The sequence below is a fragment of the Streptomyces sp. NPDC057428 genome (assembly GCF_042803195.1).
Classification (GTDB): domain Bacteria; phylum Actinomycetota; class Actinomycetes; order Streptomycetales; family Streptomycetaceae; genus Streptomyces.
The window spans coordinates 1-41,116 of sequence record NZ_JBHVCT010000062.1 but is presented as its reverse complement, the minus strand read 5'-3'; the positions used below and the strand labels follow the sequence as shown (position 1 = coordinate 41,116).

At 68.6% G+C, this 41,116-nt stretch carries 36 protein-coding genes, 1 tRNA gene and 1 pseudogene; 23 read left to right on the top strand and 15 right to left on the bottom strand.

Annotated features, from left to right (window positions below; genetic code table 11):
• Positions 1-57: 57 nt before the first annotated feature.
• Positions 58-714: a DUF461 domain-containing protein gene (locus ACFU5K_RS22470; RefSeq protein WP_384064509.1), complete on the bottom strand. Its 657-nt coding sequence runs from the start codon at positions 712-714 to the stop codon at positions 58-60.
• Between the two features lie 718 nt (positions 715-1,432).
• On the opposite strand from ACFU5K_RS22470, the gene ACFU5K_RS22465 reads away from it, so the two are divergent.
• From ACFU5K_RS22465 to ACFU5K_RS22440, 6 genes are all read left to right on the top strand, one after another.
• Positions 1,433-1,915 carry a CarD family transcriptional regulator gene (locus ACFU5K_RS22465; RefSeq protein WP_006380568.1) on the top strand — a complete coding sequence of 161 codons (483 nt, stop codon included), beginning with the start codon at positions 1,433-1,435 and terminating at the stop codon, positions 1,913-1,915.
• Between the two features lie 393 nt (positions 1,916-2,308).
• A complete protein-coding gene (ispD, locus tag ACFU5K_RS22460) occupies positions 2,309-3,073 on the top strand; it encodes a 2-C-methyl-D-erythritol 4-phosphate cytidylyltransferase (protein WP_384064506.1) in 765 nt (254 codons plus the stop codon).
• On the top strand, positions 3,063-3,578 hold the full coding sequence (ispF, locus tag ACFU5K_RS22455; RefSeq protein ID WP_384064503.1) for a 2-C-methyl-D-erythritol 2,4-cyclodiphosphate synthase: 516 nt from the start codon (positions 3,063-3,065) through the stop codon (positions 3,576-3,578). Before ispD ends, ispF begins: the two co-directional genes overlap by 11 nt.
• A gap of 259 nt (positions 3,579-3,837) precedes the next feature.
• Entirely contained in the window at positions 3,838-5,238 is a 1,401-nt protein-coding gene (gene cysS, locus ACFU5K_RS22450; protein ID WP_384064501.1) for a cysteine--tRNA ligase, read from the top strand.
• Positions 5,239-5,344: 106 nt separating this feature from the next.
• Positions 5,345-6,301: a 23S rRNA (guanosine(2251)-2'-O)-methyltransferase RlmB gene (gene rlmB, locus ACFU5K_RS22445; protein WP_327116173.1), complete on the top strand. Its 957-nt coding sequence runs from the start codon at positions 5,345-5,347 to the stop codon at positions 6,299-6,301.
• A gap of 544 nt (positions 6,302-6,845) precedes the next feature.
• Positions 6,846-8,486 carry a DoxX family membrane protein gene (locus tag ACFU5K_RS22440; RefSeq protein ID WP_384064499.1) on the top strand — a complete coding sequence of 547 codons (1,641 nt, stop codon included), beginning with the start codon at positions 6,846-6,848 and terminating at the stop codon, positions 8,484-8,486.
• Positions 8,487-8,568: 82 nt separating this feature from the next.
• Here the strand turns inward: ACFU5K_RS22440 and ACFU5K_RS22435 are convergent, their stop codons facing one another.
• From ACFU5K_RS22435 to ACFU5K_RS22425, 3 genes are all read right to left on the bottom strand, one after another.
• A complete protein-coding gene (locus tag ACFU5K_RS22435; RefSeq protein ID WP_384064496.1) occupies positions 8,569-9,288 on the bottom strand; it encodes an NDP-sugar synthase in 720 nt (239 codons plus the stop codon).
• 36 nt (positions 9,289-9,324) lie between these two features.
• The gene (locus tag ACFU5K_RS22430) at positions 9,325-9,738 is read right to left on the bottom strand and encodes a hypothetical protein (protein ID WP_384064494.1); all 414 of its coding nucleotides are present in this window, start codon (positions 9,736-9,738) and stop codon (positions 9,325-9,327) included.
• Between the two features lie 230 nt (positions 9,739-9,968).
• Complete coding sequence (locus ACFU5K_RS22425) at positions 9,969-11,105, bottom strand: ABC transporter ATP-binding protein (RefSeq protein WP_384064492.1); 1,137 nt, start codon at positions 11,103-11,105, stop codon at positions 9,969-9,971.
• A 176-nt stretch (positions 11,106-11,281) separates the two neighbouring features.
• Here ACFU5K_RS22425 and ACFU5K_RS22420 point away from each other — a divergent pair.
• Positions 11,282-11,355: transfer RNA gene (locus tag ACFU5K_RS22420), tRNA-Thr, on the top strand.
• A 416-nt stretch (positions 11,356-11,771) separates the two neighbouring features.
• Here ACFU5K_RS22420 and ACFU5K_RS22415 read toward each other — a convergent pair.
• From ACFU5K_RS22415 to ACFU5K_RS22395, 5 genes are all read right to left on the bottom strand, one after another.
• On the bottom strand, positions 11,772-11,999 hold the full coding sequence (locus ACFU5K_RS22415) for a hypothetical protein (protein WP_384064515.1): 228 nt from the start codon (positions 11,997-11,999) through the stop codon (positions 11,772-11,774).
• A gap of 50 nt (positions 12,000-12,049) precedes the next feature.
• Positions 12,050-12,472, bottom strand: a complete 423-nt coding sequence (locus ACFU5K_RS22410) for a hypothetical protein (RefSeq protein WP_355225312.1) — start codon at positions 12,470-12,472, stop codon at positions 12,050-12,052.
• A gap of 305 nt (positions 12,473-12,777) precedes the next feature.
• Complete coding sequence (locus ACFU5K_RS22405; RefSeq protein WP_384064489.1) at positions 12,778-13,149, bottom strand: hypothetical protein; 372 nt, start codon at positions 13,147-13,149, stop codon at positions 12,778-12,780.
• 134 nt (positions 13,150-13,283) lie between these two features.
• On the bottom strand, positions 13,284-13,868 hold the full coding sequence (locus ACFU5K_RS22400; RefSeq protein ID WP_384064486.1) for a hypothetical protein: 585 nt from the start codon (positions 13,866-13,868) through the stop codon (positions 13,284-13,286).
• A gap of 418 nt (positions 13,869-14,286) precedes the next feature.
• Positions 14,287-15,570, bottom strand: a complete 1,284-nt coding sequence (locus ACFU5K_RS22395; RefSeq protein WP_384064485.1) for a DNA sulfur modification protein DndB — start codon at positions 15,568-15,570, stop codon at positions 14,287-14,289.
• Between the two features lie 317 nt (positions 15,571-15,887).
• On the opposite strand from ACFU5K_RS22395, the gene ACFU5K_RS22390 reads away from it, so the two are divergent.
• From ACFU5K_RS22390 to ACFU5K_RS22370, 5 genes are all read left to right on the top strand, one after another.
• Complete coding sequence (locus ACFU5K_RS22390) at positions 15,888-18,110, top strand: N-6 DNA methylase (protein ID WP_384064482.1); 2,223 nt, start codon at positions 15,888-15,890, stop codon at positions 18,108-18,110.
• A gap of 90 nt (positions 18,111-18,200) precedes the next feature.
• Positions 18,201-20,210 carry an N-6 DNA methylase gene (locus ACFU5K_RS22385; RefSeq protein WP_384064479.1) on the top strand — a complete coding sequence of 670 codons (2,010 nt, stop codon included), beginning with the start codon at positions 18,201-18,203 and terminating at the stop codon, positions 20,208-20,210.
• The gene (locus ACFU5K_RS22380) at positions 20,207-21,475 is read left to right on the top strand and encodes a restriction endonuclease subunit S (RefSeq protein WP_384064477.1); all 1,269 of its coding nucleotides are present in this window, start codon (positions 20,207-20,209) and stop codon (positions 21,473-21,475) included. The genes ACFU5K_RS22385 and ACFU5K_RS22380 overlap by 4 nt, the downstream gene beginning before the upstream one ends.
• A 2-nt stretch (positions 21,476-21,477) precedes the next feature.
• Positions 21,478-24,678, top strand: a complete 3,201-nt coding sequence (locus tag ACFU5K_RS22375) for a type I restriction endonuclease subunit R (protein WP_384064474.1) — start codon at positions 21,478-21,480, stop codon at positions 24,676-24,678.
• A 175-nt stretch (positions 24,679-24,853) separates the two neighbouring features.
• Positions 24,854-25,522, top strand: a complete 669-nt coding sequence (locus tag ACFU5K_RS22370; RefSeq protein WP_384064471.1) for a hypothetical protein — start codon at positions 24,854-24,856, stop codon at positions 25,520-25,522.
• 121 nt (positions 25,523-25,643) lie between these two features.
• On the opposite strand, the pseudogene ACFU5K_RS22365 reads toward ACFU5K_RS22370, so the two are convergent.
• A pseudogene (locus tag ACFU5K_RS22365) lies at positions 25,644-25,766 on the bottom strand (DUF397 domain-containing protein); the annotation flags it as partial.
• Positions 25,767-25,784: 18 nt separating this feature from the next.
• Entirely contained in the window at positions 25,785-25,958 is a 174-nt protein-coding gene (locus ACFU5K_RS22360; protein WP_384064468.1) for a hypothetical protein, read from the bottom strand.
• Between the two features lie 217 nt (positions 25,959-26,175).
• On the opposite strand from ACFU5K_RS22360, the gene ACFU5K_RS22355 reads away from it, so the two are divergent.
• Genes ACFU5K_RS22355 through ACFU5K_RS22335 form a run of 5 tightly spaced genes read left to right on the top strand, consistent with a single transcriptional unit; the run spans position 26,176 to position 30,922 of the window.
• Entirely contained in the window at positions 26,176-27,624 is a 1,449-nt protein-coding gene (locus ACFU5K_RS22355) for a hypothetical protein (RefSeq protein ID WP_384064466.1), read from the top strand.
• Positions 27,621-28,124 (top strand): hypothetical protein, encoded by a 504-nt coding sequence (locus tag ACFU5K_RS22350; protein ID WP_384064463.1) that lies wholly within the window; start codon positions 27,621-27,623, stop codon positions 28,122-28,124. Before ACFU5K_RS22355 ends, ACFU5K_RS22350 begins: the two co-directional genes overlap by 4 nt.
• A 37-nt stretch (positions 28,125-28,161) precedes the next feature.
• Positions 28,162-28,830 (top strand): VWA domain-containing protein, encoded by a 669-nt coding sequence (locus ACFU5K_RS22345; protein ID WP_384064460.1) that lies wholly within the window; start codon positions 28,162-28,164, stop codon positions 28,828-28,830.
• Positions 28,827-29,972: a protein phosphatase 2C domain-containing protein gene (locus ACFU5K_RS22340; RefSeq protein ID WP_384064457.1), complete on the top strand. Its 1,146-nt coding sequence runs from the start codon at positions 28,827-28,829 to the stop codon at positions 29,970-29,972. Before ACFU5K_RS22345 ends, ACFU5K_RS22340 begins: the two co-directional genes overlap by 4 nt.
• A complete protein-coding gene (locus ACFU5K_RS22335; protein ID WP_384064455.1) occupies positions 29,969-30,922 on the top strand; it encodes a hypothetical protein in 954 nt (317 codons plus the stop codon). Before ACFU5K_RS22340 ends, ACFU5K_RS22335 begins: the two co-directional genes overlap by 4 nt.
• A gap of 219 nt (positions 30,923-31,141) precedes the next feature.
• On the opposite strand, the gene ACFU5K_RS22330 is transcribed toward ACFU5K_RS22335, so the two are convergent.
• Both ACFU5K_RS22330 and ACFU5K_RS22325 read right to left on the bottom strand, forming a co-directional pair.
• A complete protein-coding gene (locus ACFU5K_RS22330; RefSeq protein ID WP_384064452.1) occupies positions 31,142-31,354 on the bottom strand; it encodes a DUF397 domain-containing protein in 213 nt (70 codons plus the stop codon).
• Complete coding sequence (locus ACFU5K_RS22325) at positions 31,351-32,217, bottom strand: helix-turn-helix domain-containing protein (protein ID WP_384064512.1); 867 nt, start codon at positions 32,215-32,217, stop codon at positions 31,351-31,353. The genes ACFU5K_RS22330 and ACFU5K_RS22325 overlap by 4 nt, the downstream gene beginning before the upstream one ends.
• A gap of 162 nt (positions 32,218-32,379) precedes the next feature.
• Between ACFU5K_RS22325 and ACFU5K_RS22320 the strand changes: the two genes are divergently transcribed.
• The 3 genes from ACFU5K_RS22320 (at position 32,380) to ACFU5K_RS22310 (ending at position 36,770) form a co-directional block, all read left to right on the top strand.
• A complete protein-coding gene (locus ACFU5K_RS22320; RefSeq protein WP_384064449.1) occupies positions 32,380-32,838 on the top strand; it encodes an ATP-binding protein in 459 nt (152 codons plus the stop codon).
• 140 nt (positions 32,839-32,978) lie between these two features.
• The gene (locus ACFU5K_RS22315) at positions 32,979-34,568 is read left to right on the top strand and encodes a serine/threonine-protein kinase (RefSeq protein WP_384064446.1); all 1,590 of its coding nucleotides are present in this window, start codon (positions 32,979-32,981) and stop codon (positions 34,566-34,568) included.
• Positions 34,569-34,637: 69 nt separating this feature from the next.
• Positions 34,638-36,770, top strand: coding sequence for a UvrD-helicase domain-containing protein (locus ACFU5K_RS22310; protein ID WP_384064444.1), 2,133 nt, complete (start codon positions 34,638-34,640; stop codon positions 36,768-36,770).
• A 373-nt stretch (positions 36,771-37,143) separates the two neighbouring features.
• On the opposite strand, the gene ACFU5K_RS22305 is transcribed toward ACFU5K_RS22310, so the two are convergent.
• Positions 37,144-37,458: a hypothetical protein gene (locus tag ACFU5K_RS22305; protein WP_384064441.1), complete on the bottom strand. Its 315-nt coding sequence runs from the start codon at positions 37,456-37,458 to the stop codon at positions 37,144-37,146.
• A gap of 323 nt (positions 37,459-37,781) precedes the next feature.
• Between ACFU5K_RS22305 and ACFU5K_RS22300 the strand changes: the two genes are divergently transcribed.
• The 3 genes from ACFU5K_RS22300 to ACFU5K_RS22290 all read left to right on the top strand — a co-directional run bounded on the left by ACFU5K_RS22300 (position 37,782) and on the right by ACFU5K_RS22290 (position 40,300).
• Entirely contained in the window at positions 37,782-38,201 is a 420-nt protein-coding gene (locus ACFU5K_RS22300; RefSeq protein WP_384064438.1) for a hypothetical protein, read from the top strand.
• 135 nt (positions 38,202-38,336) lie between these two features.
• Complete coding sequence (locus ACFU5K_RS22295) at positions 38,337-38,882, top strand: GIY-YIG nuclease family protein (RefSeq protein WP_384064435.1); 546 nt, start codon at positions 38,337-38,339, stop codon at positions 38,880-38,882.
• Positions 38,883-40,096: 1,214 nt separating this feature from the next.
• On the top strand, positions 40,097-40,300 hold the full coding sequence (locus ACFU5K_RS22290; RefSeq protein WP_384064432.1) for a hypothetical protein: 204 nt from the start codon (positions 40,097-40,099) through the stop codon (positions 40,298-40,300).
• Between the two features lie 20 nt (positions 40,301-40,320).
• Here the strand turns inward: ACFU5K_RS22290 and ACFU5K_RS22285 are convergent.
• On the bottom strand, positions 40,321-41,116 hold a 796-nt coding region (locus ACFU5K_RS22285; RefSeq protein ID WP_384064429.1), incomplete at its 5' end, for a transposase.

Below are 41,116 nucleotides of genomic sequence, written 5' to 3'. Positions count from 1 at the left end.
GTCGGAGACGCCCCACCACGTGTGTGCGCCCGCCCGGGACGGGCGGGCGCACGGGAATCACTGGGAGGCCGAGGCCTCGTCCGACGGGGTCGCCGATCCCGCGGCCGACTCGGACGGCTCGCCGGACGCGGACGGGCTGCCGGACTCGGCACCCGGCGTCTCGGTCGCATCGCCCGAGGGCGTGGGCTTCGGCGTCGGCAGCGTGCTCGGGCCGAACTTCTTGAAGAAGCTGGTCGCCGGCACGACGGCGGCACCGAGCTGGATGTCGCCGGTCTCGCTGAACGTGAAGGCCACGTTCTGCACGCTTCCGTCGGCACCGACCTGGCGGCCGTTTTCGATGACGGCGGATGCGTTGTTCTTCCCGCCGAGCACGAGTCGCCCACCGGCCGGGACCACGACCGGGCCCTTGCCCTTGGCGGGCTGGAGCTTCACCGTGGCGTTGCCGCCCGGCAGCGTGATCTTCTCCAGGACCTCACGCTTCGTGCCGTCGTTGAACAGGGTGCCGGTGATGACCGCCGGGCCCTCGGCCTCGTGATCCGGCTGCGTGATCACGTTCAGGTTCTGGATCTTGATGCCGTCGACAGCGGTGGCTGCGTTGTCCGGCCTGACGCCGAGCGTCTGCGCGTTGTTGCCGGCACCGCAGGCGGACAGGGTGGCGATCGAGAACACGAGGGCAGTGGCGCCGAGGGCGCCGTGTCGAAGGCTGCGGCTCACGGCGGCGGCAACTCCTTGAACGTGTCGGACTGCGGACTTCGGACTCTGCGGACAGGAAGGCCCGAGCGGCCGTAAAGCCGCCCTAAGTGTGTGTCAGCGGGCTTCAGGTTACCGAGCCGTGGTCCCGGGCCCGCACCCGACCCGCCCCCCGGGGCGGTCGGACCTGAGGACCGTGCGTCCGGTGCCGAAGTGCCCGGCAGGCCGACGCGCCCGGCCGCGGCCCCACCGTGACGCGTTCCGTGCGGGCCCGGCGCCACTCCCGCCGCGCCGGACAGCCCGGGGACCACGCCGATTCGCAGCGCGTTCACATAAGGCGGCCGGACGGCGTGTTGATCGCGCGGTGATCCAATTTTTGGGGCCACGTATTCACCGCGCATAATCCACCTGGTCGACGACCGTTGATCAATTTCATTGACCATGAAGCTAAGATCCGTACGGGTGATCGATGTCCGAACGGAGTAGGGAAAGTTCACCATCCGGAACGCGACAAAACGGGACGTTCGGCCCCTTCTGGAGGAGTTCCGGGTCGTGTGACGTGTGCCTTTCGGCTCGCCCGTACGCCTGCTCCGACCTGCGAATATCGCCTTCCGGAAGGCTTCCGCAGCACGTTCGTGTTGCAGTTGTCAAGCCCCGAGATATGCCCTGACCTGCGAAAACGCCATTCAGGAGAAGCCGTTCTCGTGTTACTCTTGATAGCCACGGAAGGGGTACCTGTCACATGACGTTCAAGGTTGGCGACACCGTGGTCTATCCCCATCACGGGGCCGCGCTGATCGAGGCAATCGAAACTCGCCAGATCAAAGGCGTGGACAAGACCTACTTGGTGCTCAAGGTCGCCCAGGGCGACTTGACGGTTCGTGTGCCGGCGGACAATGCGGAGTTCGTCGGTGTGCGTGACGTGGTCGGGCAGGAAGGGCTGGACCGGGTCTTCGAGGTGCTGCGCGCACCGTACGCCGAAGAGCCGACGAACTGGTCCCGACGCTACAAGGCAAATCTCGAGAAGCTCGCCTCCGGCGATGTCATCAAGGTCGCCGAAGTGGTTCGCGACCTGTGGCGTCGCGAGCGCGAGCGCGGTCTCTCCGCAGGTGAGAAGCGCATGCTCGCGAAGGCCCGCCAGATCCTGGTGAGCGAGCTCGCCCTCGCGGAGAACACGAACGAGGACAAGGCCGAGGCCCTTCTCGACGAGGTTCTCGCGTCCTGATCCGGACGACACCGATGACCGGATGACACCGGCGAGAAATGTCCGGTCGTATGCATATGTGCCGCGGTGCCCGCTGACAAGCCGTTTTCACGGTGAGTCGTCGGGCGCTGCGGCATGTTCGTCTCTCGGGGAGTGCGAAGCCGACAACGGCACCGTCCGGTGGCGAGATCCAGGGGTCCTACCCCGACCGCGTCCCGGTGTCGATGCCCTCGGTAACCTCGCACCCTCTTCAAGCCCCGGCGGCGGCTTGGCCGACCAGGGGTCACGGAAGGGGTCCCGGTCAGGTCAAGGCGTCGCGCCCGGCTCTCCCCCAACCTACGGCCGGGGGTACCCCCAGGCCACTACCCATGTCGGCCGTGGAAACAAACCTGCCGAAGCTTCGGAGTGCAACCGATGTCACCGATGTCACCGACGCCCGCTGAACCGAGTACCGGCCGCACCGCAGCGGTGATCCCCGCGGCCGGCCGGGGGGTGCGGCTCGGCCCGGGTGCTCCCAAGGCGCTGCGCGCCCTCGGCGGTACCCCGATGCTGATCCACGCCGTACGGGCCATGGCCGCGTCCCGCGCCGTCACCCTCGTCGTCGTGGTCGCACCCCCCGACGGCGCGGCCGAGGTCAAGAACCTCATCGACAGCCACGCGCTGCCCGAGCGCACCGACTACGCCGTCGTCCCCGGCGGTGCGACACGCCAGGAGTCCGTGAAGCTCGGCATCGACGCGCTGCCCGAGGACGTCTCCGTCGTCCTCGTCCATGACGCCGCGCGGCCACTCGTGCCCGTCGACACGGTGGACGCCGTCATCGAGGCCGTACGTGACGGGGCCCCCGCGGTGGTCCCCGCGCTGCCGCTCACCGACACGGTCAAGGAGGTCGAGCCGGGCAAGCCCGGTGCCCCCGAGCCGGTCCTCTCGACTCCCGTACGGGCGAGGCTGCGGGCCGTGCAGACGCCTCAGGGTTTCGACCGGGGCACGCTGGTCCGGGCGCACGAGAGCGTGACCGTCGACGGTGACGGAGCGACGGACGACGCGGGCATGGTCGAGCGGCTCGGCGAGTCGGTCGTCGTCGTGCCCGGCCACGAAGAGGCTTTCAAGGTGACCCGGCCGCTGGACCTGCTCCTGGCCGAGGCCGTTCTCGCGCGCCGGAGGGCGAACGATGGGTTCTGAAGCAGCACGTGAGCAGCCCGCACCCGTGATTCCGCTCGTCGGGATCGGGACCGACATCCATGCCTTCGAGGAGGGGCGCGAACTCTGGTGCGCCGGTCTGCTCTGGGAGGGGGAAGGCCCCGGTCTGGCGGGACACTCCGACGCGGACGTCGTGGCGCACGCCGCGTGCAACGCCCTGTTCTCGGCCGCCGGGCTCGGTGATCTGGGGCAGCACTTCGGCACCGGCCGTCCGGAGTGGTCCGGAGCCTCCGGGGTCACCCTGCTCACCGAGGCCGCCCGCATCGTGCGGGCCGAGGGTTTCGGGATCGGCAACGTCGCCGTGCAGGTCGTCGGCGCGCGGCCGAAGATCGGCAAGCGTCGGGAGGAGGCGCAGAAGGTGCTCTCCGATGCGGTCGGCGCCCCCGTCTCCCTGTCCGCGGCCACCTCCGACGGCCTCGGGTTCACCGGCCGGGGCGAAGGCATCGCGGGCATCGCGACTGCCCTGGTCTACCGCGCCGCGGGCTGACACCGGTCCCGGCCGCCCGGCGCGAGCGGCCGGACGCCGGCTGCCCGATGCGGAAGGCGGGCGGGGCACCCTGGCTCCTGGACGCGCCCGGCCCTGTCCTCCGGCCCGCTCTCGCCGCTGTCCCCTCGCGGGTGCCGCGGCAGCGCTGACCCTGTTCTCCGGATGAGTGAGTCGGCCCGGGGGCGCCGTCATCGATCAGTTGTGACACGTTTTCCACAGGGGGCGCTGGGCACGGGTGCGGGCCCACTACCCTTGAGGGGTGACTATTCGCCTGCACGACACCAACGCCCGGCAGATCCGTGACTTCGTCCCGCTCACAGCGGGCTGCGTCTCGATCTACCTCTGTGGCGCGACTGTCCAGGCCGCCCCGCACATCGGCCACATCCGGTCGGGGCTGAACTTCGACATCATGCGCCGCTGGTTCGAGTACCGCGGTTACGACGTCACGTTCATCCGGAACGTCACCGACATCGACGACAAGATCATCAAGAAGTCGGCCGAGCAGGGTCGCCCCTGGTGGGCCATCGGCTACGAGAACGAGCGGGCGTTCAACGCGGGTTACGACGCCTTGGGCTGCCTCCCGCCGACGTACGAACCGCGCGCCACCGGCCACATCACCGAGATGGTCGAGATGATGCGCGGCCTCATCGAGCGCGGCCACGCCTACGAGGCCGACGGCAACGTCTACTTCGACGTGCGCTCGTTCGAGGGATATCTCGAGCTGTCCAACCAGGATCTCGACGACCTGCGCCAGCCCTCGGGGGACAACGAGACCGGCAAGCGCGACAAGCGCGACTTCGCCATGTGGAAGGCCGCCAAGCCGGGCGAGCCGAGCTGGGAGACCCCGTGGGGCCGCGGCCGGCCCGGCTGGCACCTGGAGTGCTCGGCGATGGCCCACAAGTACCTCGGCAGGGCCTTCGACATCCACGGCGGCGGAATCGACCTGATCTTCCCGCACCACGAGAACGAGATCGCCCAGGCCAAGGCCTTCGGCGACGAGTTCGCGAACTACTGGGTGCACAACGGCTGGGTCACCATGGCCGGCGAGAAGATGTCGAAGTCCCTCGGCAACTCCGTCATGGTCAGCGAGATGGTGAAGGCCTGGCGCCCCATCGTCCTGCGGTACTACCTCGGCACCCCGCACTACCGCTCCATGATCGAGTACAGCGAGGACTCCCTGCGCGAGGCCGAGTCGGCCTTCGCGCGGATCGAGGGCTTCGTCCAGCGCGTGGTGGAGAAGGCCGGGGGGCCGGTCGAGGCCTCCGCCGAGGTGCCGCCCGCGTTCGCCGAGGCGATGGACGACGACCTGGGCGTGCCGCAGGCGCTCGCGATCGTCCACACCACCGTCCGGCAGGGCAATTCCGCTCTCGCGGCCGACGACAAGGAAGCCGCCGTCGCGCGCCTCGCCGAGGTGCGCGCCATGCTCGGCGTCCTCGGTCTGGACCCGCTCGACCCGCACTGGGCGGGCGAGAGCGACCGCGGTGAGGATCTGCACGGCGTGGTCGACACCCTCGTACGGCTCGTCCTCGACCAGCGCCAGTCGGCACGCGAGCGCAAGGACTGGCCCGCCGCCGACGCCATCCGTGACCAGCTCAACCAGTCCGGCCTTGTCATCGAGGACGGTCCCAGTGGGCCCCGGTGGACGCTCGGACCGCGCTGAGCGGGTCCTCGCACCATGCGTGAGCAGCGCAAATGTGCCGCCCGGCCGTCCGGGCGGCACACTTTCACTTGACGACGTTTTTCTGAAGCAACGAAACAGGTAGGTCATGGCCGGGAACAGCCAGCGCAGGAACCGCCGCACGTCCAACAAGAAGGGCATGCAGGTCGGCAGCGGTGGCCAGCGACGCCGTGGTCTCGAAGGCAAGGGACCGACGCCGCCCGCCTCCGTCCGTAAGGGACACAAGAAGAACAGGGTGGCGAACGCCCAGGCCAAGCAGGCCGCGGCACGCCGTCCTGCCCCGCGCCGTGGCGGCGCCAAGGGCACCTCGGAGATGGTCGTCGGCCGTAACCCGGTCTTCGAGGCGCTGCGCGACGGCGTTCCCGCGACCACGCTCTACGTCCAGCAGTACATCGACAACGACGAGCGGGTCCGCGAGGCACTGCAGCTCGCCGGTGAGCGCGGCAACATCCACCTCATGGAGGCCCCGCGCCCCGAGCTCGACCGGATGACGAACGGCCTGAACCACCAGGGCCTCGTCCTCCAGGTCCCGCCGTACGAGTACGCGCACCCGGAGGACCTCACCGCCGCCGCGTACGACAACAACGAGGACCCGCTGATCGTCGCGCTCGACGGCGTCACCGACCCCCGGAACCTCGGCGCGATCGTGCGTTCGGTATCGGCCTTCGGCGGCCACGGCGTCGTCGTCCCCGAGCGCCGGGCGGCCGGCATGACGGCAGGGGCCTGGAAGTCCTCGGCCGGCACCGCGGCCCGTACCCCCGTCTCGCGCGTCACCAACCTGACCCGCGCCCTGGAGGGCTACCAGAAGGCGGGCCTCACCGTGGTCGGCCTCGCCGCCGACGGCGAGCACACCGTCGAGGACCTGCAGGAGCTGGCGGGTCCCGTCGTCATCGTCATCGGCAGCGAGGGCAAGGGCCTCGGCCGTCTCGTCGGCGAGACGTGCGACTACCGGGTCCGGATCTCGATGCCGGGCGGCGCCGAATCGCTGAACGCCGGTGTGGCCGCGGGCATCGTGCTCTACGAGGTGGCCCGCCGCCGGGCGTGAGGCACATGGCGGGGCGAGGCATCCGGGATTCTCCTTCGATGCCGCACCCCGGGGCGCGGCGGACGGGGCATGTCGACACGTCACCCGGCGGTCCGCCGGTGCGGCCCCGCGCCGGATGTCTCGGAGCCGCCACCGGAAGCGCCCCGGGACATCACGCCGTGCGTCTCGGAACGCCGTGAGCCCGACATCACTTCGCCCGAGACGGAGGCCTGCGTGTCCGTCTCCCGGCGAGGCGCGTTACGCGGAGTCCATGACGCCGATTCGCCGCCCGGTCATGCGGAGGTACGTCACCTGTCTGCGCGGCGCTGCACCCGATGTGGTGGTGGATCTCCGCACGCGCTCGGGGGCGTACGGCAGCCGGGAGGCCGCCCGGCCGGACGCGGAGGGCCTGAGCGGGCTCCGTCCGGCCGAAGGACTGGGCCGCGCGCCGTGCCGGTCCGCATGCCTGGATCGGGCAGACTCGCGCTGTGCGGACGGGTGTTGACGGGTCTCGGACACTTCCGATGCGTCAAGGCAGTGTCCTAATCACACATCACTCGGTTAGATGAGTGTGGACACCAGAACGCCTCGGTTCGACGACCAACCCGCCCTGAGCATGACGAAGGTGGACAGCGACCCCGCGCAGGTCATCGTCAGCCACGCCAGTTTCCGGGTGCAGCTCGCCCCGGGTCAGCGCACACGTCTGCGCCCCCTGGGCTCCGCGGGGCCGGCGAGGATCCCCGCGATGAGTGGCGCGGGGGCCCGCAGGCGGGCTCCCGTCGTCTGGAGCGGCAGGTCCGAGCCCGGCGACCCCGCCGCGACCGGACTCCTGCAGGCCGTACGGAACTCCACCGCCGGCCGCCTCGACACCCGCCCCAGCGGCGACTTCGGCGCGGGCTACGACGACGCGGGGGGCGGCACGCAGGTCATCCCGCGCCTGGACGAGACCCAGCCCAACCCCGTGGTCCCCGCGCCCCACAAGTACGGCGGCGGCCGGAGCGGCCCCCTGCTGCCCCCCATGCGGCAGGCCGTCGGCGCCTACGACTCCGCGGGCACGCCGCCGCACGACGGGTACGACATCGGCCACGGCGAGGAGTCCCAGGACGGCGAGGGCCGTGACGGCGCGACCGCCGGGGAGCGCCGCCACGCCGGCGACAACGTCCGGCACGCCTACTACCCCGACCGCCGGATGAACCTCGGCGTCGTGCTCCTCCCGCTGCGCGTCCTGCTCGGTTTCATCTCGATCTACGCCGGCATGGGCAAGCTCTGCGACCCCGCCTACTTCGAGGGCGGCGACCGGGGCTCCATGGTCAAGTGGCTGACCTCGCTGCACCCGTGGTCCGCCGCGGAGCCGCTGCGCGACTTCGCGCTGTCCCACCCCGTCGGCGCCGGGCTCCTGGTCGCCTTCCTCCAGGTCGTCGTGGGCGTCCTCACGGTCCTCGGCCTGTGGCAGCGGGTCGCCGCCGCCTTCGGCGCCCTGCTCTCCGCCGCTCTCCTGGTGACGGTCAGCTGGCGCAGCGTCGCCACCTACGGCGTCTCGGACATCATCTTCCTGGCCGCCTGGAGCCCGCTCGTCATCGCGGGTGCCCCCGTCTACTCCCTGGACGGGCGTCTCGCGGGCGAGGCCTGGCGCACGCTGGGTCCGCGATCGGAGATCCGGGACCTCCGCCGCCGGGTGCTGCGCCGGGGCAGCGCGGTGGCCACCGTGGTCGTCGGTCTGACACTGCTCGTCGGTTCCATGCTGGGCGGAGCGGTCCGCTCCAGCGAGGTCGTCACCGTGCCGGGGCCCGACAGCTACCCGACCAACCAGCTGCCCGGTTCCCCGCTCCCCGGCGAGTCCAAGGCCAAGAAGCGCAAGCCTTCCAGCACCCCGGAGGGCCGTCGTCCGGAGACGTCTCCCTCCAGTGCTCCCGGTACCCCGTCGGCCAAGGAGTCCACTCCGGGGTCCGAATCCTCGCGTGAGTCCGGCCCCACCGCCGGGGCGAGCACGGGGCAGCCCAGCCAGACCCAGGGCACCGGCCAGGCTCCGCCGCAGGAGCCGGAGCCGCAGGAGCCGCCGTCCGGAGACCCCGGCCCCAGCTCCTCCGGTTCCAGCAGCTCCGGCGGGGCCACCGGCGGTTCGGACGGCGGCGGTTCGGACGGCGGTTCCGGTGGCGGTTCGTCCGGCGGCGCCGGCCAGAACCCGATCGGCGGCCTGCTCGGCTGACGACCGCACCACACACGCCGTGAGGGCGGCCACCGGACATCCGGTGGCCGCCCTCACGCATGGACGGGGTGTGCGGGGGCCGTCAGCCGCCCGCGTGGGCGCCGAGTTCCTTCGCGGCCTCGGTGAGGTCCTTCGCGGTGTCGATGGCCCGCCAGTAGGCGCCCTGCGGCAGCGGGTACCCGGCCAGCCGTCGCTCGCGGGCCAGCCTGGGGAACGTCGTACGCTCGTGGTCGCCCAGGTCCGGCAGCATCGTCGTGAAGGAGGGCGCGAAGACGTACACGCCGGCGTTGATCAGGTACGGGGACGGCGGTGACTCGATGAAGTCCGTGATGTGCCCGAAGGCGTCCGTCTCCACGGCACCCCAAGGGATCCGCGGCCGGGCAAGCGCGAGTGTCGCGGTGGCGTCCCGCTCCGCGTGGAAGGCGGCCATCTCCCGCAGGGAGAAGCGGGTCCAGATGTCGCCGTTGGTCGCATACCAGGGCTCCGACGGATCCGGGAGCCGTGTGGCGGCATGCTTGAGACCGCCGCCCCGGCCCAGAGGCTCGGTCTCGACGACGGTCGTGACGCGCAACGGAAGTACGGCGGAGTCCAGCCATTCCTGCAGGACACCGGCGAGATGGCCGCACGAGATCACGGCATCGGTGACGCCCTCGGAGGCCAGCCAGGACAGCTGATGGCCGATGATCGGCGTCCCGGTTCCCGGGATCTCGACCATCGGCTTGGGGCGGTCATCGGTGTACGGGCGCAGCCGTGACCCCTGGCCACCCGCCAGGATCACGGCCTGCGTCGGATACGTATGCATGCCAGGCACGATATGCCGTGCCCGGACATGCCCGGCTCAGCTGAACTGTGCGACCCCCGAGGCGAACGAGGTGTCGCAGACGGGACGGGAGAAGCGGTGGGCGCGGGTCGGGCCGTACTGGTCGACGGCCGCCTTGCCCAGGGCCCTGGCGAGCGACATGCAGTGCCTGGCGAGCGACGGACGCCCCTCGACGGCACGCTGGAGGCTCGTCAGGGCGACGCCCGGGTCCTTCTCCCGGAGTTCCAGCAGGAGCTTGTCCCGCAGAAGGTCCTGCGGTGCCCGTGCCTTGGCCTGCTTGGAGACGGTCTCCGAGGCGGCGGTGAGCAACTGGGTCTCGGTGTCCTGCCCCGACCACTGCACACGGGTGACCGCGAGGGTCCCGGACAGGACCATGACGACGGGCAGTACGAGAGCGAGGGTTCGGCCGATTCGGCGCGCGGTGTGGGTCACGCAGGCGAGCGTAGCGGGCAGTGACGACCCGGCGACATTTCGTCACCCTTGCGGGGGACGGTTCGACGGGGCTTTTCGAATCGCACGTTGACGTGATGGGGTGAATTGGCCGTTCTGCCGGGGTATTTGGTGCCCGGCTGACGCGAAACCCGAAGCCGCGACACGACACGCGAACGGCCCCGCGTTCCTCGGAGGGAGGAACGCGGGGCCGCAGCGGGATGATCGGGTGATCAGTCGGTCAGGCGCTCGCCGGTCGAGGTGGCGAAGACGTGCAGCTCGTCCGGGCGCGGCACGACGTGCAGCTCGGTGCCCTTCTCCGGGACGGCGCGGCCGCCGACGCGGACGACCAGCTCCTTGTGCTCGCCACCGACCTGCGCGGCGCCGTAGACGAACCCGTCGGCGCCGAGCTCCTCGACGACGTTGACGGAGACGGCCAGGCCGGCCGGGGCGTCGGCGGAGCCCTTGGTGAGGCCGTGTGCGGCGGCGCCGCCGTGCTCGACGATGTCGAAGTGCTCGGGGCGGATGCCGACCGTGACGGTGCGGTCACCGCGGTCGGCGGCGGCGGTGAGCGCGGCGCGGGAGACCGGGACGACGCTGTTGCCGAACTTCACACCGCCGTCGGTGATCGGGACCTCGACGAGGTTCATCGCCGGGGAGCCGATGAAGCCGGCCACGAAGAGGTTCGCCGGGCGGTCGTACATGTTGCGCGGCGAGTCGACCTGCTGGAGCAGACCGTCCTTGAGGACCGCGACGCGGTCACCCATGGTGAGGGCCTCGACCTGGTCGTGGGTCACGTAGACGGTGGTGATGCCGAGGCGGCGCTGCAGCGAGGCGATCTGCGTACGCGTAGACACGCGGAGCTTGGCGTCGAGGTTCGACAGCGGCTCGTCCATGAGGAAGACCTGGGGCTCACGCACGATGGCGCGGCCCATGGCCACACGCTGGCGCTGACCACCGGAGAGCGCCTTCGGCTTGCGGTCCAGGTAGTCGGTGAGGTCCAGCATCTTGGCGGCCTCTTCGACCTTCGCCCGGATCTCGGTCTTGTTCACACCGGCGATCTTCAGGGCGAAGCCCATGTTGTCCGCGACGGACATGTGCGGGTAGAGCGCGTAGTTCTGGAACACCATGGCGATGTCCCGGTCCTTCGGGGGCAGGTGCGTGACGTCGCGGTCACCGATGCGGATCGCACCGCCGTTGACGTCCTCGAGACCCGCGAGCATGCGCAGGGAGGTCGACTTGCCGCAACCGGAAGGACCGACGAGGACGAGGAACTCGCCGTCCTCGATGTCGATCTCGAGCTGGTCCACGGCCGGCTTCGTGGAGCCGGGGTAGACGCGGGACGCCTTGTCGAACGTGACACTGGCCATGACGATGCTTCTCCTCACCGGCAGGAACGTGCCGGACGATCCGAGTAATGGAGTGGTGTGGTCCACCGGAGTGAACCTGGAGTGACGCTACCTGGCGATTTCGGATCTGTCAGTAGTCCAAGGTCCCGAATATTGGGCGTGACCAGGCCGTGGGGTTGGTTAGACTGCCTTGGCACGCCTCCTTAGCTCAGCTGGCCAGAGCAACGCACTTGTAATGCGTAGGTCATCGGTTCGAATCCGATAGGGGGCTCGACGGAACCCCAGGTCACATAGCCCGTGACCTGGGGTTTTCGCCTTTCCTTGATCAGTTCGTGGTCTACGCCACACGCCTGATTCGGCTCCGAATCGACTCGTGGGGGCCAGATGGGGGCCCGGGCACGCAATGCGTAGGTCTCGGGTTCGAACCCCGAAAGCAGATGTGAGAAAAGCCGGGCCGGACACGCTCTGACCTGGTCTTTTCTGATTTGCCTGAGCGGCCTCTGGTCCGAACCGCTTGCCGATTGGGCCCTGAGGCGGCCCGGCAGGCCCAATCTGGGGCCCGCGCGGGCCGTGCCGGTCGTTTTCCCCATCGCCGACATGGTCGTGAGCGTGATGTCGACGGCCAGCGCCAGACTCCGCCTCATCGGCGGCAGGCCGGGCAGCTCTACCAGCGCAGTCGGAGCAGAACTATGGGTACGTTTTGCGGTTCGATGACGTGGACGCGGTGCTCCAAGTGGCGCGCGTTGTCGGAGACGATCCCGGGAAGACGCCCTGAGCGTGGCGGGCGCGAAGGCCGCGCATCTTGAGTACGCCGAGGCGGGGGACCAGGTACAGCTCGATGGCGCGGGCGTACTCGTGGACGGTGGTCCTTTTAAGCTCGGTCTTCTTCCTGTGCCAGCTCAGCAGGAACTCCACCACGGTAAGCCCACGTTTGTGACCTTCGGATCGGCGCCGAGCACCGCCGGTCAGGGCGCGGGGTCGGTCTTGGCGGTGTCGTTGACGTTGGTCAGGCAGGCTTTCATGAAGGCGTCGCGGTGGATGTTGCCGCCGGTGGGTTCCTGGGAGATCTGGGCGTACTCCTGCGAGCAGGTGCTGTCGCTCGCGGTGTAGGTCATGCTGCCGTCGTCGACGTACACGCCCCCCGATATCACGCCGGACGCGTAGGCGCCGAGGAGCGTTGAGCGGCCGAAAACGGGCTTGTCCACAGTCTTGGTGACGACCTTGGGCGGGCGAGACTCGGCTTGATGGGCGCGGTGGTCGGCAGTAGCCGCCTGGCGGCGGGCGGTGGCGAGCGCGGAGTGGGTACTGACGTGGTCCACCGTGGCTGCGGTGACGGACAGGGCGGTCAACCCGCAGGCGGCAATGGCAATGACGTTGGCTCGGTTCACGGTTGTCCTTCAGGTAAGGAAATCGGAGGGGGAAGACCACGCAGCAGGTCGTGGGTGCGGCCCGGAGGCGGCGGAGCATCGCCTCGCCGCCGCGCAAGGCGTACTGACCCGCTCGGGCAGGCAGTCAGCCAGCGTTGGTGGTCCACTTGCCGCTGAAGAATGAGCTGCCGCCGCGCCACCGTCACCTCCCTGAGTGGGAGGGTGCGGGTTCGAGGCGGTGCCGGATCTTGGGGGCCGCAATTCGCCCGGACACGACGGGCCCCGCTCGCGTCTGTGCGCGGGGCGGCCTCCTCGGCGCGGGCTGGTCAGTATGCGCCGCTGTCCCGTAGCTCACTCACGACCTGCGCCCGCAGTTCCGGGCAGTACGCCTTCACGCCCATCAACAGCAGTTCGTTCGCCTCTTGCTTCTGCGTGCCCCAGTCCGGCCCGTACGGGTACAGACCGCCCTCGTCGAACATCCACTTCACGCTGTGCCCCGCGCCCAGACCGTCGCACCACTCCTGTGGAAAGTCGATGAGGTCACCGTCGGATGGCTGCCGCTCGGCCCAGCTGCGCCACGACGCAAGGTGCACGGCGTCGAGGAACTTGACTTCCCTGCTGACACTCGGCGACGCCTTCGGCTTGGCAGGCGTCTTGTCGTCGCTTGTACTGCCACAGGCAGCAAGCGAAGCGAGCATGGCAGCGGCCAGTAGCACGCTATTGGTAAAGCGGCGCATCGTGTCCCCAGGGTGTGTGAAGTCGGCACGGGGCAGCCACGGTTGAATGAACCAAGGCCCACCGTCACGGGTCGGCGGGGCCTTGGCCGAAGAGATCAGTAGTTGGCGTTGGCGATGAGGTCACCATCCTGGCCGTAGACGCTGACAAGCCCGTTCTTGGACTCGTAGCAGGACGTGAACGCCGAGGCGATGAGCTTCGCGTCCCCCTGGCTGTCGCTCATAAGCCCGCCACTGAAGTCGGTGTAGACCTCAGCCGCGTCCAGGATGTCGTTCCGCTTGTCCGCGCCGGTCACCTTTGTCACGTGCTGGACAGCCTTCTTCTCCGTCGCCGTACCGGACTTGGCGACGCAGGCCTTGAACTGCTCTGCCTGCGTCTTCGTGTTCGTCTTCGTCTTCTGCGTGGGCGTCGCCTCGGCCTTGTCGGACTCCGGCGTGCGGCCGGCGGTGACGGCCTTGTCCTTGGCGCCGGTGTCGATGGAGTCGCCGTTTCCGCCACCGGCCGCGGCGGCGATGCCGATCAGAACGAAGAGGGCAATGACGCCGAGGCAGCCGAAGCCGACGATCTTCCCTGCCTTCGACTTCTTCGGCGGCTGCGGCTGGAACGGCGGAATGCCGTGGCCCTGCTGCTGCGGGCTGCCCCAACCGGGCTGGGGCTGCTGCGGGTACTGCTGCTGGCTCATGGTCCCCCCAGGGGATGTAGATGCACCTTGCGGGTGCGTGTGACGTGTGAAGCTGGAATGTGCGTCAGGCGGCCCAGGCGTCGAGGGCGCCTGTAGCCCACAGCGGGACCAGGCGGCGAACAACTGGAGCTTGACCAGGCTGGGCCGGCGGGCCTGGGAGCGCAGGGTGTCGTAGCACTCGGGCATGTCCGTCCCGCCCTGCTGCCAGCTGTGCAGGTGCCGCAGCGCCTGCAAGTGAGAGGAGAACGACGATCCATGACAGTTGTCGCCTCCTTGCCTTCGCGACGGGACAGCGGGAGAGAGGGCGGGCGTACGTGCCGCGCACCGAGCCCGGTGGTGCAGGTCAGGCGCCATCGCCGTGTTGCAATGGCCCCTGAAATCCGCCAGATTGCAAAGGAACTCCGGCGTAGCTGGTGGGTCAGATAGCAGCCGGGGCCTTCTTGTACCAGTCCGTGATCACCTTGGTCAGGTGCACGACGTTCTGCTGACGCATGATCGGGGCGGAGGCGTTCGGCTCGAAGTCCTCGTTCGCGTCCGTGGTACGCCAGATGCTGTCCTCGGTGACGGGGGCGGTCATGTGCCGGTCGAGCCGCTTGAAGAACTCCTGGATGTCACCGTCCTCGGCTCCGTCCTCCTTCAGGTTGCGGTAGACGCCGCCCAGGACGCGGAGCATGCCCACCGAGCCCAGGAGCGAGGACTCGCGCAGCCTCATGGCCTTGGTGGGGGGAGCCGGCGGCTCGTTCTTCTTCTTCTCGGAGAGCGAGGGATCGTAGTTGTCCACGTCCTCCTCGGTGATCTCCGCGAGCGCGGTGAACGCAACGGAGATGACATCCAGGAAGCCGCGGACGCTCTCGATGACCTCGTTGTCGGTCAGCGACTCGACCTTCTTGCTGACACGGCCACCGGGACCGGCGATGACGGCCCGCGTGATGTCGGCGACGTGCTTGGCGCCCATCAGGTTGCGGTTGGTCAGGGTCATCCGGTCCCGCTCGATGTCGACCTTGCCCAGGAAGAGGGGGTGGAGGACGATGTCGCTGAGCGTGCGGTTGGCGATGCGCGAGGTGTCGAAGCGGGCCCGGACGGCGCCGGAGATTCCCTTGGCATTGTCCGCGACATCGACGAACATCTGCTGGCCGCTGACGCCGTCGGGCTCCACGTAGATGTCAATGCCGACGAACTCGTCCTTGAGTCGCTGCATTCGGCCGATCAGCGCCTCGCGGTCCTGCTCCAGCTTCGGCTTCTTGGCCTCGTTGGCGCGGTGGATCTCCCGGTCGATGCGGGAGACCTCGTCCGTGATGCGCTTCTTCTCCAGGTGGACCCCGAGGATGCGGTGCTGGCCGTCGATCGTGATCAGGCGTCCGATGCCGCCGATGGACCACGGGACGGTGAGGTAGCCGACCGAGCCGTCTTCGGTGATCGGCTCGAAGCGGCAGCCACCGGTGTCTCGGATCAGGAGGGCCGGAGCCACCCAGCCGGGGTTGTCGGCGAGGTACTGGCCGAATCCCTTGGCGTGGGTGATGTCCACCTTGCGGTTGTCCGGGTCCGGCTTGGCCGGGTCCGGGATGGTGAGGATGACCGAGAGGTCGGCGAGCGGAATGCGCGTCGTGTAGACGGTCCGGCCGCCCTGGCTGGTGCGGATCGCCAGGTAAGTGGACTCCTCACGCACCAGGGAGAGGCGCGAGGCGTCGACAGTGATGGTCATGGATGACTTCCTTTCCGAGCAGGTAGCCCACGGGGGGGCAGTGCGAGAGAGGTCAGGCGGTGCGTGCCGCCCGCTGGGATCGGCAGGGATCTGAAGAGATCGGATGCGCGGCACGGACTCAGCAGAGCACCTCGGGCCACCGCTTCCACTCGGAAGCAGGACTAGATAAGCACAGCACTGAAAGCATCGTCAAACAGCTTGCCAGACTTGACGACCGCTGTAATGTGTTAACCGTCCACTACCCGACTGGCCCGAGAGGTGCGGAACCCCACGCCATGCCCCAGCAGCCACCAGCCCAACAGGCGCCCTCAGCGCACGTGACAGCCGCCGAGATCTCCCGCATCGCAGGGGTCACGCGCGCCACTGTCAGCAACTGGCGCCGCCGCCACGACGACTTCCCCGCCCCCAGCGGAGGCACGGAAACCAGCCCGCTCTACGACCTGCCGGCCGTCCAGGCATGGCTGCGGGGACGCGGGCACACCTCCACCGCCTCGCCGACCGAGGAGCTGCGTACGGCGCTACGGCTACTGGGACCCGGCTCGGGTGTGGCCGCGCGACTGTTCCCGCTGGCGGCTGCTGCGTCCCGCCGCACGCCGGAGGAGCTGGCCGAACTCACCGCCGTGCCCGACGACCAGCTGATTGCCCGCGCGGAGAAGGCCGCAGCCCAGCTCCCCGCAGCTGTGCCCGAGGCCGAGCCGGTCCGCTACGGTCCCGACGACGCGGGCGCGGTCCGCTCGCTGCTGGCTTGCGTCCGTGAGGCGGGGGCACAGGCCGCCGTCGATGTCCTTGCTGAGCGCGAGCTGGACGAGGGCGCCGCCAGCGGCGTCTACCAGACCCCCGAGGGCCTGGCTTTGCTCATGGCACGGCTCCTGCCCGCCGGCACGTCCCGCGTCCTCGACCCTGCCTGCGGCAGCGGCACGCTCCTCGCCGCCGCCGCCCGGCAGGGCGCACAGGAGCTGTTCGGGCAGGACTCGCTCCCCGTCCAGGGCCAGCGCAGCGCGGTCCGGCTGCTGCTCGCCGCGCCCGAGGCCGAGACGGCGATCCGCGTCGGTGACAGCCTGCGCGCCGACGCCTTCCCCGACGTCACGGTGGACGCCGTCCTGTGCAACCCGCCGTTCGGCGACCGCGATTGGGGTCATGACGAGCTGGCCTACGACCCGAGGTGGGCGTACGGACTCCCGCCGCGCTTCGAATCCGAACTGGCCTGGGTACAACACGCCCTCGCGCACCTGGAGCCCGGCGGCCACGCGGTCATGCTGCTGCCGCCCGCTCTCGCCTTCCGCTCCTCCGGCCGCCGCATCCGCGCGGAACTCATCCGCAGCGGGGCCCTGCGCGCCGTCGCCTCACTTCCGGCGCGTGCCGCGTATCCGCTTCACATCGGCCTGCAGGTCTGGGTGTTCCAACGCCCCGAGCCGGGCGGCACGGATCGTGCGACGGTGCTGTTCGTCGACGGGGAGGGCGAGCAGCGGGGCAGCGCCACGGGCACGCCGTCCACCACCGATACGGCCACGGCCGGCGTCGGCACCCGCGGCGGCTCACGCCCCCGCCGATCCGGCTCCTCCTCTTCCGCCGCCTCCTCTGCCCCTGCCTCTTCCGCCTCTGTCTCCTCCTTCGGCTGGGCGGGGCTGACCGACCGGGTCCTCGGCCAGTGGGCCGCGTTCACCACCGCCCCCGACACCTACGCCGACGAGCCCGGCGTCGCCCGCGCGGTGCCGCTCGTCGACCTCCTCGACGACGTCGTCGACGTCACCCCGGCCCGTCATGTGCGGGCGACCGCGGCCGACATCGACCCGGCCGCCCTAGCCGGGCGCGTCCACGACCTGCACGGACGACTGGCCGAGCAGGTCGCCGCCCTGGCAGCCGCATCCGCGTCCGGCGGATGGCAGCCGTCCGGGGCGTCAGCCCGCGAGTGGCGTACGGCGACCGTCTCCGACCTGGCACGCGGCGGGGCACTGACCGTGGTACGGGCGGCGGCGCCCAGCACGCGAGGCTCCAAGGGCCCTGCCGCCCCCACCGTGGACCGGCCGGTCCTCACCGCCCAGGACATCTCCGCCGGAACCCCCCCGTCCGGCGGGGCCGTTGACATCCACGCTGACACCGCGCAACCCGTCGCCGCCGGGGACGTCCTCGTACGCGCCGTCGCGGGCGGCGGCGACGCGGCCGCGATGACCCGGGTCGCCGACGACCAGGACGCCGGAGCACTGCTCGGTCCACACATCCACCTCCTACGCCCCGACCCGGCCCGCCTCGACCCGTGGTTCCTGGCCGGATTCCTCGGCGCCGAGGACAACATCGCCTCCGCGTCCACCGGCAGCACCCACGTGCACGTCACACCGGGCCGCCTGCGCGTACCGCTCCTGCCCCTGGAGGAGCAGAGGCGCTACGGGGAGGCCTTCCGCAGCGTGTACGAGCTGCGCGCGGCCGTCCGCCGAACCGCCGACCTCGCCGCCGACACCGCGGCCACCCTCATCACTGGCCTGACCGCCGGCGTACTCCTGCCACCGGACACCCCGGACACCCCGGACAGCCGTTCCGCCTGAAACGCCCAACGCGTCCCACCACACACGACCACACTGGATCCCTGCCGTCCCACACCCGGACGGCGCTCTTCGGAAGGAAGCCGGGACCTCTTGAACATCAGCAAGCACACGGAGCTGGCAAACCACGCCTGGTCCGTCGCCGATCTCCTGCGCGGTGACTACCGACAGTCCGACTACGGCAAGGTCATCCTGCCGTTCACCGTGCTGCGCCGCCTGGAGTGCGTCCTGGAACCGACGCGCGACAAGGTCGGCGAGACCGTCGCCAGGTTCGCGGGCCAGGAGATCGACACCGACCACTTCCTGCGCAAGGCCTCGGGTAACTCCTTCTACAACAAGAGTGACCTCACGCTGCGGAAGATCGCGGCCGACCCGCAGAACGCGGCGAAGAACCTGCAGATCTACGTCGGCGCCTTCTCCGACAACGCCCGCGAGGTCCTCGACAAGTACGAGTTCAACCAGCAGGTCAGGAAGCTCGACTCCACGAAGCTCCTCTACCAGGTCATCGGCAAGTTCACCGACCTGGACCTGCACCCTGATGTCGTGCCCAACCACAACATGGGCTACATCTTCGAGGAGTTGATCCGTCGCTTCGCCGAGCAGTCGAACGAGACCGCGGGCGAGCACTTCACCCCGCGCGAGGTCATCAAGCTGATGGTCAACCTGTTGGTGGCACCCGACGGGGACGCCCTCAGCCTGCCGGGTGTCGTCCGCACGGTCATGGACCCGGCCTGCGGCACGGGCGGCATGCTCAGCGCCGCCGACGACCGCATCAAGGCCCTCAACCCGGACGCGACGGTCGAGGTGTACGGGCAGGAGCTCAACCCCGAGTCCTGGGCGATCTGCCGCTCCGACCTCATGATCAAGGGCCAGGACCCGGAGAACATCGCCTTCGGCAACTCCTTCTCCGACGACGGCCACGCCCGACGGAAGTTCGACTACATCCTCGCCAACCCGCCGTTCGGCGTGGAGTGGAAGAAGGTCAGGGAGGAGGTCGAGTACGAGCACAAGTCGCTCGGCGACGCCGGCCGCTTCGGCGCGGGCCTGCCGCGCATCAACGACGGCTCGCTGCTCTTCCTCCAGCACATGATCTCGAAGATGAAGCCGATAGACGTGAACGGCGGAGGCGGCTCCCGCATCGCCATCGTCTTCAACGGCTCCCCGCTGTTCACGGGCGCGGCCGAGTCCGGCGAGTCCAACATTCGCCGCTGGATCCTGGAGAACGATTGGCTGGAGGCCATCGTCGCCCTCCCCGACCAGCTCTTCTACAACACCGGCATCTCCACGTACTTCTGGATCCTCACCAACCGCAAGGACGCCGAACACAAGGGCAAGGTCGTCCTGCTCGACGCGCGCGACCAGTGGCAGAAGATGCGCAAGTCACTCGGCGACAAGCGCAAGGAGCTGGGCGACGGGGAGAACGGCCGCCCCGACCACATCGGCGACATCACCCGGCTGTACGCGGAGGCCGTCCAGGTCGCCAAGGACCCCGAGCACCCGCTGCACGGCAAGGTCAAGGTCTTCGCCAACGAGGACTTCGGCTACCAGCGCATCACGGTCGAACGCCCCCTGAAGCTCCGCTTCGAGCTGACGGAGGGGACCCTGACGGCACTGGCCGAGGCCAAGCCGGTGGCCAAGCTGGAGGAGAGCGAGAAGTTCGTCGCCGCGCTGCGCCCGCTGCTCGGCTCAACGTGGCCGACGAAGTCGGAGGCGTTCATCGCGCTTACGGACGCGGCGGTCGCGGCCGGCCTGACGTGGCCGTCGGGCGCGCCGTTCGCCAAGGCGGTACGGGAGGCGGTTGGAGTCCGCGACCCCGAGGGCGAGGTCCAGAAGGTCAAGGGCGCACCGGAGCCCGATTCGGACCTGCGGGACTATGAGAACGTCCCGCTCGGCGAGGACGTCGAGGACTACCTCAAGCGCGAGGTGCTGCCGCACGTCCCGGACGCGTGGATCGACCACACCAAGACGAAGATTGGCTACGAGATCCCAGTGACGCGGCACTTTTACGTGTACAAGCCGCCGAGGCCGCTGGCGGAGATCGACGCGGAGCTGAAGTCCCTTGAGGCCGAGATCCAGGCGCTGCTGGGCGAGGTGACGGAATGACGGCCAGCACGCTTCCGTATGGAGCATCACCGCCAGACTCGTGGGTGGTAGTCCCGCTCAAGTACCTCACGACGCTCACGAACGGCTATGTCTTCAACTCTGCCGATTGGGTCGACGCTGGCACTCCGATCATTCGAATCGAGAACCTCAACGGTTCGCTGAACTTCAACCACTCCGGTTCGATGCTGCCCGGTCGATACCGCGTGAAGTCCGGGGACCTGCTCTTCTCGTGGTCCGGGAATCCGGGAACGTCGTTCGGCCCGTACCTCTGGAATGAACCCGGCGACTACTACTTGAATCAGCACATCTTCAAGATGGGCGTTTCTGGTTGCGATGCCCGGTGGCTTTACTGGTCCTTGAAGGCTGCAACGCACTGGATCGAACGGGAACTCACGAGCGGCATGATCGGAATGGTTCATGTCACCAAGGAGGAACTGGCGGCTGTCCCGATCCCGGTTCCGCCTGTCGAACTGCAGCGCCGCATCGCCGACTTCCTCGACGCCGAGACCGCCCGCATCGACGCACTTGGGCAGATGCTTCAGCAGCAGATTTCCTTGCTGGAGATGCGTCGGCAGATTCAGATCACGGATTCGGTCACCGGATCGGATTCTGATGCGCAGCGTTCCTTGCATGCTGTCGCGGAAGTAGTCCTCGGGCGCCAGCGCGCTCCACAGCATGCGGAGGGACAGCACATGGTCCCGTACCTCCGGGCTGCGAACGTCAAGGACGGACGGTTGGAACTGTCCGATGTGATGGCTATGAACTTCACTCCAGACGAGCAGCGCATCTTCGCGCTCCGCCCAGGCGACGTATTGGTAACCGAAGGGAGCGGCAGTCTCAAGGCGGTCGGAGCCGCCGCAGTCTGGGCCGGAGAACTGGTCGGGAAGGTTTGCTTCCAGAACACGTTGCTCCGCATTCGCCCAAGGCCTGGGCTTGCAGATGGCAAGTTTCTTGAGTGGTGGGCGCGCTCGACCTTTGCCTCCGGTGAGTTCGCAGCCATTGCCACCGGTGCCAACATCTACCATCTCAGCGCCGAACGTGTTCGGTCGCTACTCACAAGGTTCCCCGACTTGGACAAGCAGCGGCGTATCGCCGACCACCTGGCTGAGGAGACCAGGAGGATCGACCGGCTCATTGCGGCCCGCAGGCGTCAGGTCGGATTGCTCACCGAACGCCGCCAAGCCCTCATCACCGCCGCCGTCAGCGGCCAGTTCGACGTCTCCACCGCCAGCAGGCGCAAGGTAACGGACGGAGTGAACGCGTAGCCATGAGCCCCATCCACAGCGAGTCCGCTTTCGGTGGCGCCATCGTCGCCGCCATGGTCGAGCGCGGCTGGCGCGAGGCGCGCCCGCAGGACTACCGGGCCGACGTCGGCCTGGACACCAACGAGTTGTTCACCTTCATCGGGGCGACCCAGCCCGACGAGTGGAACGAACTCCTCACCGTCTACGGCGGAGACCCGAACGAGGCCCAGCGCGGGTTCGCCGGCCGCCTCGACCAGGCCATCGCAACCAACGGGCTCCTCGATGTCCTCCGCAACGGCGTCAAGGACCGGGGCGTCCTCCTCCGCGTCGCCTACTTCAAGCCGAACCTCGTCGCTCACGACTCCGTCCTCGACGGCTACCGGGCCAACCGCCTCACCGTCGTCCGCGAACTCGAGTACGCGACCAAGCAGGCCGACTGGGGCAACCGGCTCGACCTCGCCCTCTTCCTCAACGGAATCCCCGTCGCTACAGCCGAGTTGAAGAACCCGCTGACCAAGCAGGGCGTGGAACACGCCAAGGAGCAGTACCGCACCGACCGCGACCCGACCGAGCTGATCTTCACGCGCCGGGTCGTCGCGAACTTCGCCGTCGACCCGGACCTGGTCTTCGTCGCCACCCAGCTCAAGGGGAAGAACACCCGCTTCCTCCCGTTCAACACCGGCTCCAACGGCCCCGGTCAGCCGGGCGGCGCAGGCAACCCGGCCCCGACCGCCTACGGCACGTACGCCACGTCCTACCTCTGGGAGCAGGTCTGGCAGCCGGACAACTGGCTGGACCTGCTCCAGCGGTTCGTGCACCTGCACAAGAGCAAGACGCCCGGCGGCGGCAGCACCAAGACGATGGTCTTCCCCCGGTTCCAGCAGTGGGACGCGGTCAAGAAGCTCACCACGCACGCCGCCACGCACGGCGCGGGCCACGACTACCTGGTCATGGCCTCGGCCGGCTCAGGCAAGTCGAACACCATCGGCTGGCTCGCGCACCGCCTCAGCGACCTGCACACCCCCACCGACCCCCACGAACTCGAAGCCGAGGCCGTGGCCAAGGGCCTCAGGCCGGGCGTGCCGGTCTTCGACAAGGTCATCGTCATCACCGACCGCCGCAACCTGGACGCGCAACTCCGGGAAACAGTCGGCAATTTCGAGCAGACCGCGGGCCTGGTCGTGAAGATCGACGAGAAGCACGGGGCGAAGGGCGAGCAGCTCGCCAAGGCCCTCTCCCGCGACACCGGGAAGATCGTCACCGTCACCCTGCACTCCTTCCCGGCACTGCTCGATTACCTCCAGCGCAACCCGACCGAGATCCGGGGCAGCCGCTTCGCGATCATCGTGGACGAGGCGCACTCCTCGCAGTCCGGCGACGCCGCCACCGCCGTACGGTCGGCCCTGCGCGACCTCGGCCTGGACTCCGACTCCGACGAAGCGGGCGCGACCACGGTCAAGGCCCCGGCCGCCGCCAGCCTCGACGAGCAGCTCAAGAAGCGGGCCGAGCAGCGTTCCCGCGCCGCGAACCTCTCCTACTTCGCGTTCACCGCCACGCCGAAGGCCAAGACCCTCGAACTCTTCGGCACGCTCCAGGGCATCGACGGTAAGGCGACCTACCGGCCCTTCCACACGTACTCCATGCGGCAGGCGATCGAGGAGGGCTTCATCCTCGACCCGCTGCGGAACTACGTCACGTACAACACGTACTGGAAGCTGGTGAACCAGAACCCCGACGAGCGGGAGGTCGACCAGTCGAAGGCGAACGGCCTGCTTGCCCGGTACGCGCTGACCCATGACTCGACGGTCGCCCAGCACGCCCAGGTGATCGTGGAGCACTTCGTCACCCACAGCCGGGGCCGTCTCGGCGGGCGGGCCAAGTCGATGGTGGTGACCGCCTCGCGGCAGTCCGCCGTACAGATGGCGCGCGCCATCAAGAGCTACATCAAGGACCGGGACTACGACACCAAGTACCCCGACATGGGTGTCCTCGTCGCCTTCTCCGGCTCGCTCACCGTCGACGGCGAGGAAACCACCGAGCCGAAGGAGAACGGCGGACTGTCGGAGAGCGCGCTTCCGAAGGCGTACGCGTACACGCGCGCCGACGACAAAGCCGCCCGAGCCGGCGGTGCGGGCCAGCGGGAGTACAAGATCCTGGTCGTCGCGGAGAAGTACCAGACCGGGTTCGACCAGCCGCTGCTCACGACGATGTACGTCAACAAGTCGCTGACCGGCATCTCCGCCGTCCAGACCCTGTCCCGGCTGAACCGGACCGCGGAGCGCAAGACCCAGGCGGACCTGGCGGTACTGGACTTCGTCAACAAGGCCGAGGACATACAGGAGTCCTTCCGCCCGTACTTCGAGGAGGCGATGACCCTCCCCTCCGACCCCAACCTGCTCTACACCGCGCAGAGCAAGGTCATGCAGGCGGCGATCCTGTCCGGCCAGGAGATGGACGAGTTCGCCGCGGCGTACTTCGCAGCCAAGGAGAAGGCGGCAGGCTCACAGTCCAAGTGGGAGAAGCTGCACGCCGAGCTGTACCGGCTGCTTTCCCCCGCCGTCGCCCGCTTCACGCCCCTGCTCGAAAGCGACGACGAGGACGACCAGGAGACGGCGGAGAGCTTCCGCACCGACCTCAACGACTACGTCAGGAAGTACGGCTTCCTCGCGCAGATCGTCCCCTATCGGGACGCCGAGCTGGAGCGGCTGCACCTCTACGGCCGCTACCTCCTCAACCGGCTGCCGCGCCGCGCGGACGGCGGCGTGGACATAGGGGAGGTCGACCTCAGCCATATGCGGGTGGAGAAGACCGGCGAGTATGACGTGTCCCTCACTGCCGAAGGGCCGACGACGATGCAGGGCTTCGGCGACGGCTCGGGCGGCGCGAAGGAAGCGGAGAAGTCGTTGCTCTCCCAGCTGATCGACAAGTTCAACGAACAATTCGGCACCGAGTTCACCGAGCAGGACGTCATCCGGCCCTTCGAGGAGGCGAAGGCCGACCCGAAGGTGCGGGCGGCGGCCGTCGTCAACGACGAGGACAACTTCGGCCTCGTCTTCGACAACGTCTTCGCGGACAAGATGGCCGACCACATCGACACCATCGCGGGCATGGGCCGCCAGTACTTCGGCCCCGACAAGGGCTTCAAGTCCAGCCTGGACCGCAGCGCCCGCAAGGCCGCCTGGCGGATGATCCGCCGCGAGGAGAACCTGGACGACGACGTCTGATGCGTACGCCCCCGGCCAAGGGAGCGGCTGGGGGCGCCCTGTGCCCCACCGCGTGACCAGACTCGTGAACGTCGGGCTCAGGGATCGGCTGCACAGATCGGTGGATTTCTGCGTACAAGGCTGTGCGCAGCGCAAGTTGTCCTCTTGATGAGGTGCAACGGATCTTGGGGGGAACATGAACGACGCGGCAGGCGAGCTCGAGGAGTCGCGGCTCCAAAAAGCGGTCGAGATGATCGTCATCACGCCGGAATCAGCCACCAAACTTGTGGACGGTTACCGTGCGGCTTTCGAGAAAAAGTACAAACGAGAGCCCGAGAGCCTGGAGGACAAGCACCGGATCGCGGCCAAGATCATTGGCCGGTACTCCAAAATGTCGGCAGCCGCCGGCGCGGTCACCGCGGCCCCGAGCGTGATCCCAGGGGTCGGGACGGCGGTCGCAGTCCTGGGCGGCGGTGCCACGGATATCGTCACGACGCTCAAATTCCAGGTCGACATGTGCATGTGCCTGGTCGAGGTGTACGAGGCCGAGGCGAGCAATGAGGACAAGAAGCACCTCGCCTTCACCATCGCCTTGGCGGGTTCTGTAGAACAAATGGCAACAAAGGGTGGCAAGGCGGCGGTCATGAAGACCGCCGAGAAGTTGGTCTACCAGTACCTGAAAGGGCCCGCCCTGGTCACGATCAAGCAATTGTTCAAGCGGGCCTCCATAACCTTCACCCAGAAGGCGATGGCCAAGGCGATACCCGCCGGCATAGGTGTCGCTTTCAGTAGCTCGACCAACTACGTCCTGACGACGGTGGTGGGCAAGGTCGCCGTCGCCATCCTGGCCAAAGATGTGAAATAGCAACGCCGCATCGGATTCGGTACCGCCAGCTCAATTGCCAGACCGGCACTCCGGGCGAACTTGCCGATGGGGCCCAGCCGCCCGCGCGACTGGGCCCCCGCGGGGAATGCGAATGTACGGCTCAAATGGCCTGGTCGGCGGCCAGCCGGACGATCCCGGCCCACGCCTGAGGGGTAGCCGTCAGCACCGGTCCGGATCGGACCTTCGAGTCCTGGATGTGTACGGCGTCCACGGCGGTTGCGCCCTCTACGCACTCGACCGCTCACAGAGGAGGCTTGACCCCGTGCACCCACTCGAAGCCGAAGCCGTATGCCCGGTCGAGCTCCACCGTATGCGTACGGGGCACCGGCTCCCGCACCGTCCGCCTCTCGGACTCGACGGGAGCCACGCCTCCGGGCAGTTGGATGACACCCCGTCGCCTGCCGTCACCGCTCAAGGAAACTCCTCTGGATCGGCATTTCGCATGACCGCTTCATGCCGCGCCGTCCGCCGATGGGAACGTCGTCTATTATGGCGCGACTAGTGAAGAAGATGTGAAAGTCTTCACCAGTTAGGTTCTGCGCGGCAGGGGGCACGCGCCGCTGGTCCCGGCCCCACCGTCGCTGCGCTCGGATAGTCAAGAACGTCCCGGCGTACACCGGGCAGGGGTGGGAATGTTCGCAGAGATACAGCTCGATAAAGGGGTGACGGCACGTCACCTCGAGGACCAGGCACAGGATCCTGCGCTCGCACCGCGCGCCGAAGAGCTGCGCGCACTGGCTCAGGCACTCGGCTCCACCGACACGGAAGCCCTCAACGCATGGGCCTCCCTCGACCTGATGGTGCATTTCGCCCGACCCGAGAGCGTCGCCGAGCCTGTGATCGACGGCCGTGGCACACGGTTCGACTCGGTGCTGGACTGTGTTCTGGGAACCTTGGTCTTCCTGCCGCTGCTGTTCACCTGGTTCGGCCTGTGGCAGGCGTCCAGTGCGTACGGGGCGCTCACGGGCGACGACCCCAAGGCCGCGGGTCGGCCGTTCCTTCAGCTCTGGCAGTCCGGGTTCGACGGGCACCTGGGCGGCATCTTCCGCTTCGGGCACGTCGCCGAGGGCGGGTGTCTGACCCTGGCGATGCTGTTCGTCCTTACCGCAGTGCACGGCTACCGGCGCACTGCCGCCGAAGGTATTGCTGAGGAGGCGCGCGGGCGCACCCGTGCGGCCCTTGCCCGCCTGGTCCCGGTCCTCACCAGGGCGCAGCTCTCGCTCAACGAACATCGGTTCGCCTCCCCGCAACGCTTCGCGGCGGAGCTCAACTCGGCGGCCGGCCGGATCCAGCGCATGCAGACCAAGGCCATCGCCACGCAGGAGGAACTCACCCGGGCCGCCCAGGTGGTGGTTAAGGCCATGGACAAGGCGGAGCAGCGTCTTGCACAGGCGGAGGCGTACGTGCGGCCGATCGAGCAGGTGGTGCTGCGGATCGAGGAGACTGTGCGGGACAGCGGGACGGCCATCCAGACCGCCGTGCAGGGCTTGGACGACCCGGTGACGCAGGCGGGCCGGCAACTGGCCGACGCGGTCAGCCGACAGACTAGTGTCCTCGACAAGGCGGCGGAAGAGCTGCGGGCGTCCGGGGAGGGGATGCGAGATCTCCTCGCCCGTACCGCGGACCGGCTGGAGACCGCGGTAGGTGCCAACGGCACCAGCGTCCACAAGGCGCTGTCGAACGCAGCGCAGCATGTCGAGGACTCCCTGACGGTACTGGCCGCCTCGCAACGCGGGTTCACCACCGGCATCGAGGTCGTCGCGGACGTCAACGGCCGGCTGCTCAACGACCTCGGTGCGGTGGCCGAACGCACCGGTGAGGCCGCGGAGGTCTCACGCGAGGCACTGCTCGGCATCGAGGCCCGCAGCCTCGCCCTCCACGAGGCGGCCGACCGTTTCACCAGCGTCACCGACGCCCTGGTGCTGGCCCTACGCGAGACGGAGACGGCCCGGACGGAGACTGAGGCGGCCCGCTCCGAGGCAGAGGCGGCCCGGGCAGGAGCCGAAGCCGCCCAGAGGCGGGCCGAGGACGAGCTGCGGCAGGCGAAGGAGCTGCGGGCCGGGATCGGATCCGAACGGTGAGCCCGGTGAGAAGGGGCTACCGCTTCACTCCGCTGCATCTCGCCGGGTGGCTCTTCGCCGACATGCTGCTCGTACTCGCCCTCGTGTCCATGGGAGACCGGGGCGATCCACTGGCCGCGCAGGCCGCCGCTCGCCCTTCCCCGTCCGCCTCGTCCGCCGACGCCGGGCCGTCACCCGAACCGAGTCCGACACCGAACGGACCCCGCTCCGTGGAGCGCAAACCGGTGAAGGTTCACGTGACGGCAAGGGTCGGCGACACTGCACGGATGGTCAGCCAGCTTCGTGCCGCGACCGCCCGCTACGAAGGTCGGGCCGCCGCTTTCGTGCTGACGTTCGGTCAGGCTCACGAGCCCAGTGACGGCCAGGCGTACGCGCGCGCGATCAACAAGTCTCTGCGGAAGGCGCGACCGGGCGTGTTCACCGACGCGACGACGCGGGACTTCTGGAACGGCGGTTCCGCGGGCTCGGCCGATCTCGAGATCTACTTCTACACCCGTTGACGGCTGAGCCGTTACCTACGCCTACTCAGGAGAGCTCATGCAGATCCTGCCCTTCTACATGGTGTGCGACGAGTCCGGTTCCATGGCCGGACCCGACGGCGTGGACACCATCAACGCGGCGTTGCCTGACCTTCATCACGAGATCAGCACCAATCCGAGCGTCGCGGACAAGACCCGCTTCGCACTGATCGGTTTCTCGACCCAGGCTTCCCTGTTGCAGCCGCTCGCCGACCTCAGCGAGCTGACGCAGCTGCCCTCCCTGTCGGCAGGCGGGGTGACCTCCTTCGGTGCCGCCTTCCGTCTGCTGAAGGACACCATCGACAAGGACGTCGCGGCCCTCAAGTCGGAAGGCCACGACGTGTACCGGCCAGTGGTGTTCTTCCTCTCCGACGGTATCCCCACGGACGACGACTGGCGCACGGCGCTCAAGGAGTTGAACGCGTTCCGTTACGCGCCGAAGATCATTGCGTTCGGGATCGACGACGCCGACGCCGCGATCATCTCGGAAGTGGCCAACTTCAAGGCGTTCATGCAGCAGGACCGGTCCATCACCCCTGCCGTCGCTCTCCGCGAGTTCGCCTCGTCCCTCACCCGGTCCATCGTCAATTCGGCGACCAGCATGGACTCCCAGGGAGGCGAGGGATTCCAGCTCGACGTCCAGGACCACGTGCCCGGCTTCACCCGCGTCTCCCTGGACAAGCTGTGAGCGGCCCGGTGTACGACGGAGGAATCCGCGGCGCGCAGGACGATGCCGGGCTCTTCGGCAGGACTCGCGATACCGACAACCACGACGCGGGGATCAGGAGCCTGGCGCACGGTGCCGCGCCGGTCAACCCGGTCACCTCGGTGCCGGGAACCGCTGTCCCCACGGCGCCGTCGGCACCTCTGACGCCGGAGGACCTCGCGTCGTCAACGGAAACCGGAACCGGACTCCTGCGCGGGGCACCCCCGCACGTGGGCAACCGCCCTCCCAGCTATCCGCCCCATCCTCTGGGGCGTCCCTCCGTGCGGGACGCGGATGAATCTGCCGCGTTCTCCCCCGCGGTCCTGCTGGACGGGGCCCTCATCGGGCGACTGACCGTGCGTGCCGCCTCTGTGCGCGGCGACTCCCACAACTGGGAGGGCAGTTGCCGCCAGGACGCCATGACGGTGACGCGGATCGGTCCCCCAGATGCGGAGATGCTTCTGCTGGCGGTCGCCGACGGCGTGGGCTCCGCTGTGTACTCGCATGTGGGTGCCTACCAGTTCTCGCGCCTGGCGGCCGTCTTCCTGGACCGGGAGGCGGAGAACATCCACGCGGCGGTGTGTGCTCGCGACGAGAACGAACTTCGAGTCCTGGCCACCAAGGCGGTCGCCGGCGCGGCCGCCGAACTTCGCTCCGGGTGGGCACGTACCGCACAGCACAAGCCCCGTCCCTACGCCGACCAGGACTACGCCACCACGCTGCACGTGCTCCTGATCCCCACGGACCCGCGCATCCGCGACCGAGTTCTGTGCAGCGTCGGCGACGGCGGCCTGTTCGTGCTGCGTGAGGGCCGCTGGGAACACGGGGACCCGGACGACGGTGAAGGACTGCTTGACACCCGCACCGAGGCTCTCCCGCACGCCTACCGCAGCGTCAAGACCACTCTGCTGCGCACAGTGCCGGGCGAGGTTCTTCTGCTGGGTACCGACGGCATCACCAACCCCCTCACCCAGAAGGACCCGGAGTTCGCGCGCCGCCTCGCCGAAGCGTGGGTCGGGCCCGAGGTCCCCTCCCTGTCCGACTTCCTGTGGCAGACGCAGACACGGGCCAAGTCCTACGACGACGACCGGACCGTCATCTGCGTGTGGGAGGAGCAGGCATGAGCGCGGAGGACGGCGCCGACGTCGCCCGCTCGTCGCTCAGTCTCGGGGAACGGGCCGGCACCGGGGGCCAGGGTGAGGTGCATGCCGTCGGCGACGGGTCGATGCTCTATAAGGAGTACAAGGACCCGTCCGAGGTCAACGGCCATGCGCTCGCGGACCTGGTCGCGTTCCGGCAGGGGCTCGGCCAGGCCGATCGGACCCGCTTGGACGCCCTTGCCGCCTGGCCGCTGAGCCGTGTGGTTGAGGGTGGTCGGGCGCTTGGTTTCCTCATGCGGCGTGCCCCGTCTCCCATGACGTGGCGCACCGCGACTGGAGCGACGAAGCTCCTCGAGTTGCAGTATCTGATCAGGCCGCCGAAAGTGGCCTGGCAGGAGGTGCCGCAGCCGACTCCTGAGCAACGCAGGGCTCTCGCGTTGGCCTGCGTCGAGGCTATCGGCTGGTTTCATGACGCCGGACTGGTGATCGGGGACATCTCGCAGGCCAACATCCTGTGGTCCCTCACACCCGAACCCGCCGTCCACTTCCTGGACTGTGACGGCTTCCGCCGGGTGGGGCGTGACGCCGTCCAGGACCAGGCCGCCACTCCCGACTGGAACGACCCGCTCGCCCCGTCCACCGAGGCGAACGTCGACACGGACGCGTACAAGACGGCCCTCACCGCGGGGCGCATTCTCGCGCAGGAGCCGTACACCAGACCGGACCAGCACCTGCGGCCCGTCGCCGGCTGCCTCAACGAGCGTCAGGCCGCCGCGGCGGGGAGGCTCTTCGCCCAGGCCGGGGGCGAGCGCGGAACCCGACCCCGCCCGGGCGAGTGGCAGACCGCGCTGAGCGACCGCGGCACGATCACCCTCACCGCGGCGGCACCCCGGCCTCGCCCATCCGTCGACCACACGGTCCTGGACGGAGTGCGCAGTCGGACACCGATCGACTTGCGAGCACCCCGCCAGTAGACGGGATCCGGCGCTGTATTGCCCCGGATCCTTTCTGGCTCCCTGTGCTGCGAGCACTTCCCGAACCGGACGCGGTCAGGCCAGCCGTTGCTGCCGCCGGGCCCGAGCAGGCTCGTGAGTTCGGCGATCTCTTCTGGCAACGGGTCTCAGTAACCGTGCAAGACGTGGGTGCCAGCCGTCTGCGCGACTGGGCACCCACGGGGGTTACGAACGTACGGCTCAGATGGCCTGGTCGGCGGCCAGCCCTACGAACCCGGCCCACGCCTGGTGGGTGACGTTCAGAACCGGTCCGGATCCGACCTTCGAGTCCCGGATGTATACGGTTCCGGCGGCATGGGCAACCTCGACACACTCCCCGCCCTCGCCACTGCTATAGCTGCTCTTAGACCAGGCTGACTCCGGCACAATCTGCTCAGGCATCTGGTTGCTCATCTCTCCCCCAGCAGTTTCTCGACAAAGGCCAGCGATTCATGAGGAGTCAGGGCCTGAGCCCGGAGGATTCCGTACTGCTCCTCGATCTCCCTGACGGCGGACCTGTCGCTGTGTAGGTGACTGTCCCGCTGAACCTCAACGTAGGCCATCCTCCGCCCGTCGCGATTCTCGATCAAGGTGAAGGGCCCGGCCAGACCACAGTGCTCCTTGCGCTCGTTGGGCATGATCTGCACCTCCACGTTGCGGCGGTGCGTGTGCAGCATGATCTGCTCAAGCTGTCCTCGCAGTACCGCCCAACCGCCGATGGGACGTCGAAGTACCGACTCCTCGATCACGAAACTCAAGGTCGGCATCGGCCTGCGGGAGAAGATCTCCTGTCGGGCAAGGCGGGCTGCGACCCGTTGCTCGATAGTGCCTTCGTCAAGTAGCGGGCGCCGCATGGTGAACACGGCTCGCGCGTACTCGTCGGTTTGCATCAGGCCGGGAACCGCCTGGGCCGCGTAAACATGGAGGGCCACCGCCTCTGCCTCCAACCGCGCCATGTTCCGGAAGAACGCCGGATACTGTGCCCGCCCCACCTCCTCCTTCAGCGCCTTGAGGACGCCACCGGCGGCCAGCACCTCGTCCGCGCGGTCGATGAACCTGGGGGAGGGAATCCGCCGCCCCTGCTCAAAGGAGGCAATCGACTGGCCCGCGTAGCCCGTGAGCTTCCCGAACTCCGGCCGTTCCAGGCCCGCGCGTACCCGCAGCAGCTTCAACTGCCGCCCGAACGCGGTCACCACGCCCGACCCCGGCTCGTCCTCCGGCCTCGGCCCGGCGTCCTCCCGCTCCCGCTCCCCCTCGTCCTGCTCCACAGACTCCATCGGTTCCACCGCCTCCCAGGCCCGGGTTCCCCGGCCCAACGCGCCCGCCCCGAGCCAGTCACGCGGCGGGCCTCGTACACCTCCCGCTCCGTCGCGTACAACCGGCACGCGGCGTAGCGTCACCACTGGTCACGCTACGCCACCACTGGGAACGTCGATGGTATGAACAGCGAGACCGCTCCCCCCGACCGCGTCCGCCGCCCCAGCAGCCCCACAGGCCACTTCGCGATGCGGTTCAGCTCTACCCCGCGCGGCGCGCGGCTCGCCCGGCGTCTGGCCGGGGAGCGGCTCGACGCGTGGGGCATCTCCTACGAGTGCGAGGCGCACCACACGCTGACACTGATCGTCGCCGAGCTCGCCGCCAACGCCGTCCGGCACGGCCAGGTCCCCGGCCGCGACTTCCACCTCTCGTTGGCCCGCGACGCCATGACCGTACGGATCGAGGTCACCGACACCCGCACCGAGGGCGTACCGGTCGCAGCGACGCCCACGGACCTTTGTGACACCGGCCGCGGCCTGCTCCTGGTGGAGCACCTCGCCGAACGCTGGGACTGGCACCCGCGCCGGGACGGCCCCGGCAAAACGGTCTGGGCGGAGTACGTCCTGCCGACGGGAGGCTGACCGGTCGCGGAACCTTCCCGCCCGTCGTTCACCGCTGCCCGCGTACCACGTATCGCACCGCGACCGCTGGACGGCAGCGCGACGCAGCGGTCACACTTGGCCCCTGACCGTGACTGTTCTTCACGCACACCGGGGGCAAGGTGCCGCACGACGCGATCTCCGATCGTTACGAGCTCCTGGAGGAGCTCAGCCACGGCGGCATGGGCGACGTGTGGCGCGGCTACGACGCCGTGCTCGACCGGCCCGTCGCCGTGAAGCTCATCCGGCAGGCGTCGGTCACCTCCCCGCAGCTGGCTGAGGAGTTCGCCAAACGTTTCCGTCGCGAGGCCCGCATCACCGCGCGCATCCAGCACCCCGGCGTACCGCAGGTGTACGACGCGGTGCTCGACGCTTCGTACGAGCGGCTGTTCCTGGTGATGGAGCTCGTCGACGGCATACCGCTGTCCGCCTACCTCGACCCCGGCCGGCCGCTGCCGGTCAGCTGGGCGGCCGCCGTCGGCGCGCAGGTCGCGACCGTGCTGTCGTACGCGCACGACGTGCCGGTGATCCACCGGGACCTCAAGCCGGGCAACATCCTCGTCACACGGGACGGCACCGTGAAGGTCCTCGACTTCGGCATCGCGGCGATTCTGCGCACCGACGTCACCAAACTGACCGCGACCGGCAACCCCATCGGCACCCACCAGTACATGTCGCCCGAGCAGGTCCGCGGCGGACGCATCACCCCGCAGACCGATCTGTACGCGCTGGGCTGTGTGCTGCATGAACTTCTTAGCGGGCGCCTCGTGTTCGAGGCGGAGAACGAGTACCTGCTGATGTATCAGCACGTCAACGCCGCCCCTACCCCGCTGCGAAGGCTGCGGCCCGACGTCCCCGAGGCGCTGGAAGACCTGGTCCTGCACCTGCTGCGCAAGGCGCCCGAGGCGCGGCCCGCCGACACGCAGGAGGTGTACGCGCGGCTGCTGCCGTTCCTCCCGCCGCCAGGCGCAGAACCCGGCACATCCGATGCCGGACCGGCCGGCGCACCCGACCCGACGGGCGTGTTCCGTCACCCTTTCGCGCCCCGCGCCCGCGCCCAGGCGCCCGCACGCGGTGGTTCGACGCCGACAGCCGTCCTCCCGGGGGCCCAGCCGGGACCCGTCCCCGCCCGCCTGCGCGAGGACATCAAGGAGGCGTACGCCCACTCCGACGCCCTCCTGGAAGAGGAACGCTTCGCGCAGGCCGCCGAGGTACTCAGTGAGGTCATCGAACCCGCGGCCATCGCCCTCGGCTCCGAGAGCAAACCTGTCCTGGCACTGCGCCGCCGGCGCGCGGCGGTCCGCCTCCTCGGCGGCGACTACCGGGCCGCCCTGCCAGAGTTCGACGCCCTCACCGACGCCTACGCCCGCATCAACGGCCCCACCGGCGAGCAGGCACGGTCCTGCCGGGCCCAGGCGGCCCGCTGCCGCGCCGAACTGGGCCAGGTCACCGACGCGCTCGCCGCGCTCCAGGGTGTGCTGAACGTCGTACGGGCCGTCGACAGCGACGTCAGCGAGGAAGCCGTGGAACTGCGGCACAACATCGGGATGCTGCTGCTCGCCCAAGGCCGGGCCGCCGAAGCCCGGCAGGTCCTCGAACCGCTCCACCAGGACATGTGCATGGTGTTCGGCCCCGACGACGAGATGACCGTCGAGATCGCCGAGGCACTCGCCGTGATCCGCCTCGGCCTCGACGGCGACGCCGTCGGGTGAACCGGTGGCACACCTCGCAGGCACTCGTAGTCACAGGACGCACGCAGCACGTACGCAGAACGGGACACCATGCCGCACCTCGCCTTCGACATCGGCTTCTGCGCCCAGCTCGGCAAGCTTCAGGGCGCCGAGAAACAGGGCGTCTTCGACGCGTGGGAGAAGTTCGAACGCCTCACCCTCGACCAGCTCTTCAAGGACCCCGGCCTGAAACTGGAGTCACTGAAGCGGGCCAAGGATCCGCACATTCGCACCATCCGCATCGCCCAGGGCACCCGCGGCGTCGTCCTCGCCCCCGACAGCGGCGACACCTTTGTACTGCTGCGCGTGATGTCTCACGACAAGGCCATCGCCTGGGCGATCAAGCAGCGCGCCAGCATCAACACGGTCACCCGCGCCGTCGAGATCCGCGACATCGCCATGCTGGACGAGCTGACCCCCGCGTATGAGCGGATCGCCGCCGCGCCCGACGAGCGGCTCTTCGCCAAGGTCTCCGACGGTGACCTGGCCGCCCTCGGCATCGACGAGACCACCCTGCGCCAGGTCCGTGTTCTCACCAGCAAGGAGCAGCTGGAGGCCTTCGCCCCCTACTTCCCGCAGGACCAACGTGAGGTTCTGGAGTACCTCGCCGAGGGCTTCACCGTGGAGGACGTCTGGCGCGACCTGGTATCGGTCAACCTCCCCACCTCCGAGTCCGATCCGGTCGACACGACCGACTATGCGACCGCTATCCGCCACACCCGCACCCGTATCGCCCTCGTCACCGCCTCCGACGAACTGCGCGACATCCTTGACAAGCCGTTCACCGCCTGGCGGGTCTACCTCCACCCCTCCCAGCACAAGGTCGCCTACCGGGCCAGCTACTCCGGACCCGCGCAGGTGACCGGCGGCCCCGGCACCGGGAAAACCGTCGTCGCCCTGCACCGCCTCAAGCACCTGCTGCAGTTCCTGCGCGATGGCGACCGCGTCCTGCTGACGACGTACACCAACGCCCTCGTCGCCGCACTGCGCACCGGGCTGACCACACTCATAGAGGACGACGAACTACTCGCCCGCGTGGACATCACCACCGTCGACGCCCTCGCCAGCCGCGTCGTCTCCACCGCGCGCCGTCCGCTGCGCAACGGGGAAGAGGGGACGCTTTGGGAGCAGGCCGCCCGGGCCACGGGCTTCGCCGGCACAGCCCAGTTCCTGGCCCAGGAGTACAAGCACGTCATCCTGGCCCAGAACCTGCGGAGCCAAGAGGAGTACGAGGCCGCCGACCGACGTGGGCGGGGCAGCCGCCTTCCCGCCGCCGAACGCCCCCTGGTGTGGCGAACAGTCCAGGACTTCACCGACCGCCTCACAGCCGACGGCCTGCGCACCTACCTGGGAACATGCGCGGAGGCCGCCGACCTGCTCCTGACGAACGGGCCGCTGTACCGGCACATCGTCGTCGACAAGGCCCAGGACCTGCATCCGGCCCAATGGCGGCTGCTGCGCGCGGCTGCCCCAGCGCGCCCCGACGACCTGTTCATCGCCGGCGACCCTCATCAGCGCATCTACGACACGAAGGTCTCCCTGCTGTCCCTCGGCATCAAGGTCGCGGGGCGCTCCACCAAGCTGCGGAAGAACTACCGCTCCACCCACGAGATCCTCAGCTGGTCCACCGCCCTCCTCGTCGGCCGCCCCTTCGAGCAGCTGGAGGACGACGCCCGCAACGAGACCCTCCTCGGCTACCGTTCGGCTCTGCACGGCAACGGCCCCGAGATCCACGCGGCCGCGTCGGAGGAAGCCGAACTCGACGCGCTCGTCGAACACGTGCGCGCTTGGACGGAGAACGGCGTGGCTCCCGGCGAGATCGGCGTCACCACCCGTTTCAACAGGGGCGTCGAGAAGGCTCTCGCGAGGCTGGCAACCGCCGATATCCCAGCGGTGAAGCTGAGGGCCGATGCACCGGAAGGAACGGACGCCGTCCGTATCGGCACCATGCACTCTTTCAAGGGCCTGGAGTTCCGCTGCGTCGCCGTGACCGGTGTGAACGCAGATGCCCTGCCGGCGCCGAAGGCCGTGACACCCATCGAGGTGGATCGTCTCCAGCACGAAGCCGACCTCCTGTCCGAACGCTGCCTGCTGTTCGTGGCATGTACGCGTGCGCGGGACGGGCTGTATGTGTCATGGGCGGGGGAGCCGAGCCGGTTCTTGGCGGAGGCGAGGGTGTGTTAGCGGAACGAGGCCCAACTCGGCCCAGAGGCGGCCGCGCTCGTGACCTGACCGGTGCCCGAGACAGCACTGGTCAGGGCGTTTCAATGCCTCACGGCGGCCTGCGGTGGACAGGGGAGGACACGGCCGACGCTGCTCGGCGCACAGAGTGACGGTCGGTCACGTTCAGGTGATGGCGTTCGTCGGCGAGACCATGTGTCGGTGCCGACGCAGGGCTCGGAAACGTCCGGGGTGTCCCGCAGCGCTCCTCAGACCAGGTTCCCTCCCTGGCCCTTCCGTGAGCTCTGGGCGAGCCACGCAGGACCGTCTTCGACTCTGGGCACCGCATGGCCGAGATAGGTCGAAAAGGAAAAATTATGGCTATATGACCCGTGGCTCAGTCGTCGTCCAGATCGAGGATCTCTTTGAGGCGGCTTAGGCCTTCGAGCGCCCTGGCACTGTGCATCGGGATGACGCGGTCGCGTTCCGCCTCCGGGAGGTGGTGGTGGGCTTCACTCAGGAGATCGGCGTACTCTGCGAAGACTTGCACCGCAAGGTTCCCGAGCTGGGCTGCCTTACGGTGCACGGGGTCGTGGAGGTTGAGGTTCGCCTCGAACTGGTCCAGCAACTCTTCCAGGTGGGAGTGCCGGTTGGGGGAGAGCTCCTGGCTCTGGCTTCCGCCGCTTGGGTTCCATGACTCATGGTTGCGCATGACAGAACGCCTGTACGGCAGTTGCGGCTGAATTCCACCCCTGCCGTTGAAGGCCCCACGATCCGCGCATGGATGACAGACCCACCCGCCGCAGCGCGGGTCTCTTGCTGGTAGTGGCCTTGCTCGGCGGGGTTGGGGGTTCGACGGCGACGCTCGCCGGAGCGGCACACTCTCCGTACCCGCCACGGCCTTCACATCCTCCAGGAACCGCACCACCAGGCTTACAACGCAGTCATCCTGCCCACCAGCGGGGATTGTGAGCCTTCTGCTGGCGCTGTACGTTCCCGCCGTACGGATCAGGATGATTCAGAGATAGGGGCAAGATGTCTGGATACGGCCGTGCCGAGGACGAGTGGGGCTTGTTGGTCGAGGTCGGGCGGCAGTTCCTCATTGAGCGGGCGAAGCTTGGCAAGGTCACGACCTACACCGAACTCAACGCCACTTTGGTTCGACGAACGGGCTGCCGCGCTTTCGATTTCGAACGCGCTGACGAGCGGGCGGCTATGGGCCACCTGTTGGGAATGATCGTGGACCGAGATCAGACGTGCGCCCCCTCCTCCTCACCTCTCATGATCTCCGCTCTGGTGCACTACTTGGGCGCCAACGACGCCGGGCCCGGCTTCTACGAGTTGGCCAAGCAGCTCCAACTGCTGCCAAGGAACGCGTCGAAGATCGAGAAGGAGATGTTCTGGATCAGGCAAGTCAACCGGCTCCATGAACGCCACGGGGCCGCGCAGGTGTAACGCTAAGCACTTCGCGCCGGTGGTACGGGCGGTGGGCTAGAGGGATACGTTCCGGCCACCTCCGGAGCCGTGTGCCGTGATGTCGGTGGGGAGGCGTACCGTGCGCCGGAAGCTTGTTCAAGGGAGGGATGACCGGTGAGCGCCGAGGGTCTGATAAGTCCGGACCGCCTGTGGGCGGCGGCCGAGGTGATGGGGCAGCCAGGGCCAGTGCCGGCGGTGCCGGGGGTTCACGGGTGGCGGTTCACCAAGTCGCCGTATGAGGGGCTGCCGACGGATGAGTTGCTGTACGTGGGGATTGCACCCCGGCACATGGCGACGCGGAGCAGCACGCAGAACCTGCGGACGCGGGTGCGGTATCACTTCCGCGGTAACGCGGAGGGGTCCACATTGCGACTCACCCTCGGCTGCCTGTTGGGCCTGGAATTGCGACGTGTAGGCAGTGGCAAGCGGATGACGTTCGGGAAGCAGGGCGAGGCGGAGCTGACGGAGTGGTTGGCCGAGCACGCTCGGGTGTGCTGGGTGGAGCACCTGGAGCCGTGGCATATAAAGAGCGAGCTCATTGGGGAGCTCGACCTGCCGCTGAATCTCGACCAGAACCGGCACAACGCCTTCCATGCCCAGCTGAAGGAGATTCGGGCCAAGGCGCGGCAGCGGGCGCGTGAGCTACCGATCGGGGAGTAACCGCCAGGGGGTGTGGTGTATCGAGGTGACTGCCGGGTGCCAGGCGGCGGCTGGCTCGGCCGTAACCAACTGGAGATCGCACTCGGGACGCCTGAGGTCTTGCCGTTCGGCATCTGTCGGCCCGAGCGCGGACTCAGGCCGTGACGGACTGCCGCGGTCGCCAACTGGTAGGCGGACCTCGTGGACCTCTGACCATCGCCTCCACCCGGGCCGCGACCAACTTGCCGGCCGCGGCCCGGGATGTGGGGACGGTGGTCAGATGTCTGCGGGACCCGGTCGATTGCTCTCCTGGCGGCACGAGTTGGTCGTCTGGCGGCCTCTGCCAATGGCCTGTGGGGCATCTCTCGGCGCCATGGGTGGGAGAGAGCAGCGACGAGGCGTACGTCCTCGTCCTCGACGATGTCCTCGGAGAGCAGGGCTCTCAGCAACACCAGTTCGAGTGGCTATTCGACGATGCAGGAGGCGCGGGGCGGCGGACCAGGCTGCCGGTCGACGGCTACTGGCGTGAGCACAAGCTTGGCGTGGAATACCGAGAGACGCAGCACGACCAGGACAAGTCGTGCCGTCCTCATCCGTGTTCCACGCCCTGCGGGTGCCGCCCCCAGCGCAGAGCCTGCTCAGGATCAGCGTCATCGAGGTCACCGACGACGGCTCGGTACGGATGTGCAAGGCATAGCCCAGCGCAATCGAAGACCTCGGCGCTGCTTGCGTCAGCCCCCAGGCTCCCTCCGGCATGCTCGGCCACGAGCCGTCCCCTACTTGTGCCCCGCCCTCCCGCCCGGGGCCGGCACGATCGAGGCCGAGCGGCGCGGCCCGCACCGCAACGCCTTCGGCCTATGCACCGGCGGCGACGGTCTACGGCGCCTACGATGAGGACACCGTCGAGTTTGCCGAAGCACTAGCGCGGATCCGCATCACCCTGGACGGAACTCACCTCGAAGCACCGGCGATTTGACCGCCATGAGCCTGCCAGGACTTCACGGCACTTGGATGGGAATGGCCAGGAAGAGATCCAGCATCGAGGACGACGCGGGGCTGGAATCCGATGCGCGCCGCGCGCCGCATGATGCCCGCACAGGACGTCTTAGCCGCGGAGATACAGATCCAGCGAGCCGGTCGCAACAAGCTATCGGTATGGCCCACATCCGCTGGAATCTCTGAGGCCAGCAGATTCGGCTCCCCCTTTCCCCTTCCAGCGGCAAGGCATAGATGAAATGACTGATACCACCACCGGTCCCGCAGAGGCACAGTCCCGTGCCCGCTACCTGCTCGACGGTCGGCGGCTGACCATCGCCGACCTGCTCGGCAGCGGACTGCTCAAGGAAGGGGCGCGACTGCGGTTCGTCCGACCTCGCGTCGGCGAGTCGCACGAGGCCGTGGTCACGTACGCATTCAGAAGGAATGCGCCTGATCGGTGACGGTTGGTGAGAGTGGCTGGTCAGGTGGTCTGTGCGATGGGTGGCATCCAGAGGTTGCCTGCGAAGGCGCGGTGGATGGCCTCGAAGGCGGTCAGGCCGTGCTTGCGGGCGGAGTCGAGGTAGGAGCGCACGGCGAGCCAGGCCGTCGCGCCCGCGTCGGACTGATGGCAGCCGGAGATCTTCAGCTGGGTCTTGACCGGTCGCAGCGCCCGCTCGCCGCAGTTGTTGGTGAACGGCACGTGCCGGGGATCGTCGGCGAAGCGCAGGACGTGGTGGGCCTGATCGCGAAGCCGGGTCAGGAGGTTGTGGGCCGGACTCTGCTTCCGGCCCGGCACTTTGGGATGGAGGCTGAGCCCGACCTTGATGCCCTGGTGGAACGCTTCGTAGTGCAGGAGGAGCGCGCCGGGGGTGATCTCGGCGATCTCCTGGTTGCGGACGCGTACGGCCTGGCGGTTCAGTCCGGCCAGGGCCCAGCGGATCTGCTGGGGCCACTTCTGGTCGGGGAAGTCCTCCTCGGCCGCGATGAGTTCACGGATCAGGTGGGCGCCGCACAGCTGGTGTGAGCAGGCACCGTATCCGGCATACAGCGAGAGGGAGTCGTGGACCAGGACGCCGCGGTAATGAGGCAGGACGCCGCCGGCGTCGGCCCCGGCCCGGGAGCGGGGTGCGAGGTGCAGAAGGGTGAGGAAGTCGGTGCACGCTACGTGCAGCCAGCGCCGTGCGCTGCCAATCCGGGTGGTCGTCTCGTCCGCGTGCAGGACGTGCCCCATGGTCAGCAGAGCGCGGATCAAGTTCAGTGAGTCGGCGACCAGGTCG

Coding starts and splice junctions, on each gene's coding strand:
- ACFU5K_RS22405 (WP_384064489.1), bottom strand. CDS start 13,149: ATGCTCGCTTCGCTTGCTGCCTGTGGCAGTACAAGCGACGACAAGACG.
- ACFU5K_RS22435 (WP_384064496.1), bottom strand. CDS start 9,288: ATGCATACGTATCCGACGCAGGCCGTGATCCTGGCGGGTGGCCAGGGG.
- ACFU5K_RS22425 (WP_384064492.1), bottom strand. CDS start 11,105: ATGGCCAGTGTCACGTTCGACAAGGCGTCCCGCGTCTACCCCGGCTCC.
- ACFU5K_RS22320 (WP_384064449.1), top strand. CDS start 32,380: ATGAACAGCGAGACCGCTCCCCCCGACCGCGTCCGCCGCCCCAGCAGC.
- ACFU5K_RS22370 (WP_384064471.1), top strand. CDS start 24,854: ATGAACGACGCGGCAGGCGAGCTCGAGGAGTCGCGGCTCCAAAAAGCG.
- ACFU5K_RS22355 (WP_384064466.1), top strand. CDS start 26,176: ATGTTCGCAGAGATACAGCTCGATAAAGGGGTGACGGCACGTCACCTC.
- ACFU5K_RS22465 (WP_006380568.1), top strand. CDS start 1,433: ATGACGTTCAAGGTTGGCGACACCGTGGTCTATCCCCATCACGGGGCC.
- ACFU5K_RS22290 (WP_384064432.1), top strand. CDS start 40,097: ATGACTGATACCACCACCGGTCCCGCAGAGGCACAGTCCCGTGCCCGC.
- ACFU5K_RS22395 (WP_384064485.1), bottom strand. CDS start 15,570: ATGACCATCACTGTCGACGCCTCGCGCCTCTCCCTGGTGCGTGAGGAG.
- ispD (WP_384064506.1), top strand. CDS start 2,309: ATGTCACCGATGTCACCGACGCCCGCTGAACCGAGTACCGGCCGCACC.
- ispF (WP_384064503.1), top strand. CDS start 3,063: ATGGGTTCTGAAGCAGCACGTGAGCAGCCCGCACCCGTGATTCCGCTC.
- ACFU5K_RS22375 (WP_384064474.1), top strand. CDS start 21,478: ATGAGCCCCATCCACAGCGAGTCCGCTTTCGGTGGCGCCATCGTCGCC.
- ACFU5K_RS22335 (WP_384064455.1), top strand. CDS start 29,969: ATGAGCGCGGAGGACGGCGCCGACGTCGCCCGCTCGTCGCTCAGTCTC.
- ACFU5K_RS22305 (WP_384064441.1), bottom strand. CDS start 37,458: ATGCGCAACCATGAGTCATGGAACCCAAGCGGCGGAAGCCAGAGCCAG.
- ACFU5K_RS22300 (WP_384064438.1), top strand. CDS start 37,782: ATGTCTGGATACGGCCGTGCCGAGGACGAGTGGGGCTTGTTGGTCGAG.
- ACFU5K_RS22380 (WP_384064477.1), top strand. CDS start 20,207: ATGACGGCCAGCACGCTTCCGTATGGAGCATCACCGCCAGACTCGTGG.
- ACFU5K_RS22330 (WP_384064452.1), bottom strand. CDS start 31,354: ATGAGCAACCAGATGCCTGAGCAGATTGTGCCGGAGTCAGCCTGGTCT.
- ACFU5K_RS22325 (WP_384064512.1), bottom strand. CDS start 32,217: ATGGAGTCTGTGGAGCAGGACGAGGGGGAGCGGGAGCGGGAGGACGCC.
- ACFU5K_RS22345 (WP_384064460.1), top strand. CDS start 28,162: ATGCAGATCCTGCCCTTCTACATGGTGTGCGACGAGTCCGGTTCCATG.
- ACFU5K_RS22310 (WP_384064444.1), top strand. CDS start 34,638: ATGCCGCACCTCGCCTTCGACATCGGCTTCTGCGCCCAGCTCGGCAAG.
- ACFU5K_RS22440 (WP_384064499.1), top strand. CDS start 6,846: ATGAGTGTGGACACCAGAACGCCTCGGTTCGACGACCAACCCGCCCTG.
- ACFU5K_RS22400 (WP_384064486.1), bottom strand. CDS start 13,868: ATGAGCCAGCAGCAGTACCCGCAGCAGCCCCAGCCCGGTTGGGGCAGC.
- rlmB (WP_327116173.1), top strand. CDS start 5,345: ATGGCCGGGAACAGCCAGCGCAGGAACCGCCGCACGTCCAACAAGAAG.